General features: G+C 46.0%; 59 protein-coding genes, 1 tRNA gene and 1 pseudogene (2 of these 61 only partly in view). 28 read left to right on the top strand and 33 right to left on the bottom strand.

Annotation, left to right across the window (positions count from 1 at the left end; all coding sequences use genetic code 11):
- From QT992_RS06475 to QT992_RS06460, 4 genes are all read right to left on the bottom strand, one after another.
- Window positions 1–27, bottom strand: the start of a protein-coding gene (locus QT992_RS06475; RefSeq protein WP_333161695.1) for a glucose-1-phosphate thymidylyltransferase. It extends 1047 nt beyond the left edge of the window; 27 of the gene's 1074 nt are visible here — the first part of the coding sequence; the start codon lies at window positions 25–27; its stop codon lies beyond the left edge, outside the window.
- 631 nt (window positions 28–658) lie between these two features.
- Complete coding sequence (locus tag QT992_RS06470) at window positions 659–1369, bottom strand: M15 family metallopeptidase (RefSeq protein ID WP_333313698.1); 711 nt, start codon at window positions 1367–1369, stop codon at window positions 659–661.
- Window positions 1370–1639: 270 nt separating this feature from the next.
- Window positions 1640–3076, bottom strand: coding sequence for a hypothetical protein (locus QT992_RS06465; protein ID WP_333313696.1), 1437 nt, complete (start codon window positions 3074–3076; stop codon window positions 1640–1642).
- A 154-nt stretch (window positions 3077–3230) separates the two neighbouring features.
- Window positions 3231–3893 carry a class I SAM-dependent methyltransferase gene (locus QT992_RS06460; protein ID WP_333281970.1) on the bottom strand — a complete coding sequence of 221 codons (663 nt, stop codon included), beginning with the start codon at window positions 3891–3893 and terminating at the stop codon, window positions 3231–3233.
- A 129-nt stretch (window positions 3894–4022) separates the two neighbouring features.
- Between QT992_RS06460 and QT992_RS06455 the strand changes: the two genes are divergently transcribed.
- The 12 genes from QT992_RS06455 to QT992_RS06400 all read left to right on the top strand — a co-directional run bounded on the left by QT992_RS06455 (window position 4023) and on the right by QT992_RS06400 (window position 13892).
- Window positions 4023–4316 (top strand): hypothetical protein, encoded by a 294-nt coding sequence (locus QT992_RS06455; protein WP_333376733.1) that lies wholly within the window; start codon window positions 4023–4025, stop codon window positions 4314–4316.
- Window positions 4317–4510: 194 nt separating this feature from the next.
- Complete coding sequence (locus tag QT992_RS06450) at window positions 4511–4870, top strand: efflux RND transporter periplasmic adaptor subunit (RefSeq protein ID WP_333335084.1); 360 nt, start codon at window positions 4511–4513, stop codon at window positions 4868–4870.
- Window positions 4871–5338: 468 nt separating this feature from the next.
- A complete protein-coding gene (gene rpmH, locus QT992_RS06445; RefSeq protein WP_006632320.1) occupies window positions 5339–5476 on the top strand; it encodes a 50S ribosomal protein L34 in 138 nt (45 codons plus the stop codon).
- A gap of 42 nt (window positions 5477–5518) precedes the next feature.
- The gene (rnpA, locus tag QT992_RS06440; RefSeq protein ID WP_333039176.1) at window positions 5519–5923 is read left to right on the top strand and encodes a ribonuclease P protein component; all 405 of its coding nucleotides are present in this window, start codon (window positions 5519–5521) and stop codon (window positions 5921–5923) included.
- Window positions 5895–6287, top strand: coding sequence for a PH domain-containing protein (locus tag QT992_RS06435; protein ID WP_333057957.1), 393 nt, complete (start codon window positions 5895–5897; stop codon window positions 6285–6287). Before rnpA ends, QT992_RS06435 begins: the two co-directional genes overlap by 29 nt.
- 204 nt (window positions 6288–6491) lie before the next feature.
- Window positions 6492–7640, top strand: coding sequence for a membrane protein insertase YidC (gene yidC / locus QT992_RS06430; RefSeq protein WP_333313692.1), 1149 nt, complete (start codon window positions 6492–6494; stop codon window positions 7638–7640).
- Window positions 7641–7651: 11 nt separating this feature from the next.
- Entirely contained in the window at window positions 7652–8125 is a 474-nt protein-coding gene (locus tag QT992_RS06425; RefSeq protein ID WP_333144708.1) for a R3H domain-containing nucleic acid-binding protein, read from the top strand.
- 97 nt (window positions 8126–8222) lie between these two features.
- On the top strand, window positions 8223–8735 hold the full coding sequence (locus QT992_RS06420) for a YceD family protein (RefSeq protein WP_333144707.1): 513 nt from the start codon (window positions 8223–8225) through the stop codon (window positions 8733–8735).
- Between the two features lie 122 nt (window positions 8736–8857).
- Window positions 8858–10366 (top strand): AAA family ATPase, encoded by a 1509-nt coding sequence (locus QT992_RS06415; protein ID WP_333376730.1) that lies wholly within the window; start codon window positions 8858–8860, stop codon window positions 10364–10366.
- 190 nt (window positions 10367–10556) lie between these two features.
- Window positions 10557–11018 carry an SH3 domain-containing protein gene (locus tag QT992_RS06410; RefSeq protein ID WP_333313689.1) on the top strand — a complete coding sequence of 154 codons (462 nt, stop codon included), beginning with the start codon at window positions 10557–10559 and terminating at the stop codon, window positions 11016–11018.
- Between the two features lie 448 nt (window positions 11019–11466).
- Window positions 11467–11643, top strand: a complete 177-nt coding sequence (locus QT992_RS06405; protein ID WP_006632312.1) for a hypothetical protein — start codon at window positions 11467–11469, stop codon at window positions 11641–11643.
- A 656-nt stretch (window positions 11644–12299) separates the two neighbouring features.
- On the top strand, window positions 12300–13892 hold the full coding sequence (locus QT992_RS06400) for a peptidoglycan-binding protein (RefSeq protein ID WP_333335064.1): 1593 nt from the start codon (window positions 12300–12302) through the stop codon (window positions 13890–13892).
- A gap of 177 nt (window positions 13893–14069) precedes the next feature.
- On the opposite strand, the gene QT992_RS06395 is transcribed toward QT992_RS06400, so the two are convergent.
- From QT992_RS06395 to lipA, 4 genes and pseudogenes are all read right to left on the bottom strand, one after another.
- Window positions 14070–14597: a transcriptional repressor gene (locus tag QT992_RS06395; protein ID WP_332943884.1), complete on the bottom strand. Its 528-nt coding sequence runs from the start codon at window positions 14595–14597 to the stop codon at window positions 14070–14072.
- 478 nt (window positions 14598–15075) lie between these two features.
- Window positions 15076–16341, bottom strand: coding sequence for an RNA polymerase sigma factor SigC (gene sigC, locus QT992_RS06390; RefSeq protein ID WP_333335061.1), 1266 nt, complete (start codon window positions 16339–16341; stop codon window positions 15076–15078).
- A 519-nt stretch (window positions 16342–16860) separates the two neighbouring features.
- On the bottom strand, window positions 16861–17034 hold the full coding sequence (locus QT992_RS06385; protein WP_333335058.1) for a hypothetical protein: 174 nt from the start codon (window positions 17032–17034) through the stop codon (window positions 16861–16863).
- A 472-nt stretch (window positions 17035–17506) separates the two neighbouring features.
- Window positions 17507–18382: pseudogene (lipA, locus tag QT992_RS06380) on the bottom strand (lipoyl synthase); the annotation flags it as partial.
- Window positions 18383–18473: 91 nt separating this feature from the next.
- Here lipA and QT992_RS06375 point away from each other — a divergent pair.
- A tRNA-Pro gene (locus QT992_RS06375) sits at window positions 18474–18547 on the top strand.
- A 78-nt stretch (window positions 18548–18625) separates the two neighbouring features.
- Here the strand turns inward: QT992_RS06375 and QT992_RS06370 are convergent.
- Window positions 18626–18877, bottom strand: a complete 252-nt coding sequence (locus tag QT992_RS06370; protein WP_333335056.1) for a flagellar alpha dynein — start codon at window positions 18875–18877, stop codon at window positions 18626–18628.
- Window positions 18878–19229: 352 nt separating this feature from the next.
- On the opposite strand from QT992_RS06370, the gene QT992_RS06365 reads away from it, so the two are divergent.
- Window positions 19230–20351: an EAL domain-containing protein gene (locus QT992_RS06365; protein WP_333313684.1), complete on the top strand. Its 1122-nt coding sequence runs from the start codon at window positions 19230–19232 to the stop codon at window positions 20349–20351.
- 174 nt (window positions 20352–20525) lie between these two features.
- On the opposite strand, the gene QT992_RS06360 is transcribed toward QT992_RS06365, so the two are convergent.
- The 5 genes from QT992_RS06360 to QT992_RS06340 all read right to left on the bottom strand — a co-directional run bounded on the left by QT992_RS06360 (window position 20526) and on the right by QT992_RS06340 (window position 24696).
- Window positions 20526–21401, bottom strand: coding sequence for an SDR family oxidoreductase (locus QT992_RS06360; RefSeq protein ID WP_333335052.1), 876 nt, complete (start codon window positions 21399–21401; stop codon window positions 20526–20528).
- A 171-nt stretch (window positions 21402–21572) separates the two neighbouring features.
- Window positions 21573–22358 (bottom strand): exodeoxyribonuclease III, encoded by a 786-nt coding sequence (gene xth, locus QT992_RS06355; RefSeq protein ID WP_333313681.1) that lies wholly within the window; start codon window positions 22356–22358, stop codon window positions 21573–21575.
- A gap of 76 nt (window positions 22359–22434) precedes the next feature.
- Window positions 22435–22824: a hypothetical protein gene (locus QT992_RS06350; RefSeq protein WP_333335049.1), complete on the bottom strand. Its 390-nt coding sequence runs from the start codon at window positions 22822–22824 to the stop codon at window positions 22435–22437.
- Entirely contained in the window at window positions 22803–23213 is a 411-nt protein-coding gene (locus tag QT992_RS06345) for a HEPN domain-containing protein (RefSeq protein WP_333313678.1), read from the bottom strand. Before QT992_RS06345 ends, QT992_RS06350 begins: the two co-directional genes overlap by 22 nt.
- A 64-nt stretch (window positions 23214–23277) precedes the next feature.
- On the bottom strand, window positions 23278–24696 hold the full coding sequence (locus QT992_RS06340; protein ID WP_333335045.1) for an NB-ARC domain-containing protein: 1419 nt from the start codon (window positions 24694–24696) through the stop codon (window positions 23278–23280).
- A 216-nt stretch (window positions 24697–24912) separates the two neighbouring features.
- Here QT992_RS06340 and QT992_RS06335 point away from each other — a divergent pair, with 216 nt between their 5' ends.
- The 4 genes from QT992_RS06335 to QT992_RS06320 all read left to right on the top strand — a co-directional run bounded on the left by QT992_RS06335 (window position 24913) and on the right by QT992_RS06320 (window position 28421).
- Entirely contained in the window at window positions 24913–26112 is a 1200-nt protein-coding gene (locus QT992_RS06335) for a hypothetical protein (RefSeq protein WP_333313676.1), read from the top strand.
- A 24-nt stretch (window positions 26113–26136) separates the two neighbouring features.
- On the top strand, window positions 26137–27771 hold the full coding sequence (locus QT992_RS06330) for a hypothetical protein (protein ID WP_333313674.1): 1635 nt from the start codon (window positions 26137–26139) through the stop codon (window positions 27769–27771).
- Between the two features lie 217 nt (window positions 27772–27988).
- Window positions 27989–28201: a type II toxin-antitoxin system HicB family antitoxin gene (locus QT992_RS06325; protein WP_333148509.1), complete on the top strand. Its 213-nt coding sequence runs from the start codon at window positions 27989–27991 to the stop codon at window positions 28199–28201.
- Window positions 28194–28421, top strand: coding sequence for a type II toxin-antitoxin system HicA family toxin (locus QT992_RS06320; protein WP_333313673.1), 228 nt, complete (start codon window positions 28194–28196; stop codon window positions 28419–28421). Before QT992_RS06325 ends, QT992_RS06320 begins: the two co-directional genes overlap by 8 nt.
- A gap of 147 nt (window positions 28422–28568) precedes the next feature.
- Here the strand turns inward: QT992_RS06320 and QT992_RS06315 are convergent, their stop codons facing one another.
- From QT992_RS06315 to QT992_RS33555, 5 genes are all read right to left on the bottom strand, one after another.
- Complete coding sequence (locus QT992_RS06315) at window positions 28569–29192, bottom strand: type II toxin-antitoxin system antitoxin SocA domain-containing protein (protein WP_333335040.1); 624 nt, start codon at window positions 29190–29192, stop codon at window positions 28569–28571.
- A gap of 141 nt (window positions 29193–29333) precedes the next feature.
- Window positions 29334–29561, bottom strand: a complete 228-nt coding sequence (locus tag QT992_RS06310) for a hypothetical protein (RefSeq protein ID WP_445250970.1) — start codon at window positions 29559–29561, stop codon at window positions 29334–29336.
- Window positions 29551–29889, bottom strand: a complete 339-nt coding sequence (locus QT992_RS06305) for a DUF6972 family protein (RefSeq protein WP_333218586.1) — start codon at window positions 29887–29889, stop codon at window positions 29551–29553. Before QT992_RS06305 ends, QT992_RS06310 begins: the two co-directional genes overlap by 11 nt.
- 150 nt (window positions 29890–30039) lie before the next feature.
- Entirely contained in the window at window positions 30040–30318 is a 279-nt protein-coding gene (locus QT992_RS06300) for an ISAs1 family transposase (protein ID WP_333335038.1), read from the bottom strand.
- Between the two features lie 52 nt (window positions 30319–30370).
- On the bottom strand, window positions 30371–30463 hold the full coding sequence (locus QT992_RS33555; RefSeq protein WP_445305280.1) for a hypothetical protein: 93 nt from the start codon (window positions 30461–30463) through the stop codon (window positions 30371–30373).
- A 241-nt stretch (window positions 30464–30704) separates the two neighbouring features.
- On the opposite strand from QT992_RS33555, the gene QT992_RS06295 reads away from it, so the two are divergent.
- Window positions 30705–31628, top strand: coding sequence for a fused MFS/spermidine synthase (locus tag QT992_RS06295; RefSeq protein ID WP_333335035.1), 924 nt, complete (start codon window positions 30705–30707; stop codon window positions 31626–31628).
- A gap of 443 nt (window positions 31629–32071) precedes the next feature.
- On the opposite strand, the gene QT992_RS06290 is transcribed toward QT992_RS06295, so the two are convergent.
- The 4 genes from QT992_RS06290 to QT992_RS06275 all read right to left on the bottom strand — a co-directional run bounded on the left by QT992_RS06290 (window position 32072) and on the right by QT992_RS06275 (window position 33571).
- The gene (locus QT992_RS06290) at window positions 32072–32224 is read right to left on the bottom strand and encodes a hypothetical protein (RefSeq protein WP_333335032.1); all 153 of its coding nucleotides are present in this window, start codon (window positions 32222–32224) and stop codon (window positions 32072–32074) included.
- Complete coding sequence (locus tag QT992_RS06285; RefSeq protein ID WP_333313665.1) at window positions 32221–32649, bottom strand: heavy metal-responsive transcriptional regulator; 429 nt, start codon at window positions 32647–32649, stop codon at window positions 32221–32223. Before QT992_RS06285 ends, QT992_RS06290 begins: the two co-directional genes overlap by 4 nt.
- 103 nt (window positions 32650–32752) lie before the next feature.
- Window positions 32753–33046, bottom strand: a complete 294-nt coding sequence (locus QT992_RS06280; RefSeq protein ID WP_333335029.1) for a hypothetical protein — start codon at window positions 33044–33046, stop codon at window positions 32753–32755.
- 354 nt (window positions 33047–33400) lie between these two features.
- Window positions 33401–33571 carry a hypothetical protein gene (locus tag QT992_RS06275; protein WP_172186391.1) on the bottom strand — a complete coding sequence of 57 codons (171 nt, stop codon included), beginning with the start codon at window positions 33569–33571 and terminating at the stop codon, window positions 33401–33403.
- Between the two features lie 167 nt (window positions 33572–33738).
- Here QT992_RS06275 and QT992_RS06270 point away from each other — a divergent pair, with 167 nt between their 5' ends.
- The 3 genes from QT992_RS06270 (at window position 33739) to speA (ending at window position 38330) form a co-directional block, all read left to right on the top strand.
- Window positions 33739–34329 (top strand): DUF3611 family protein, encoded by a 591-nt coding sequence (locus QT992_RS06270; protein ID WP_333313663.1) that lies wholly within the window; start codon window positions 33739–33741, stop codon window positions 34327–34329.
- A gap of 157 nt (window positions 34330–34486) precedes the next feature.
- Entirely contained in the window at window positions 34487–35635 is a 1149-nt protein-coding gene (locus QT992_RS06265; RefSeq protein ID WP_333335026.1) for a helix-turn-helix domain-containing protein, read from the top strand.
- 685 nt (window positions 35636–36320) lie between these two features.
- Window positions 36321–38330, top strand: coding sequence for a biosynthetic arginine decarboxylase (gene speA, locus QT992_RS06260; protein WP_333335023.1), 2010 nt, complete (start codon window positions 36321–36323; stop codon window positions 38328–38330).
- A gap of 391 nt (window positions 38331–38721) precedes the next feature.
- Here the strand turns inward: speA and QT992_RS06255 are convergent, their stop codons facing one another.
- The 6 genes from QT992_RS06255 to QT992_RS06230 form a co-directional block, all read right to left on the bottom strand.
- On the bottom strand, window positions 38722–39885 hold the full coding sequence (locus QT992_RS06255; protein WP_333313657.1) for an NDP-sugar synthase: 1164 nt from the start codon (window positions 39883–39885) through the stop codon (window positions 38722–38724).
- A gap of 317 nt (window positions 39886–40202) precedes the next feature.
- The gene (locus QT992_RS06250) at window positions 40203–41018 is read right to left on the bottom strand and encodes a segregation/condensation protein A (protein WP_333313656.1); all 816 of its coding nucleotides are present in this window, start codon (window positions 41016–41018) and stop codon (window positions 40203–40205) included.
- Window positions 41019–41805: 787 nt separating this feature from the next.
- A complete protein-coding gene (gene iscB, locus QT992_RS06245) occupies window positions 41806–43077 on the bottom strand; it encodes an RNA-guided endonuclease IscB (protein ID WP_333335018.1) in 1272 nt (423 codons plus the stop codon).
- Window positions 43078–43286: 209 nt separating this feature from the next.
- Window positions 43287–43526 (bottom strand): LapA family protein, encoded by a 240-nt coding sequence (locus tag QT992_RS06240; RefSeq protein ID WP_333335016.1) that lies wholly within the window; start codon window positions 43524–43526, stop codon window positions 43287–43289.
- A 202-nt stretch (window positions 43527–43728) separates the two neighbouring features.
- On the bottom strand, window positions 43729–44553 hold the full coding sequence (locus QT992_RS06235) for a DUF3153 domain-containing protein (RefSeq protein WP_333335014.1): 825 nt from the start codon (window positions 44551–44553) through the stop codon (window positions 43729–43731).
- A 238-nt stretch (window positions 44554–44791) separates the two neighbouring features.
- Window positions 44792–46096 carry a metallopeptidase TldD-related protein gene (locus QT992_RS06230; RefSeq protein ID WP_333313650.1) on the bottom strand — a complete coding sequence of 435 codons (1305 nt, stop codon included), beginning with the start codon at window positions 46094–46096 and terminating at the stop codon, window positions 44792–44794.
- Between the two features lie 52 nt (window positions 46097–46148).
- Between QT992_RS06230 and QT992_RS06225 the strand changes: the two genes are divergently transcribed.
- The gene (locus tag QT992_RS06225; RefSeq protein ID WP_333335011.1) at window positions 46149–47210 is read left to right on the top strand and encodes a hypothetical protein; all 1062 of its coding nucleotides are present in this window, start codon (window positions 46149–46151) and stop codon (window positions 47208–47210) included.
- Window positions 47211–47483: 273 nt separating this feature from the next.
- On the opposite strand, the gene QT992_RS06220 is transcribed toward QT992_RS06225, so the two are convergent.
- The 3 genes from QT992_RS06220 to QT992_RS06210 form a co-directional block, all read right to left on the bottom strand.
- Window positions 47484–49226 carry a hypothetical protein gene (locus tag QT992_RS06220; RefSeq protein WP_333376728.1) on the bottom strand — a complete coding sequence of 581 codons (1743 nt, stop codon included), beginning with the start codon at window positions 49224–49226 and terminating at the stop codon, window positions 47484–47486.
- 818 nt (window positions 49227–50044) lie between these two features.
- Window positions 50045–50566, bottom strand: a complete 522-nt coding sequence (locus tag QT992_RS06215) for a tetratricopeptide repeat protein (protein ID WP_333335005.1) — start codon at window positions 50564–50566, stop codon at window positions 50045–50047.
- A 47-nt stretch (window positions 50567–50613) separates the two neighbouring features.
- Window positions 50614–50973 (bottom strand): single-stranded DNA-binding protein, encoded by a 360-nt coding sequence (locus QT992_RS06210; RefSeq protein WP_333334999.1) that lies wholly within the window; start codon window positions 50971–50973, stop codon window positions 50614–50616.
- Between the two features lie 330 nt (window positions 50974–51303).
- Here QT992_RS06210 and QT992_RS06205 point away from each other — a divergent pair, with 330 nt between their 5' ends.
- From QT992_RS06205 to mreD, 3 genes are all read left to right on the top strand, one after another.
- Entirely contained in the window at window positions 51304–52311 is a 1008-nt protein-coding gene (locus QT992_RS06205; protein WP_006632285.1) for a rod shape-determining protein, read from the top strand.
- Window positions 52312–52398: 87 nt separating this feature from the next.
- Window positions 52399–53205: a rod shape-determining protein MreC gene (gene mreC, locus QT992_RS06200; protein WP_333313643.1), complete on the top strand. Its 807-nt coding sequence runs from the start codon at window positions 52399–52401 to the stop codon at window positions 53203–53205.
- Window positions 53202–53768, top strand: a complete 567-nt coding sequence (gene mreD, locus QT992_RS06195) for a rod shape-determining protein MreD (protein WP_333313641.1) — start codon at window positions 53202–53204, stop codon at window positions 53766–53768. Before mreC ends, mreD begins: the two co-directional genes overlap by 4 nt.
- Before the next feature lie 254 nt (window positions 53769–54022).
- Here mreD and QT992_RS06190 read toward each other — a convergent pair whose 3' ends face one another.
- On the bottom strand, window positions 54023–54811 hold the full coding sequence (locus QT992_RS06190; RefSeq protein WP_333334995.1) for an HAD family hydrolase: 789 nt from the start codon (window positions 54809–54811) through the stop codon (window positions 54023–54025).
- Between the two features lie 246 nt (window positions 54812–55057).
- Here QT992_RS06190 and argB point away from each other — a divergent pair, with 246 nt between their 5' ends.
- Both argB and QT992_RS06180 read left to right on the top strand, forming a co-directional pair.
- Window positions 55058–55969, top strand: coding sequence for an acetylglutamate kinase (gene argB, locus QT992_RS06185; RefSeq protein WP_333313639.1), 912 nt, complete (start codon window positions 55058–55060; stop codon window positions 55967–55969).
- 163 nt (window positions 55970–56132) lie between these two features.
- On the top strand, window positions 56133–56269 hold the 5' portion of the coding sequence (locus tag QT992_RS06180; protein ID WP_333334991.1) for a DUF4926 domain-containing protein. Its footprint extends 127 nt past the window's final position; the window shows 137 of its 264 coding nt (coding positions 1–137); the start codon lies at window positions 56133–56135; the stop codon falls past the right edge of the window.

Genomic DNA, 56269 nt, shown 5'->3' with positions numbered 1-56269 from the left:
ACCGCCAGAGAGGATGAGTGCTTTCATCAGAATTATGGGTTTGAAACCCCGTCCTTCTAGGACGGCTTTACATTGAATTAAATCCCCTTGCGGGGTTGGGGAGGTATGGTTGCCTCCCCGCCGGGATATGGTTGTCCCGTTCTCCTTTCGGAGTAAAGTTAGCTTGTCGGTCAATGTTTTAAGGGCTTGTTAGGCTGAAAGCACCGTCCCAGTGACCTTAGGACTGTTTAACCCTCAGCGATAGAGCGGAAAACTAGCTTCGCATTCTCCGGTATCGTGACCCAAAAAACGTAGTCAGTTAAGACTTAGGCTGGTCAGAATGGCTTGTTAGATTTCTCCTTCAAGCCTCATGCCTTTAGGCTGAGGTTCCTGACTGGGTGAACTCTGAGTTATCCTTTAGGGTTTGCAGTGCTGGCTTGATTTGCCTGCACTTGTTCGCTCTCGTTGATTTTAAACCACCGCTACCCCGCTGGCAATAGTTGCCGTGTATCCTGATACAAATGATTTATTTTGCTCAAACTTTTATATTCCTGGAGGCACAGAGTGTCAGAAACCAGGTTTATTGCCACAGGAAGCAGTTAAAAGCTGAGGTTTTTTGTCACAAAACCCCTTTCTTAAGGTTGTGAGTGCGCCAGTCCCGATTTAATTGCGTACCCTTTTAATAGCGACCGTATCGGGCCAAAAATTGACTACCATTATTGTTTTGATTTGTCAACCAAGCCCACATCTGATCGCCCAGACAAAAATGCCACCATTCGTTAGGATGTTGCTGAAAACCCGCACCTATCATCGCATCTTTTAATATTTTCCGGCGGCGGTGATATTCCTGTTTTTGCGGCTCCTTGCTATTACAAAAATAATCGGGATAAGAACGTTCTGATATTTCATCAATCGGAGAACCCATATCAATTTGCCGATTATTTTCATCCACTAAAGTTATATCTAAAGCTGCACCTGTACTGTGAGGGGGAGGCGTCGCGCGATCGAGGCTCGGTACTGCCCAAAATTGATATACGTGTTCTATAATCACTTGGCGTTTGTCTTCGGAAACCGGAAATTCGCAGCCTTGAGCTAGGGCAATTTGATTAAAAGTATAATCTACCATAAATTGCTGGACTTCGACCGGCCGATAAGCGTCAAATATCAGAATTTTCCAATTTTGATAATTTTGCTGTAGCTGGGTTTGAGCGGCGATTAAACTATCTACGACTCCTTGCCGCAAATAGTAAGGGGAATCTGCTTTGCTGTTGTCATAGGGTGCACCCAACTTTTGATAAGGGTGGGGCATTTCAAAGGCAAAATGTTCTGGTGGAATAGGGACTAAAGGTTCGCCGCATTCGTCGATCGCTATTTGGTGATATGGTTTCATATCAAGGTGTTCCCTTACTCTATAATTACTGATTTTATGTTTTGAATAAATCCATATCTGAGATGAGGGAAGCCGTCTGGAAGTACCCGGTGAAGGAATCTCAGCAGTTAGTACAAACAGATTATCCGTCAAAGGCGAGCGTTGGATCGCTGCGTTGAATTCTATTTTATTTCCAAATAGGTTGCTCAATCCCTGTGTGTGATCTCTACGGTAAAAAACTAAAAAATCAAAGATAACATCAGAATTCAAACGTTGCCGTGCCCCTGCATTTTAGGAAGATGTATTGGGATTTTGCTGGAGTTTTTGCAAAAGCCTGTAGAACAAAAAATATATCGCTACAGCGCTGATGATTAAGCATAACTTGTACATAGCTGAAGAATCATATATGATATTCTTGACATTTATAAGGAATGTATATTTTGAAGTGTAACCGCCGGGAAGGGAGGCTACCACCGTAGAATCGTTGGGATAGGGATTATAAGTACCCGCCAGAGATATTGCGATCGACATACAAGCAATAACTACAAAAAAGTTTTTCAGCAACCGCGAACTTCTAACTTGGTGTCCTATGTGGCTTAGTGGCAAACACAATATAAACAGAGGAGTGACAAACCACCTCACTCCATAGGAATAGCCACCATAATCAACAGTCCGTAATGTATAAAGTAGCATGAAAGCTACAGAGGCAGAAATGCCGTATAGGTATGGCGTTTTGTACGACCAATTTTTTTGTCTAAAAAATGCCAGAATACCCATAACTGAGAAGAACATTAGAGGAGTGTGCGAGAAAAATCCTCTATTGCCTAAATACAAAGTAAAGGCATACCTAAGCGCACGTAAAAAGCTCTTGTGTGTAGCTACTCCCGACAAATTTTGCTTGCTAAAGATAGACCCGGGATACTCCCACAATGCTGCATTCATTGCTGGCGGAACTATGCTGCCGGAGAGATACATATTTAAACTCAAATAGCTGATAATTAAAGGGATACATGAAAGTAAAAATAATCCGGCCATTTTGATTGATTTGGTTAACAAAAATACCAAATAAAATGGGATAAATAAAAAGCAGGTGATATCAATACTTCCCGCCATTGATACCCAAACCCCGCACAGTATAATACTATTTATATCCCTGGATTCAGCCGATTTCAAGAAATAGTAAAAGCTGACTATAATAAATACTGCACCCAGAATGTGGTTATTTAATGCAACTGAATAGGGTAAAATTAAAGTTGCACTCCCCGCCAAAAACGTTGTTAGGTTAGCCCAACTCTCATCTGTTTTAAATATTTTTAACAAAATTTTGTGGAAATAAACTAAACCTATACAAGAAAAAACTCCGACTGATAATAGTGTTATTAAATAATAAGTCAATGCAAAATGGTTTGAGAAATTAATAGCGATTACGTTTTTTAGTAGAAAGTAAACCGCAGCTCCCATAAGGGCTGGGAGTGGCGGTTTGTCTGAATAGAAGTGGTTGTTGTAAAAATACTTATCAACTGTAAAGAATCGAGAATTATCAAATTGAGAATTATCGATCGTAAAACTCTGATATTCTACCAAAGATTTAACTGTAGCCATCCTTGAAGCGTCGGCACTAGATTGAATGTCAAGTTTCGTAAGAAGAACCAGCAAAATCAAATTTATTACAAAAATTATGACATATTTGTTTTCTTTGATTTGCTCTAATTTTTCTCTAAGTCGCATCACTTTTTTTAGGTTCAATAGGATGGTGGATATACTCTTTCATATTTGCTAAAAAATGTCAAGCCCTATTGCTTTTTTGAGAGCAGGCATTTAACCTGCCCCCATCCACACTTTAGATTTGGTCGCAAGCCAGCGAAACCTCAACCTCAAGAGCCTAACTTTGGCGGTAAGCAACTACCGCATAAAATGGATCGCCGCTTGGTATTCGCAGCATTTGCATAAAACTCGGCAAGTTAGGCTTGCGAACTATTACTTCCGGCTTGCTAAATCCGGGTATATTTGCTCCTTTGACAGAATCAAAGTAGCCCTTGACTAATTCTACCCGATCGCCCTCCGAACCTTCCCGCCAAGCCGCGATCGCCTTTTGATAAAACATCCGGTTGGAAAAGCTCATAATTGCTACGCCACCAGGCTTTAAAATCCGGTGAATCTCGGCAAAAACCGCATCCGGGTGCTGCAAATACTGTACCGAAACGCAGTTGACAACCGCGTCAAACTCTGCATCCGGCAGTGGCAATTTGGGATTGGCGTTCAAATTCTGCACAAAATAATGATTCAGTCTGCGATTCTTTGCCAACTCGTCTTCATTCATGCCGTGCCCTTCCACATGGGCAAATTGCATCTCGTCAGGCAAGTGAGAAACCCAACTGCTCATCATATCAAAAATCCGAGTATTCGGTTTCAGCCGTTCCCGATATAAATCGGTGAGTTGCTGAATAAATCCATCGTCTACGTGAGTCACAAACCGGGGAGCGGAATAGAACAAATTGTCGTCGGTGTCGTCTAACTTGGTGCGTTGGTCGGGTGGAAGCAACATAAATTCCGATCGCGAACTAGATTTACTCTTTCTAGTTTAAGAACAATAAGAATTGTTAACATATCCGGCAGAGGGCGGATTCCCGCTTTTAGCGTAGCATTCGATCGCCAAAAAACCTGCTGCCACCCTTTGGGCTTGTGGCAAGAAGACGGTTTGCCGACTTCCAGCATTGGCGACAAACTGCAACAGGTAAGCGGGAGGCTGACAGGCGCGATCGATCGCATGGAAGAAACAGGCCTAGTCCGCCGGGAGATAGAAACTCGCATTTGGCGCATTTGGCTGACAGACTCAGGCAGGGAACAGCAAGACGTATTGCCCCCGCTGGTAGCTGAAATCCGAGCTCGACCTGTCGAGGGCTTTTCAGAGGCAGATCGACAACTTTTTTTCCAACTGAGCGATCGGGCGCTCGTCAATCTTTCCTAAACCGACAAATCAATCTTTTTAGTGAAGTGCAGCAGCATCTAACTCAACTATAGCAATCCTAAATCATTCATGCAGATATGTAGGGGCGGTGCCCCCGTGCCCGCCCTCCGAAAAATGGGGCAACCACGGGGAGTAGGGGTCGGATTGCCCCTACAAGAATTATGCAAATGATTTAGGATCGCTATACATTAAAAATAACCGTAAAATACTACGCACTCTTAAAAAAAGCAGGGCAACAGTCCTACACGAATATCACCGCACCCGCCGGACAAATCGCCCGCAAATCCCTTGAATTCGGGCAGCGGCGGCAGCCGGGGACTCCGTTAATGGCGATCGTCAGTAACGATTTGTGGGTAGTTGCTAACTTCAAAGAAACGCAATTGGCACACATCAAACCCGGCAAAAAAGTAGAAATCAAATTAGATGCTTTTGGTTGCCCTAGATTGCAAAACCGTCTCGATAGTTTCTCCCCTACTTCTGCGCTCCATTTTCCTTATAGCCTGCCGATAATGCTACGGGCAATTTCACCAAAGTTGTGCAGCGAATTCCGGTAAAAGTTGTGTTTGATGCTGAAAACATTAAAGGCTACGAATCGCGGATGGCACCGGGGATGTCGGCTCCGGTAAATGTTGAACTGAAATAAGGGAAGGCACGACACGGATGTTGACACGGATACACGGATGAGTTGAGAAGTCGAGGATTGGATTTTATTCGGTTCGCGGGCGACTAGCAGGAGAATCCCCAACTTCTTGGAGAAGTTTGATAAGTTTGAAAAGCCGGGGATTTGATTTTTTTCGGTTAATGGCGATCGCCCTTGCAATATCATCTTAAAAAGTTAGGTATCTGGTAGTGAAAACGAAACCGAAATCTCGTTCACCAGCTAGAAAACGGGTTGTTGCTTTGTGATGAGTGGCGATCGATTCAAATCGGAAAAATATTATTGCCAACAAAACACCTCTATGGTATACTAGAAGATTGTGAATATTAATCAAAAGTAAAGTAACAAGCCGGGAGAAATCAAAATGACACAGCAAACCCTGCACGGAACCAGCCGCAAAAGAAAAAGAACATCCGGTTTTCGCGCCAGAATGCGTACCGCAACCGGTCGATTGGTAATCAAAGCTCGCCGCAGCAAAGGTCGCCACCGCCTCGCAGTCTAGCACTGCATCAAGGTTGAGAGGCCTCAACGATCGCCCTACGCCATGTTGCCCGATACAAACCGACTTAAGCACCGAAAAGACTTCAGCGCCGTATACCGCAAGGGAATGCGCCGTAACTCGGCCCATTTCAGCTTAAGAGCTCTGCGTAAACCAAAAAGCGTCGAATTAAGCAAACCGACAGCCGAGAAATCCTTGCAGCCGACTCGCACAGGCATTTCTATCAGCCTGAAAGTCAGCAAGCGCGCTGTAGTCCGCAACCGGATTAAGCGTCAGATTCGGGCAGCTTTGCGACAGCTATTGCCCCGATTAAAATTCGGGTGGGATTTAGTAATTGTCGTGCGTCCGATCGCACAAGAGTGCAATTATGCAGAAATTCTGCAAGAATTAGAGCAGTTGTTGGTAGAAGCCGAGGTACTAGATGGGAATTCGAGAGGAAGTATATTATGAAGGCGGCCCCGCGCCGGGAGACTTGATCCTCAATTTACTCCTGGGGCTGACTGTGGTGGGAATCCCCCTAGCAGTAGGAGCAATTGTCCGGGCTCTGTGGCTGCGGTATCGGATCACGAGCCGCCGAGTGTCCGTAACTAGCGGTTGGATGGGGGGCGAACAGACAGACGTTATCTACTCAGATATAGTCAAAATCGTCACAGTACCTCGCGGTTTCGGGACTTACGGAGACATGGTGCTCACCATGAAAAATGGCAGCCGCTTGGAACTCAGAGCTATGCCGAAATTTCGAGCAATGTATGACTACATTAACGAAAAACTGCCCGCAGCCGCTCAAAAAGCAAACGCGGCCCAAGCTAAATAACCGAACCGCTTTCACCCTGATTAGAGGCCCAATTCAGTGCGAGTATTGGCAAACTCATTACAACAAACCCGCAGACCGGGCGGTCGATCGACGGGCAATGTCCTAAGATAGAGACAAAACCCTAAAAATTGAGGCGGCTCGCCTTCAGCGGGTAAAAATAGTTCTCAACAGCAAACATAGAGCACCTAAATTAACTCAAAGCGAATGGATTTCGGTATCTCGTTTCTCTCCAACAACCTCATGCTCCCGATCCTAGATTTTTTCTACGGGATCGTGCCAAGCTACGGTTTAGCGATCGTAGCACTGACGCTCGTGATTCGCTTTGCTCTTTATCCTCTCAACGCAGGCTCTCTTCGCAATATGCGGCGCATGAAAGTAGCGCAGCCATTGATGAAAGAGCGAGTAGATCAAATTCAAAAACTCTATAAAGACAATCCTGCCAAACAGCAGGAGGAAATGAGCAAAGTATACAAAGAATTTGGTAATCCTCTAGCAGGATGCTTCCCGTTGGTGCTGCAAATGCCAGTGCTGTTTGCACTGTTTGCAACGCTCCGGGGTTCGCCGTTTTCTGACATAAATTACAGCGTCAACGTTCAAGTTTTGCCCAAAGAACAAATCGAAACTGTTCAACCGCAAGCTTTTGCTACACCGCCCCAAAATATTTACGTCACAGGTACTTTTCATGCTCCTGTTGTGGGGGTAATTCCAGGCGGCGACAAACTCGCAGTCGGCGACACAACCAAGATAAATTTTCAAACCCCAGAGGGCAAACCTCTCAAAGTTTTAGCGGCAGAAAATAAAAGCGAAATCGACTTTGAACCCGGCTGGAAAGTCATCAAAGGCGAAGAATTGGTCAAGGTAGATGAACAGGGCAACATCACGGCATTAGCGCCCGGTGAAGCCACAGTTCAAGGCACAATCCCCGGATTGGCTAGTAACAAAGGATTCCTGTTTATTGAAGCTCTAGGCCGCGTTGGTGCGATCGACTCAGACGGTACAATCCACTGGGATATTTTGGTAATGATCCTGGGCTTCGGCATCAGTTTGTATATCAACCAAATCCTTTCAGGACAAGCACAAGGGCCAAACGACAACCCCCAACAGGCTACAGTCAACAAACTGACGCCAGTCATATTTTCAGGGATGTTTTTGTTCTTCCCGCTGCCGGCCGGCGTGTTGATGTATATGCTGATTGCTAACATCTTCCAAACTGTTCAGTCGTTCATTTTGTCGCGAGAACCGCTGCCGGAAAACCTGCAAAAAATAGTGGACGAAGCAGAGGCAAAAACCCAAAAAGAACAAGGATTAGATGCACTTCCATTTGAGCCCAAGCGTTCTAAGAAAAAGGCTTGACTTTAACAACAATGAAAGACTCTCAAATGCAGCGCGGACAGGCATGGTTAGAAGAATTGCTACAACTGTCCGCAATTCCTTCAAAAGTGGTATGCGAACAACAAAAAGATTGCTATTGGATGACAATAGATGAAAGCAATCTGACTCCCGAACAAGTTGCAATCTTAGTCGGGCAAAACGGTAATGTAATAGATGCCATTCAGTACCTCTGCAACACGGTTCAGAATATAGGTCAGGAAGTAGAGGAGTCAATTCCTTATACAGTTGAACTAAATGGCTATCGCATCCGCCGCCAAGAGGAATTGCGATCGATGGCAGAGTACGCAGCAGATCAAGCGCGATCGACGGGAGTTGAAGTTGAAATAAAATCGCTGTCTTCGGCAGAACGCCGTCAAGTCCACAGCTTTTTGAGCGAATGTGAGGATATAGAAACTTACAGTCAAGGACAAGAACCCGATCGGCGTTTGGTAGTGCGCCTGCGCTGACGCTAAAGAAGGAAGAAGGAAGAAGGAAGAAGGAAGAAGTTAAAAATTAACTATTCCTTTTGACCTTTGAATTCAAGAAGTAGGAAGGCAAAAGATTATGGAGACAATTTATATCCCTCATCTACTCACAAAAACAGAGCGGAAAGAGGTCATTGATTTTGAAGAATTTATCCCCGATTTAGAAACTCTTACTCCGGTGCGAGGGCGACTGCAAGTGAGTCACCAAGGGAATTATCTTGAGGTGAAGGCAAAAGCAGAAACAATAGTTACTCTCACCTGCCACAGATGCTTGAAACAATACAATCATCGTTTGGCACTCAACTCATCGGAACTAATCTGGCTCGAAGAAACAGCAAATCAAACAGATTCAAGTTCAGCAGAAATAGAAGTTGCTTTAGAAGATTTGGTGGAAAATTTGTCCCCAGGCGGCTATTTCTCTCCGGGCGATTGGGTGTACGAGCAAATGTGTTTGGAACTGCCGCACAAACAGATATGCGATACTGAATGTCCGGGAATTTCTTTAACTGATGATGCAAATACAGAAAGCACCGAAACAGTCTCAGACAGTCGCTGGGCGTCTCTGGAGGCACTTAAACGGCAATTGCCTTAGTCAGTTGGCAGTGGGCAGTTGGCAGTGGGCAGTTGGCATTAGCTAATAAGAAAGAACAAAGAACAAAGAACAAATAACAAATAACCACTGACAACTAACAACTAACCACTGACAACTGACTAATGACTATTTTTAGCGACGAGTTTGAACTACTGCTGCGATCGCGCTACCCCCTAATTTACATTCCCACACGGGAAGAAGAGCGCGTAGAAGTGGCGATCGCCCAAAGCGCCAAAAAACAAGGTTCTCGCGCCGTCTACATCTGGGATTTTGTTGATGGCTACCAAGGCAATCCCAACGATACAGGTTTTGGCAAGCGCAACCCGCTGCAAGCTTTGGAATTTCTCGAAAAATTGCCAGCCTCTGCGCCGGCAATTTTTATTCTGCGCGACTTTCAGCGGTTTTTGGAAGATGTCTCGATTTCCCGCAAGCTGCGGAATTTGGCGAGACTCCTCAAATCTGTGCCAAAAAATATTGTCATCGTATCTCCTCTAATTTCGATCCCGGAAGACCTCAGCGAAGTGATGACTGTTTTGGAGTTTCCCCTGCCTGCGGCAGCGGAAATAAAAATTGAGGTGGAAAGACTGTTAGGGGCTACCGGACAAGCCATTGAAGGGCGTTTGCTGGATGAAATGGTGCGCTCCTGCCAAGGGTTGTCGCTCGAACGAATCCGCCGAGTTTTGGCAAAGGCGATCGCCACCAGAGGCGAACTCCATTCCGACGACGCGGAACTGATTTTAGAAGAAAAGCGCCAAACAATTCGCCAAACTCAAATTCTGGATTTTTACCCAGCCCGCGAAAATATTTCCGATATCGGCGGTTTGGACAATCTCAAAGAATGGCTGCTGCGGCGCGGCGGTGCTTTTTCCGATCGAGCTCGCCAATACGGTTTGCCACATCCCAGAGGTTTGTTGTTAGTCGGAATTCAAGGAACCGGAAAATCCTTAACAGCAAAGGCGATCGCCCACCACTGGCATTTGCCTTTGCTGCGGTTGGATGTCGGGCGCTTGTTTGCCGGATTAGTCGGAGAATCTGAATCCCGCACCAGGCAAATGATTCAGCTAGCCGAAGCTTTGGCCCCCTGCGTGCTGTGGATTGACGAGATTGACAAAGCTTTTTCGGGATTAGACGGTAAAGGGGATTCCGGGACAACCAGCCGGGTGTTCGGGACATTTATTACTTGGTTGGCAGAAAAAACTTCGCCGGTGTTTGTAGTCGCAACAGCCAACAACATCCAGTCTTTGCCGCCAGAAATGCTCAGAAAAGGCAGGTTTGACGAAATATTTTTTGTGGGTTTGCCCAGCCAGGAGGAACGGCGGGCGATTTTTGAGGTACATTTGTTGCGGTTGCGATCGCACAGCATCAAAAATTACGATTTAGAGCGCTTGGCTTACGAAACTCCCGATTTTTCAGGGGCCGAAATCGAGCAAACTTTGATTGAAGCAATGCACATTGGGTTTAGCCAAAATCGAGACTTTACGACAGATGATATTTTAGAATCAGCTAGTCAGATGGTGCCCTTAGCCAGAACGGCTCAAGAACAAATCCAGTTTCTCCAAGATTGGGCCGCTGCTGGGAAAGCTCGCCTTGCTTCTAGATACGGCAGTTTGAGCCGCCGGATTCAAGGTTAAGCTTTTGAAGTCAGTAGTCAGTTGTCAGTAGCCAGTTGTCAGTTGGCAGTTACCAGATTTTACTCAACATTCAGCAGTCAACACTCAACAGTCAACTTTCTGCCTCCTGCCTTCTGCCTTCTGCCTCCTGCCTTCCATCCGTTAAATCCGTTACACAATCCGTTGCCGAACTTCCTTCATTTGCGGTTTTATGAACACTGTATATAGCGTTTTCAAATTTTTAGTGGGTTTTCTGCTCGCGATCGTCCTGATGGCAGGTGCTAGCGTGGCTGCTGCACTTTACTTTGCCGCTAAGCTAACTACTGTGCCCGAAAAACCTGTTTTTCCCAACGACAAAACAGCAGTTCAGGTTGCGGGCGCTGCGCCGAAGTCAACAGCCCAGGCTAGCCCTGTTTCTACATCTAGCGATGCCCCGTCTCCGAAACCGCTGGAACCGGGAGCTTACCGCGCAATGGTGACTCAGCCGATCGGCTTAATTCTCCGGGATACAGGTAGCCGAGACTCGAACCGCATTGGCGGTGTTGCTTACAAGGAAAGAGTCGTAGTTTTGGAAGAGTCGCCCGACAAAGAGTGGCAGCGAATTCGGATTGAGGATGGCAATCGCGAAGGTTGGGTCAAAGGCGGCAATACTGAAAGAATTGAGGGCGAATAGGATTTAGACAAAAAATATACTCCTCTGATTGTGGGGGCAGCGAAGCAATCGTAGTGTGCAGGTTGTTTACCAACCCCGGATTTTTTCCTGTCTCTGGTTTCATATCTCGATATACACATTTCTCACAAAAAGTCAAGTTAAATTTATTTACGATATTTGAGATTGCAGTTTGAGGGGCACAGATTGCGGGTGCGATCGCCCCCTGCAAAATCCTGAATTTGACATAAAAGCCCAGCAGACAAAAGGTTTCAATAGCTAAAAGTCAACAGAAAAACTTGAACAAACATAAGTAAAACTTATGTTTTTCAGGAGAGTATGTTAAGAAAATTAGCAAAATTTTAAGGTTAGTTGCAAAACCCAGGCTGTTGTCACTGGCGCAGAGGCAAGAATGGTAGCTTGGATAACAAGATGTAAGTTTTCAGCTTAACAGCTACCAACAATAAAAAATATGTACGACAAACGTCCCGATCGAGATTTGGCGACTGCTGCTGTTACTGCGGCTTTGGGAGCTGGGGTCGTTACCTCTTTTGCGGTTAGCAGAGGGCAAAACCCGCTGGTAGCCATCGCAATTACTGTTTTTGCAGCGGGAGTAGCTGTAATTTGCGATCGGTTCGGCTTAATTTAAGCGAGCGTCGATTTTTTAATACACAGTCAACTTACGAGATGTTACACCATTCTCAATAAGCTTTTTATGAACAGGCAAGAAGCCTATTCCACAAGAAAATTCACTCTTTGTGGAACAGGCATCTTGCCTGTTCTTAAGAATGATGCAAGATGTGAGCTTATCAAAAAATCCCCGCCCTATTTGCAACTAGCAAAAGTGGGGATTTTTAGTGGCTAGTTTTTTGGTTAATCAGCGGTACTTTCCCAGACGCACTCGCCACATGAAGAAGCCGCGTTTCTTAACAAAAAACCTGCGATTTCAGGCTCTTTACCCGACAACAAATTAAGGTGATTACAACCTGCGCCCAAGTCTTGTGGTAATTTCTGCGGCAGCCCGATAAAATATTAGCCACCACTACCCCAGAACTTATTCTCTTTCGGCCTTAAAGGCTAAGACTGTGCCTGCAAACTTTTTTGTTGAGTCTCGCGTCTCTAGAAGCAGCGATGCTATCTTGGTTGTTACCTGTAATTATTTTTGACTGTAAATTTTTTAGAAAAACGGGTGCTTCGCGCTTTCCAGGTAGAACTTAGCGTTGATAGAATCCAAGCCAAGCGTGCTAAAAATGATTTTTGGCAGTTTGCTCCCACAACCCACCCACAATTTCACACTAAAAAATTATGGAATCCCTTGCTTACCTCGAACTTGCTCTTGTTTGCGAAGCACCCGCAGAGTCGAAAATTTTTGATGAGCCCAATTGGCAAAATCTATCGAGTCAGACTTACGTCCGTTTGCTGTCTGTGGCTTTGATGCTGTCGGTTTTGAGTGCAGCCGGTTCGGCTTTTGCTCAAATAGATCCGGGATATCCAAATTTGCGCTCTGTTCAAGACAGGTTGCGGGAACTCGGTTATTTTCCCAGATCATCGACAGGTCAACTCGGCCCGGTAACAAAACAAGCGCTGACTAACTTTCAGCGAGACTATCAACTGTCGCTGACTGGTAGGCCCGATCGAGCTACTGTGATAGCACTCAACAGTTTTGCCGGGGATGACGATCGACCTTTTAATACCTCTTTGACAACATACTATACAAATTATCGGGATCTGCGTTTTGGAGACGCGGGTGCAGATGTTTCCGCACTCCAGCGCAGGTTGCAGCAGCTAGGCTACTTCAACGCGCGTCCCACAGGGAGTTTTCGCGAAGTTACTCAAAATGCGGTTAGATACTTCCAGCGAATTAATCGACTGCGGGTAACTGGAATTGCCGATAGGCAAACTTTAGCTTTGCTGTTTGGTTCCACCCGGCCGATTCCCCCCGTTACGTTTCCGGGCGATATTTCAGGGAATGGCGGTTGCAAGGGGCTGCGGTTCGGGGACAGAGGGACGACGGTAGACTTGATCCAGCGGCAATTAAAAGCTTTGGGCTATTTTGAAGGCAGCGTTGACGGCAAGTTTCGCGAACGCACTCTCTACGCTGTGACTCGTTTTCAGCAAGATTACAATCTCGTTTCTGACGGCTGCGCTGATACTGCTACTTTGACGGCTATCGATGCCCAGATGAGGCAAGCTGAAATTACCTCATGGACTGAGGAAGATGACCAACAGAGTAATGCCGGAGATTTTCTGGAGTTGGGGGACAGAGGCCGACAAGTAGAATTTGTGCAGCGGCGGCTGCAAGAATTGGGTTATTACAGGAGCCAGATTCACGGTTGGTTCGATCGACCAACTCAAGCAGCTTTGATCCGCTTTCAGAGAGATAGCGGGCTGTTCGGGACTGGAAGGGTCGATCGCAGCACTCGATCGGCTTTGCGGCAAGGCAACAGGCAGGCAGTAGCGCCTGTGCCGCAGCAAATCGTCGCTGGTCTGCGACGGGGCGATACTGGGCCTGCTGTCCGACAACTTCAGTCGGCGCTCAGAAGTCTGGGCAAAAACCCCGGCCCGGTGAACGGAGTATTTGGAGCCGAGACCGAGTTTGCGGTGCTGTCGTTTCAGCAGGAACGCAATTTGTCACCGGCGACGGGTATTGCCACTCCGGCGACTTTGGCTGCGCTCCAAAATGGATTAGCTGGGCGGCTAGCTGTTCCTGCTGTTCCAATTAGCAGCAGTTTCAACTCTCGATCGAGCATTCAGCAATTACAAAGGCGGCTGCAAGACCTCGGCTTTTACAGAGGCTCGATCAGCGGAGTTTTGGATACTCCCACGAGAGATGCCCTCGATCGAGCTCAGCGCAGTTACGGGGTCAGCAGCGACGATTTGTTGAGCCAAACTTTTTAGCCCCAGGCTTGCGGACGCTACATCAAAGAAATCGGGTTTCTTGTTTCCGACTCATTCCTGAAATGATGTATTTTTCTTAAGAAACCCGGTTTCTGCATAACTCGGATCGCACTTGGGCTACCAATTTTTGTTAAAACTTGTAACAAGCCGTACTTGAAATGCGAAAATAGTGTAAGGTCACTCGATTGAATCCGGGGCGGTGCTGCCGTTCTGGGCGATCGACCTCGGACAAGACCAATTGCTAGAAACCAAAGACGGCCATCCCATCCGCAAAGCTTCGTGGCACACCGTATGAATGGTTAGCTGGCAGTCTAGCAGGTGCAACCCAGACTTTTCAGCTTGCTTCATGCCAATTTTCAAAATCGAATCGTTGTTAAATTCGATCGTTCTGTTGCACTGAACGCAGACTAGATGGTGGTGATGATGCGGGTAAGGCTGGTTTATCTCATAGTGTTTGTGACCTTCTGCTAGTTCCAGTTCGCGGAGGAGGCTCATCCTTGCCATTAACTTTAAAGTTCGGTAAATGGTGGACAAGCTAATGTTTTCTCCGCGATTTTTTAACAAAGTGTACAAATCCTCCGCACTCAGGTGATTGCCTTTGGGGAGGTTCTGAAAAACGTGCAAGATGGTTTCCCGTTGGGGAGTCATCCGCCAGCCTTTGTCATTGAGTTCGGATTTGAATGAGGACGCGGTATAAAGTGCCATAGTGACCCTCTCAAGAAAGTCTGCCTATTGACAATAATACACAACGATCGAGATATTTTGCAAATATCGCAGCTTATTGAAAAAAGATTGAGGAAAAAATTTGGTTTTTGATATTTTTTGACTTTTCACCAGCTTTATGACTGATATCAAATCCGGTAGCATCGGAATTATTCCTCTCTGTATTCTCTCCCTCTGCGTTCTCTGCGCCCTCTGCGGTTAAATCATTCCGATACAACCGGAAACGATATGAAAGCATCCAGGATACAAGCCCCCGGATTCATCCGTGGGGTCAATACTTCAATCTAAAATCTAAAATCTAAAATCTAAAATCTAAAATCTAAAATCGATTGACTTGCTGCAGAGGACAGAGAAGTTGTTGAGAAGTAAATATTTTTACTTCTGCCGAATGCCTCATGCCTTCTGCACAAGTGCCAAATGCCTTGCTCCCTGATTAATCGCGCTGACTGACCGTCCCAATTTAAGTCAAAGACTCCAGATAGTCGCGGACGCGGTTGCGACGCTTAGGTTGGCGGAGTTTTTGCAAAGCTTTGGCTTCAATTTGACGGACTCGTTCGCGGGACAAGTCGAGGGCGCGACCGATTTCGGCCAGCGAATAGGGGTGTCCGTCACCCAAACCAAAGCGCATCAAAATTACATCTCGCTCGCGGCTGGTCAAATCTGCCAGCAGTTGCTGCAAGTCGCGGTGCAAAGCTTCTCGCATCAGCATTTCTTCTGGGGAGATGCTGTCGGTTTCGAGCAAGTCGCCCAACTCTGTATCTTTTTCGTTGCCCACTTTAGTTTCCAAAGAAACAGAACGGGGAACTCGCAGCAAAACTTCTCGGACTTGGGGCGCTGTCATGTCCAACTCGACAGCGATATCTTCGATCGTAGCTGTCCGACCTTTTTCTTGAGAAATTTTGCGCTGGGCTTTTTTGATTTTGTTAAGTTTTTCGGTGATGTGGACGGGGAGGCGAATGGTGCGGCTTTGAGTAGCGATAGCCCGCGTAATTCCCTGCCGAATCCACCAGTAGGCATAGGTGCTAAACCGATAGCCCCGCGTCGGGTCAAACTTTTCTACAGCTCGCTCCAGTCCGAGAGTACCTTCTTGTATTAAGTCGAGCAATTCTAAACCGCGATTTTGATATTTTTTCGCCACCGAAACCACCAGGCGCAGGTTCGCCTTAATCATGTGGTCTTTAGCTTCGATGCCTTCAGCTTGAATTCTTTCGATCGCCTCCACCGTCATCTCGGCTAACTCGGCCCACTGGCGCTTGCCTTCGGACATAATTCGCTTGAGTTCTGGCACGTCACTGACACCGGCGGTTAATGCCCAGCGTTCCAGGGAAGGTTTGTGTCCCAACTGTGCGGATAACCGATCGCGGACTTCTATTAAATGCACGAAGCGTCCAATTAGCCCTTCTTCCTGGGAGGCGACGGTGTTGCGTAATTCCAGCAATTTGATATAGCGCTGAACTTTTTGAGCTTCCGAGACTTCTTCGTCTCTACCCAAGAGACGAACCCGACCTATTTCTTGGAGGTACAGACGGACTAAATCTGTAGTGCGACGGCTGGCATTTTTTTGCAATTTGGCTGCTGGGTCTGCATCTTCTGTCTCTGCTGGGTCTTGGTCGAGCAGTTCGTCTCCAGCTTCTTCAGCATCTTCATCCAACACATCACCTTGCAAGGGATTGACTTGCAGTTGTTCGTCGAATTCAGCTTCAGCGTAAAAAGAGGTGGCTGGCATAGTGATTTTCTCAGTGGCTCCGGTGAAAAGATGCTACGCTTAGCGGTTATTTATAATTAAGATGCCCATTTGGTTAAGACGAAGCATCACCGCTTTGTGTTTGTTTAGTAACTTTTCTGACTTTTCTGCTGTTGTTCGATCGAACTTTTGCTGCCCCACTTGTTTTACCAAGATTCTGGAAAACGCTAAGAACTTTCTGATGTAACAGGTTGAAGGCCCGAAAAGTGTGCTTTACTTCTTTGTTTATGTAGCTAGTATAGATAGTTACTGGCTAGAAACAAGTGACGTTAGTCAGAAGTTAAGTTAATCTTCATCACCGATAACCTGGTTCCCGATCACTTCGGAAAATTCGCCATTTTTTTAATAAAACTTTATATAACTCGGCGCTGTTGATTAAATACGCTGCCGTGAGCGCGGAAGTTTAATCCATTATAGAATATGGGTCTCAGAGTTGCTAGAGTCCCCAGTACCGAGTTATTGGCTGACGCAAAAACCGGGTTTCTTCCTCAATTTTCTGGATTAAAACCTAGAAGTTTGAGGAAGAAACCCGGTTTCTGGATCTTTTTTAGGTAAGTCGCGACTTTGAGGCGACGATCGACCGATAATTGTTTTGCTGTTGGCTGCTGCTTCCGGGTTAACATCACGCCCAGAACGCCCGCATCCGAAACGGGGTCTTTTGCCCTGGGTCTGCATATAAAGCGCAAGTTTTTCCTCGCTGTTACCCGGTTGATAGGGTTTTAGCGAGAATGGTGCGATCGGGCGCGAGTCATTGGTAACAAGTTAAGCGAAGAAAGCATTGTCAATCAGCCATTATGCTCAACATTTACTCGGATTTTGGGCATAAAACTGAGATTTGGGCGATCGAGGAATCATGCCTCCCATGATATTTATACCTACTCCCTCTCAAATCGTAAATTTTCCACTCCTAAAAAAGCCGTTTTTTTGAGTAATATTACTGATTGACAAATGCAATTAAGTATTAAATTGTCACCAATGGGCGTGAGTCATTCGATTTTAGATTTTAGATTTTAGATTTGGGATTGACTTGCGCGAGATAAATTCGGGGGCTTAAGGATTTTAGATTTTAGATTTTGGATTGATTCCACGGATAAATCACGTGGCGGGTACCACCTTTGAAATTCTTGGTCAACTCAAATTAAAGTTGTTAGCGTGGGTAAAGTTTCATCAGTTCCCTCACCTGTTCGGCGTGATAGGAACTGCGAGTTAAGGGAGAAGCGACAACTTGCAAGAATCCCAAAGATTCGCCAAATTTTCTCCAAGCATCAAACTGTTCTGGAGGCACAAAGTTTTCGACGTTCAAGTGCTTTTGAGTCGGTTGCAGGTACTGTCCAACTGTTAAAATATCGCAGCCGACAGCCCGTAAGTCCTGCATCGCCTCCCGAATTTCGGCGTCTGTTTCTCCGAGTCCCACCATGATGCCGGATTTGGTGTAAACCCCAGGTGCGAGTTCGCGGCTTCGCTGCAATAGTTCCAAGGTGCGATCGTACTTTCCTTGCGGCCGCACCTTGCGGTAAAGTCGCTTTACGGTTTCGGTATTGTGGTTGAGTACCTCTGGCCCGGCTGCGAGAATGATTTCTAAAGCTTGCCAGTTGCCGCACAAGTCGGGAATCAAAACTTCTATAGTTGTATCGGGCATCGCCGATCGCACCGCTTGAATGCACTCGACAAACTGAGACGCGCCCCCATCCGGCAAATCGTCCCGGTTGACAGAGGTAATCACGACGTGGTTGAGTTTGAGCCGCTGCACTGCTTGGGCCAATCTTTGGGGTTCTGTGGGATCTAAAGGTTGGGGCTTTTTCTCAAAATCGATGTCGCAGTAAGGACAGGCGCGGGTACAAGCCGGGCCCATAATCAAAAATGTCGCAGTACCTGCGTTGAAGCATTCGCCGATGTTCGGACACGACGCCTCCTCGCAAACCGTATTCAGGGATAAATCCCGCAAAATTTCTTTGACGTTGCCGACGCGCTCCCACTGGGGGGCTTTAACTCGCAACCACTGGGGCTTAACTGTCACGTCTGTCTCCGCCTGAGTAGTGTTTTACAAATAATTATATACGAGGTTGCTAAATTTTTACTTGAATGTGATAAGCTTAAAATCTAGTGACTAATTTCGGGATGTAGCGCAGCTTGGTAGCGCACCTCGTTCGGGACGAGGGGGTCGCAGGTTCAAATCCTGTCATCCCGATTGCTTTTAACTCTTCACGGGTAACGGGTTCGAGATTTATTACCCTCTAGGATATTCCACTTTCCGCTCATCCTTCGCTCAGTCCGACTCTTCTAAGTAGCTGAGTATCTCCAACAGTGCCTCCATATCAGCCAAGTCTGCCCTCGACTTTTTGCGCGGCGCTTTTAACTGGTTGAGCAAGTCGGCTGGCTCTGGAAATTCTCCGACGGTCGGAGCCGAGTTTTTATTTGCTTCCCGTGAGCGCCGCACTTCCTTGATCTCTTGCTCCAGCATCTGAACCTTCAGCCCCAAGTCGATCGGGCGATTCCCTAGGGGATAGCTGCGCTTCACGGGCGTGTTAATTCCCCTTTGCTAAAAAATAAACTGTAGCGACTGTTTTGGCAGAGGAAATTAGAGAATAAGGCGTAAAGAATCACAGCGGCAGTAGAGAGTAGCGAACAAGTCTTCGCCTTCTCCCTGTGTGATGATTTGGGACTGTGTTTAATCACAGATACTTGCTCAATGCTGAGAACTTTGACCAAGGTTTGAAACCGGAGGTCAGTATAAATACTGCAATAATTCTTAAATACAAGTTCATTAAGATTTACATCTTGAGATAGATGAATTAATAGCTGAATGAGCTTATAATAAAAGCTAGTTCTTAGCGGGTCTAAAATTAACCCGAAAACCGGAGGATATTCCAATGCAAATAAGTGGCAAAGCCTTCGGCTCCTGCTCTCGCTGCGAAACAGTACCCGAAAAAATAGAGGGTAGGGGAGGTCTATACCTATGGTTTCCAGTATCGCACACGCTGACCAAGGTTATTTCTGCCCTAACCAAGGCTGAACTTGAATTCCGGCTGTTAGAAGAGAGCAAGTGTTTGTACATTATGCTTGACGGAATAGCAAAAGAAAAGTTTAACGCCCTAGCATCATCGGTGCTGACAAGTCAAGAGTTGAAAGAGACTAAAGTTTTGTGGATGCGCGAAGTTGAACAGCCAAAACTTAGCGATTTTTATCGCAGCACTTCCTTAGACTCTTTTATTAATTTGAGTAACTCAGATTGGCTGTTAGATTTATTGTCCGAAGAACGCATTACTACACATTTTCAACCTATTGTTTATACCTCAGATACTTCTAAAATTTTTGCCCACGAAGCGCTGCTTCGAGGAATTGACGAGCAAGGAAACTTAATCTATCCGGGTCGGATTTTTGCCCAAGCAGAATCAGCAGGTCTAATTTTTCAACTAGATGTTTTAGCCCGGACTCGCGCTATCCACGAAGCCCATGTTTACAATATCAAAGAACTACTTTTTATTAATTTTTCTCCGACTTCAGTTTACGATCCCGCTACGTGCCTGCGAAGGACAGTACAGGCTATTGATGAATCGGGAATTCCTCACAGCAATATTGTTTTTGAAGTAGCGGAATCTCAGCACCCTCCTGATATCGATCACTTGATTAATATTCTGAGGTTTTACCGAGAGGCGGGATTTTTAATTGCCCTGGACGATTTTGGCAGCGGTTCTTCTAATTTAAATTTGATGCACCAACTGCGTCCAGATTTTATTAAGTTGGATATGCAATTGATTCGCAACGTCCATCAAGATTATTATAAGGCACTCATTACGGAAAAAATGTTAGAAATTGCCGCTCAATTAGATATTAAAACTGTTGCTGAAGGTGTGGAAACTTTGGAGGAGTTTGAGTGGGTGCGGGAACGGGGAGCAACTTTTGTTCAAGGTTATTTGATTGCTAAGCCGACTTCTCCGCCGATCGCAGTTACCAGCTATATTGGTGCTAAAGCACTACCTATTTCTGCTTAGATGGTTTCCAGTTGCGATTTGGCGCTACATTTGCTCGTTTTGCTCGTCCCCAGGCTCTGCCTGGGAACGCATATCGGGAGGTTCTGCCTCCATTCAAATGAGACAAAAATTTGGAGGCAGAGCCTCCGAATCTTCATTACCAGGCAGAGCCTGGTAACGAGAATTAATAGCACTTTAAACGCTCAAATTGCGCCGCAGAAACATTTCTAAGGATTCCATTCTCATGCCGTAGATTGATTCCAAGTTTTGCACTTCTTCGGGAGTGCAGAAATACTCGTTACCCAGCAATACCCGCAAAGTTCCTAAGTCTTTTTGAGCTTGAGGATTCAATAAACCCAACGCATTTCTTAAACCGTCAAACACCATCAGCGGCGGGTTGATTACCATCGGTTCGCGCTTGAATAAGCGTGCAAAAATGCGGGGAATGTCATCTCTTGTCAGCACATCCGGGCCACCGACTCGCAAAATTTGGTTGCGCGCGCCCTCGACTGTTGGCGAGTCTGCGGCAATCTTTGCCAAATCGTCGGTACTGACAACAGAGGTGCGGTTTTTGCCGTCGCCAATCAGCAGGTAAAGTCCGGTTTCTCGAAATCTTTCTGCTAGGGGTAACAAGCTGGAAGCAAAACCTGCAGGCCGCAAGATTGTATAATTCAAGCCGCTGTTTTGCAGGTATTTTTCAACTTCTCGCTTGGCTTTGAATACTGCGGAATCTTCGTATCCTCGATCGACTCCCAGTACCGAAAGAAAGACAAAGTGCTGCACTCCGGCTTCTTTGGCGCAGTCGATCAATTCTATGTTAGCGCGGTAGTGTACTGCTTGAACGTCGCCGCCGGTGCCGTGAGTGCTGATGATGTATTGCACTCCTTGGCAGGCTTTTTTAATATCTTTGTCTTGTTTTAAGTCGCCGATAAAAATCTCGGCGCCTCGGTTTTCTAGTTCAGAGTAGCGAGATGCGAGGCGAACGAATGCGCGGACAGGCTGTTCTTGCTGTCTGATTTCTCGTACAATTCGGCGGCCTAGTGCGCCTGTTGCTCCGGTTACTAAGAACATGATTTTTTGTGGTTGGTTGTTACTTACATCTTGCACATTTCTCAAGAACAGGCAAGATGCCTGTTCCACAAATAGTGAGTTTTATTGTGGTGTGGGCATCCTGCCCGCCCATCCCAGGCTTATTGAGAATGGGGCAAGATGTCAATTGTTATTAACCTTATAACTTATAAATCAAATTTCGACAATTACGGGGGCGTGGTCGCTGGGTTTGATTAATTTTCTGGGAGCAATGTCTATTGTACAGTTTTTTGCTTGTTCGTACAGGGGAGGGCTGAGATAATGGTGGTCGATTCTCCAGCCGTTGTTGCGTGGAAATGCGGCGGCGCGGTAGTCCCACCAGCTATAATGACCGCCTTCTGTGGTGAATTTGCGAAAGGGGTCGTTTAATCCTAATTCTATTATTTCTGTTAGTGCGAGGCGCTCGGCGACAGACAAGCCGACGGAGTTAGCATTGGCTTTGGGATTGTGGATATCTCGATCGTCCGGGACGATGTTGAAGTCGCCACAAATGCACAATTTGGGGGATTTATCTAGTGCTATTTTGAGGTATTCTTGCAGCAGTTTGAGCCACTTTAGCTTGTACTCATATTTCTCGCTGCCGACTTCGGAACCGTTGGGAACGTATACGCAAATAATGCAAATATCGTCTATAACCCCGGCTATTAGGCGTTTTTGTTCGTCAAAGATACCTGCGGTTTCGTCGCCGAGAATGGGGGCAAATCCGGTGCTGATTTGCGTTAGGGGCGATCGGCTGAGAATGGCGACGCCGTTGTAGGATTTTTGACCGGAAATGTAGCAGTTGTAGCCGAGGTTGATGAAGGGTTCTAGGGGGAAGTCTTTGTCTGTAACTTTGGTTTCTTGGAGGCAGAGAACGTCTGGGGAGTTTGTTTGCAACCAGCTAGTAACGTGTTCTATGCGGGTGCGGATTGAGTTGACGTTCCAGGTGGCGATTTTCATTAATACAGTAATCCTAAAGGTTAGGTGAGAGGGAGAGCGATCGCACCTATTTTAAGCTATTTTTGGCCGTGTCAACTCACTTGATTTGATAAATGTAAGCATCTTCGACCCACGTCTGATTAATCCGATCATTCGTCATTCTTCTGCCTGATAAGTCTAAATTCCAATCTTGTTGTATCTGACGTAAGCCCTCAATTAAGTCATGTTTTGGGCTTACTGCTACGAGGGCTGTCCAATCGATTTTCAATTCAGGTTTAACTTCGCGAAAGACTGACAGAATTTCTCCATAAGTTTTCAGCGAACCTTCGCGATCGTACAGAGGTGTAGCGAGCGTCAGTCGCCATGTTTCTGGTTCTGGTGCGTAGTTCCAGAGAGCAGAATCAACAGATAGATTTGCTGCATTTAGAGCGTCTATTAGTCTTTGACCTTCTGCTATTTCGTGACTTAATAATGTTGCTGTAGCCATTGTAAAACTCCGTGAGTGGGGTCAGTAATTGCTAAGTATATATCCAGGGCTTTTTGTTGGCTATGTGTTTGGTAACGGCTTTCTTCTGACCAGTCTCTGACCTCTAACCATCGCAATGAAAAATTAGGATCGTCGAGGAGAGACTTTAACTCTTTATCAAGTTTAGCAACTTTAACCAACTTTTCTAAATCGTGGGTGTAACTGTCCATAACATTTTTCTTGTCAGGAAAATCAAATTCCTGAGTCTGCTTGGCAATGCAAGCCTTTAAAGCGCATTCAATGACATAACCGCTGAGGTAGTAAGCACCGGAGTATTTATGATTGTTGAGCAGCACTTCTACTTCTTCAAGTCTAGTGAGTGCTAGGTTCTGTAAATCCTGCCTATTCACAAGTTTAGCATACCTCCATAATTTTTTACTATCTTAGCTCTAGTTTAGCAGAGCGATAAGTTTATCAGTTTTTGTTTCGGCTTTTGTTGATTATATATTCTCTGATTACTTGCCCGATCGTAAAGTGCGATCGCCCATTTTGTTTTACTGTTTCAACTAATGACCGTCGTCCTAAAGATTGCATGACTTTCAAGAGTTCTGGCGGTGATAGTTGCAGGTTTTCTGGTATTTTTGAGATGTCGGCAGGTTCGGGGGTATTGGCTAGCCATGCGATCGCCTGTTGTTCGGATGCGGTTAGGCGATCGAAATGCTTGTGCAGGAGTGATTCTAAGTCACCTAAGAATAGGGTATCATAGGAGAGGAATTCGGAAACGCTACCACCGAATAAGTCTTGAATCAAAGTGGCAACTATATTTAACCATAAGGGATTGCCTCGGTAAAGGTCGATTAGTTCTGACCATTTCTCCGGTTCTGCTAATCCTTTTTCTCTGAAGATTTCTTGTGCTTCGGGGCCTAAACCGTTGAGTGGCAGCGATTTGCAGGGGCGGTTTTCGCCTTCTAAGGCGGCTATTTCTCTGGTTTTTTCCCAACTCAGGAGGATTAAGCAACTGTTGTGGGATGATTCTGTTATTTGTTTGAAGAATGCGCCGTAATTTTCATATCCTGGTTGGTAATTTCCTGCGAGTTGTCCGCTGCAGAAGATGGTTTGGATATCATCGAGGATGATCAGACAGCGGTGCGATCGTAAATATTCTAGTAGGGGCAATCCCCCCGTGGTTGCCCTTTCTTCGGGATAGGGGGCGGGCACGGGGGCACCGCCCCTACAGAATTTAATTAAGTCGGTTTGGAGTGATGCCAGGGGTGGAGAGTTGCGGAGACTTCGCCAGATGATGTAATCGAATTCGTGTTGAATTTGTGGGATTAGTTGGAGAGTAAGGGCGGTTTTGCCAATACCGGATAAGCCTAAGATGGTGATGAGACGGGTGCGGCCTAAAATCCAGTTTTCGAGGGTGGTGAGTTGCGATGTGCGGTTATAGAATAGTTTGGGTTCTGGTGCATCAGCTAAATCTAAATGTACTTTCGGTTCAGAAATGCTTGTTTTTTCGTTAAACTTATCCTTGTCTTGCGGTTCAGATTGTAAATTTTTTGAGGATTGCGAACTATCAGCAGAGATGTTACCAATATGGATGCAGCCATTCCCGACGAGTGAGACAATATTAGAAGCTTGTAAATTTTCCAACTTAGCTCTAAAATTTGCTTTAGATACTTGTTCCTCGCCTAATCCAACTGATAAAAGTTTCCATAATTTAAAGCCAACCTCTTTAACGTATTTCTCTGACCGGTTGTGATGCTGTGCAATTTCTTTATATTTCTGATTGTCCCAAGCGCCACGTAATATAGCTTTTTGCAGACTATCTAAATGTTTTCCCGTAGTAGTCAAAGCTAGATGGTCAACAAATTCTAAGGCTTCTTCAACGTCCATCGGTCAGGCAGATGCAAGGGGTTCACCTGATTGTAACCCAACTAAATATGACTTTTTCAGTAGCAACCAACTAAATGTGACTTTTTGTGACCTAGTTGGGATGGAAAAAACTACTAAATATGACTTTATATGGCTTGACAAGCTTTGGCATTTAGGAAAGAATTTATACTTAAGACAACAAAAGGTTATGCTAAGCGCTAGTTGTATCTACCTGTTATGACACAACCGAATATTTTGGAACTCGCGAAACAGGGAGATGCAAAGGCGATCGCGCTTCTGCTGAACCGCCAGCTACAAGCCAAGGGCATCACCGCCGCAGCTTCCCTTAAGGATGGTTGTTTACAGGTGATGCTGGAAGCGGCAGAAGCGCCTAGTCAGCAAGTCTTGGCCCCGTGGGTGAGTAAGTCGATCGCTGGCTTGGGGGCTGCATCAATTGAGAAAGTGAAGGTTTACGGGCGACAGACGGGCGCAAAGGTGCCGGCATGGAGTCAAGAGTTTGAAGTGGCGGGGCCAAATTTGCCTGTTGCAAATGTAACACAGGGGCGGGCAAGTTCTAGTGATAATACGGAGTTAAATCAGCTTAGTTTGAAGGAACGGGCTAAGCTTGGGGATGTGGAGGCGATCGCCAGTCTGTTAAATCTTCCGTTGCAAAACAAGGGAATTACGGCGACTGCGAGTTTGCAAGACGGTTGTTTGCAAGTGATGCTGGAGGGCGATGGGGTTCCTGATGAGGAGGCTTCTATCAGGATTTTCCGCAGGGAGTTGACGAATTTGAAGGCGGGGGCGATCGCTTCTGTGAAGGTTTACGGGCAGCAGGCGGGTGAGGATTTTCCGGCTTGGAATCGAGAGTTTGAGCTAAAGGCAGAGGTTAGTTCAGATTCAAAAAAATTATCAACAGATAAATTTGCAAATTTGACTGATCTATTGACTCCGATTATTGATTTGCTTAGAGAACGAAAATTTAAAGAAGTGTTAGACATCGGCAAAAATTATATTAATAAAAATCCCGATCGTCAAAAACGTTTGATTGTAGTAGGAGTTATTGTCTTAGCAACTCTAACCTTTAAAGGAATACCTTTTTTCAGTTTCAATCACAATATTAAAGGCTCACTAACACTCAAGGATGACTTCTTCGGTGGAGTGGGTCAGTTTTGTAATGGAAAAGGAGGTTACGGGGATATTAAAAGTGGTAGGCAGGTGCTAGTAAAAGATCATAAAGGAGAAACTATTGCGACTGGAGACTTAGGCATAGGTAAAATAATATCTGATAACCACTGCCAATTTGCTATCGAAGTGAATGGTATAAGAAAAGCAGAGTTTTACACAATTCAGATCGGTAGGCGAGGCGATTTGACATATTCATATCAAGAGATGGAGGATAAAAACTGGGAGCTAAACGTGTCTTTGGGTGATTAATTAATAGTTAAAGGAGAGTAAATCATGTCAGATTTAGAGTACCTTGTAAACGAACTGCCCCAACTTGCTGATAGTATGAAACTTACTATTGGCAACTCTAGCGATATTAGACGGGAAATAGAGCGGATTAGCAACATTCAAAATAAACTAAATATTATTGAAAATAAGCTTCAAGAAGTATTGGACAGTGAAAGATTTAATAAAGGAGTTCTTGGCGCAATCCCTTTCTTCGGAACAATAGCCAGCTTTTTTATTCCTGGTGGATTTTTAGTAGATGCACTTCTCACGGCAGGGAGTGGCTTACTTGCTGAAAAATTGGGCGAGCCAGATAAGGAAACGTCTCTTGCTGACTTAATAGAAAATGTTGAAAACTTAATTGAGTGGGGGGATGGTCTAAAGAATATAGCAGAGAATATTTTAAATGATTCACAATTATTGCTCCAGCTAGAATTGGAAAGGAAATCTCTAAGTCTCCCTGAAGAAGTAAGGCAAATTGATGAAGATTTAAGAATTCACATAGACTTTGATGAAGAGCAAAGTTTAAGGCAACAGGTTCAGCAAATAAAGGTAGCTCAAGAACAGCTAAAACAGGTTCAGCCAAAACTGGATAGTATCGTACAAAATCTTGAACGTAATGTCGAGCCAATTGAGCGCATAAAAGCTTTTATATCTTACTTTGGGGAATCAGTGTTTGCGATAGAATGGTTTGATGAAGAGCATGGGCTTATTATATCTTATGAGGAGCAAACTACAACATTAGGAATTATCTTGAATGAATGTGTATCTTTAAAAGAAAAAGCTAATGCTTTAATTGACCGGGCTAATAGGTTAAGAGGAGAGGCTGAACAATCTCTTAAACACCTAGAAAAAGAACGCCGTCGCAAGGAACAAAAAAAACCTAGTCGTAAGCAAAGTGAAAGATCCACACAGACCGGAGAATCTCTAAATTCTATTGACAGTACCATGTCTTCAGAGCAAAGACGCGGGGGTAGAAGTGGCTGGATACTGATACTATCCACACTGACTCTAGGAGTTTTGGGTTTTGTCGGCTGGAAAACTACCTTTCAAATTTCACCGAGTCAGCAGACAATACCAAATTCGGGAATTCCTCTAAATGTTGGAGAGCAAAAAACAAATTCTGAAGCTTCACCCACCTTAACACCGACTCCTCAGCCAGACCCAACAGCAACAAATTTAGCAGCAGCTCAAAAACTAGCAATGGAAGCTGCCGTTATGACTCAAAATCCACCTCATCCACTAGAAAATTGGCAGCAAGTACAAGGGAAGTGGCAGGAATCAATCAAATTGTTAGAGGCAATTCCAGACAATTCGGCTGTTGCAACTCAAGCTCAAGAAAAGCTAAGTGTTTATCGAACTAACTATCAGGCGATTACTAATAGAATTGTCACTGAACAGAAAGCGGCCACTAATTTAGAAGCCGCCCAAAAACTAGCAGGGGAAGCTGCCCTCATGGTGAATAATCCACCTCATCCTAAAGAAGTCTGGCAGAATGCTCAATCAAAATTGCAGCAGGCGATCAACTTGTTAAGTTCTATTCCTCAAGGTACATTTGTGGAAGCTCAAGCTAAAGAAAAGCTTGGTGATTATCAGAAAAACTACACGCTAATAAGCAACAGAATAAAAACAGAAACTCCTTAATTTTATCCATATTACCAATTAAGTTTTAAATTACCAGAGATTAAGCCCAAACCCTAGCTGCTGATATCCTAGTTACTAGAAATCGCGATCGCCCTTACATCCCAAATTGTCAAAAAGCGCGATCGCGCCTCTTCCCCTGTACTTGCAAAAAAATTACATCCAAGATAAACTAGGAAATAGAAACTAAGCAACCTCTGATGCTGAAAGCAAAAATATAATGAAAACTAAAAGCTTCACAGTCATCATTTACAAAGAAGAAGATATGTACATTGCCGAATGTCCAGAAGTCGGCACAATTGACCAAGGCGAAACCATAGAACAAGCGATCGCTAATCTCAAAGAAGCTACAAGGCTCTATCTCGAAGAGTGTCCTTTACCCGACGAAATCACTCCCAGGTTTGTAACTAGCATAGAGGTTAGCTATGCCTAGGTTGCCCAGAATATCAAGCGTAGAAGTAATTCGCGTACTAGAGCGTTTAGACTTTTATCAAGCCAGACAAACGGGTAGTCACGTTGTCCTTAAAAAGCCTCTTCCAGACGGAGAAATTGTTTGCGTTGTGCCACTCCACCGCGAGTTAAAAATTGGTACTCTCAGCGGTGTTCTAAAGCAAGCAAAGGTCACACCTGATGAGTTTATAGCTAATTTATAAGTGAGAATAAACTGGTTTCCCAGTAGATGAGTTTTTGTAGCTTGTAGGGGTCGAGCGCGATCGTAATGAAATAGCGATCGCCCTTCCTTTCCCAACTTGTCCCAAAGCGCGTGAAGCGCAGCTATCCCGTAGGGAATCGCCCTTATATTATTTAGAGAAAAAACGACCAGAATAATATTTTTTCATCGATTCTTGAGAAATAATGGCATGACAAGATTCGTCTCTCGGCAAATTCCCTCTCGCTTCCAGCCAAGGCATTTCACTGCAAATCATTCGTTCCAAAGTTTCATCATCATACTCAAAATATGCCTCAGCAACTTCTTCGATAAATTGCCCAATTTTTTGGGGAAGTTTCGGTTGTTCGATTTTCTCTGTAATTGGTTCCCAGCTAAATTGGCGTTGATACTTCTCCAATAAATCAGGAATCACCGGCCCGTGAATCCAGGCTTGAAAATCTGCATCAAAGAGTGGCTTGCCGTAAACTCCTAAATACCAAGCTTGAGCGTAATACAAGAGTTTTTGTAGCTTGTAGACGTTGATTGCTACATTATTTTGCGAAGCTAACCAAATGAAAGCATTTGCAATATCTCGATCGCTAATTTTTTCCGAATTAGTTGCAACCGCAACAACTTTCAGTTGACCTTCGCCTATCTGTTCCAATAGTTCAGAAACTGACAAGTTAAATTCTCCGGCAATTTGCTCAACTTTTTGCCAGACTGGAGAACTCACAGTTATTTGATATTCAGTTGTTATTGAGGTAGCTTGGGTCATGGCAGTTTTTAAAGCTGACTTAAATAATTGTAGCAAACAGTGCGGAATAATGACCTAATAGCGATCGCCCTTACGTCCCAAATTGTCATAAAGCGCGTGAAGCGCAGCTATCCCGTAGGGAATCGCCCCTACATGAATTATTCAAACTAACTCCGACACGCTCAGCCGCCCTTCTACGGGTTCATACTCATCCTCTAAAAGCCAATACTGCGCCTCATCATAACTCTGACTAGAAAACACAACTTTATAACCCTCAGCCGGATCGTATATCCGACAATTTCCCTCAGCGTCACTTAGTAACAAAAGCAGATAAGGCGGTGAAAGATTTGGATCTATCCATACCTCTGTAAATTCCCAGTTATTCTTCACTAAATCGGCTTCGAGGCGTAACGTGGTATCGGTTTTCTGCATCAACTTTTATTTCTCCGTAGTAAAGTAAAAGACGGCTACCATCCGGGTCAACTCTATAACCAATTGATTCAGCAAAAAACATACCATAACGATCGTAGCCCCGAATCGTACCTGTAAATTCTCCATCTTCTATTATGGCTTGAGCTACCTGATTCATAGTAGCCTCATCGTTAAAAATATGAGCAGCACGTCCTTTATTAAGCAGTCTTCTCATTTGTGGCGTGTCTGGCAAGTGTTTAGCAATGTGCCTGCTGTCAAGAGTGATTTGGCGATTAATTCCACTCATTAATTAATTACTGAGCATACAACTATGATTAAATCATGCGATCGCCCTTACATCCCAACTTGTCACAAAGTGCGTGAAGCGCAGCTATCCCGTAGGGAATCGCCCCTACATGAATTATTCAAACTAACTCCGACACACTCAGCCGCCCTTCTACGGGTTCATACTCATCTCGCTCATTACATTTTTTATCTCTTTTTTTTGACCTAACACTAATTGATGAGATGAAGACCATGCAGTGACTATATGTAGCGCTTTTTGCTGGTCATTTCGGTCATAAGATTGTTTCATTGTTTTGCCATCAATGGCAATCACGTTTAGTTCTAATTCCCCGACTATCGCATTTACCCAACTCAAAAAACATTCTTGAAACTGCTGCGGTTCAATTCGGGCAAATAAGGACACTAAACCTGTCATCAGATGGTATACCATTCGGTAATTATATAAAGCTTTTTAACCATTCATATTTGGCGTTACCATAGGCTTATATTCCTACCCATCCGTCTGCACCGCTGATGATAGCTAGAATCGCGATCGCGATAATATCTTTGAGCAAATGTTCTTTACTTCTTTCTATTCTTGGCTATTTCAAGTTGGCAAAATGTTCTAAAAAACTGGCATTTAAAAGATTCAGTGAAGGCAATGAATCTGTTTATTCTTGTTGGAAACTTACAGCTTTACTAAAACCTCTTGCCATTGATCACACTCATGAGCTACCATAAACTACATAAAAAATTAGTCGGATATAACTGTAGCATATTTTGGGTTAAAGTTAAGATGCGTTTACCCTGAATCTAAAATCTTAAATCTAAAAGCGTATGACTGATTATAAAGGCGATCGACAAACTAGCAATTTAGCAGCTATTCACCAACAAATCAATTGGCTTCAGCAACAGCCAGATGGCATCCTATTTCAACAAAACTCCGGCGCCAACTGCATCGCCGTAAAAAAAATAAACTCAGTGCTACTACTGCTTTTAGCAGACAGAGAAACCTTAATCACAAATGTAGCTCAATCAATCCTAGACCTCAACAATCCACTAAATTTAATCTTTCCCTATTCCCGATCCGTGTTGCTAGCATTAGTCTGGAAAACTCACCCAAAAAAAATATATGTAATTGGATTTGGTGGCGGCACCCTCCCCAGAATTTTCCACCACTATTTCCCTAACGCGATAGTCGAATGTACAGATATTGACCAAAAAATAGTCCAAGTAGCTCAAAAATTTTTTGGCATTCAATTCGACGACAGACTCAAAGTAGCCATTCAAGACGGGCGCGAATATCTAGCCCAACAAGATTCCCCAGTAAAAAACGATATAATTATCGTGGATGCTGGTTTTGGCAGCGGCTATATGCCCTATAAATTGGTGACACAAGAATTTTACCAACTGTGCAAAACTCGCTTGTCAAGCGCAGGTGTTCTAGTTGTCCACCTGTTCCACAAACAAGAGTTTAATGCGGCAGCGGTGAAAACAATTCAAACTGTGTTCGCACAAGTTTATATATGCAATTTAGAAACCGGCAACAGCGTTGTCATTGCGACTAACGCTCCCGATTTAGCTAAAAATGAAATTTTCTTGAAAGCCGAACTTATTCAAGATTTCCACAATTTAGGATTTTCCTTAATAGAAATGTCGCTCCAGCTAAAAAAAGTAGCCCAATTGCCGGAATGGGTGAAAATTTGGGAAACGCTGCCAATTTTTACAGATGCTGAAATACCCGCCGGATATTTGGACTGAGAAATATAGCAATCCTAAATGATTCAGATAAATTTGTAGGGGTAGTGCGACCCCTACTCCCCGTGCCTACCCCCTATCTATCGGGCAACCACGGGGGGATTGCCCCTACAATAATTATGCAAATGATTTAGGAGTGCTATATACACAATTAGGGCTGTTAACGGCATCCGACAAAAAACTCTAATTGTAGGGTGCTTATGGGGACACCATCGGGCTGTAGAGTGTTTATGGGCGCACCACCGCTATGCCTTTAGCAAATCCCAATCACTCAACAGTTGATACTACGAAACATCGCTCTAAAAAATACTTGACAGTGAAAATCTGGCGGTGTATTATAGAAGTAGTGCAAACAATTAAAAATATGAGACTAAAAAGTTGGGAGTCTCCTCGCAGCGAGGGTAGAAACTCCAAAGGTAAAGGCGGCTCAGCCAGGGCTCGGCAACTCAAAAAGCAACAGCAAACTCTGCGAAAACAGTTAAAAGCTCAGCACGATCGACCAAACCACCCACAAAACCACCAACAAAACCACCCACAAAACCATCAAGGGAAGGAAACCAATAATTCCTTCCCTTTTTTTGTATCTTTCCGCTGCTCAATCCCGCTGAATGTTCGGACAAATCGTGCTAGTAATGCTCGCCTGCGAGGGTTGCTCCTGCCAGCAGTTGAGAATGCCTTGCAACTCCCCCTTCAAAGTTTCTAAGGCTGCAATTTGCACGGAAATTTCCTCTACCTTAGCCGTTAGATGCTGCTTCGCTTCAGAGCAAGGCAACTCTCCCCGATCGCGAACCTCTAAAATATCCTTAATTTCCTGAAGGCTCAAACCCAGAGTCTGAGATCGTTTAATAAACGCCAACCTGTTGAATACAGTTTCGCCAAACAAGCGATAACCCGCGGGCGATCGCTCCACCGCAGGAGACAGCAAGCCCATCTCCTCATAGTAACGAACAGTTTTCACCGACAAACCGCTACAGGCAGCTACAGAGCCAATTTTGTACAGTTTCTCGGCAACAGAAATATTCATAAACCAAGCATCCAAGATCGAAAGACTTTCTTGCCCTATCTTTTGGTGCCTCAGATCCAGGGAGTCGATCGGCACATCGCCCAGTCACCATTGCCCGGTAATCTTAATAAGGAGGATTTTTTTTAGACACATTAAGCACCGGTAACTGAGGTCTAGAAGAGTGAGGAGGAAGATAGTATTCGGGAGCAGGTGCGGGTTGTTCGGCTCCAGATCGGTAAAATTGCCACCAGCGGAGAGCCATCGCCACCCCAGCCGTACCCAGCCCAAAAGCCAATAAAGAGCCACTCGCACCCATGCTGCCGATGGCGGCATCGACAACGCCCACTGTCACAACAAAGCTGGTAATTGGCTCTTTACGGTAAGCTGACCTCAAAAGTCGCGTCCACGAAGCATTCATTTGGTTTTACTCTGTTCTATATTTATTTACAAGCTCTAAAACTTAGAGTTGGCGGAACGATCGGGATTTCTAGCTCAAAGACTAGCTTCACCTAAATTCATCTTCTCGCCTGTGGGGAATTGTACGGGAGCGAGGCAAAATTGCCAAGCTTGTCAAATCAAAATTCCACCCCATATATACCTCCAAAAGCCAGCTATTGCATTCGGGAACAGAACTCTCTCGACAGAGAAGTCGCTGGGCTTGTTTCTAATTAATATTTTAATCAATTCCCGAATTTGTCGCGGTCAGCAGAAGTCACACCCGCTGCCGGAAGAGTCAAGACAAAGTGTGAGGCTGACCGCGCCATTGCTAAAATTAGTTGAGACCTAACCAGGACAGCAAGCCCTGGCCTGTGACATACTCGATAATTAAAGTTAGAGAAAAACCGATCATCGCAGCTCGACCGTTAAGGCGTTCCGCGTAGCTGTTGAAGCCAAACTTTGGCTGTTCCAGTTTGGGAGTGACGGTGGGTTGTAGTTGTGTCATTGCTTTGGGTACCTGGCGATCGACGCTATTCAAATGTGAAATCCAATGTTAGTTACAAATCTTAAACATTGCTACTTCTATTATAAAGAGGGTTAACCGCCGTCAACCGTCCCCGAAGAGAAAAAACTGCTGCCAACTAATGCCAATTAATTATACCCGCTCAAAATATGACTAATCAGTTAGATAACGATAAGCTTCCTGTCGCCGTACAGCGAGTAGCCTTTGCCCTTCGTACAACAGGCTGGGTTTGCTTCTGGGTACAGTTAGTGCTAGGGGTGGTAGCGGCGATCATTTTGCTCTTTGCCATCCCCTTCGCCCTCCCCAGGGCTACCGCCGGTGCGGGTTCAACCAGTGCCGGCACCGGCGGCGGCGTATTTTTTGCCATTTGCGGCCTCGCCGTACTCGCTTACAGCGTATATCGCTCTTTCCGCTTCACTCGCTTGTCGAGACAACTGCGATCGCCCGGTAACGCTGTCCGCCCCAAAAAAGCAGACACCATCAAAGAGGTGCGGCTGGCACTGATGAGTAACTTGTCAGGAATGATCCTGACGCTGATCGGCGCAGAAGCCATCAGCGGCACGCTTTTAGCCAAATCTCTAGCTCAGCCGCAAGCTTTGTTTGGTGCCGCAGTTGATGTGGGCCGATTTATTCAGCCCCTAGATATATTTGTCGTACTCGCCAATACTCACGCCACTGTTGCCCACTTTGTCGGGATTTTCGGGGCTCTTTGGTTGCTCGATCGCATCCACAAACAATAGTTATTGGTGAGGGGCAACCGATGCCCGATGCCCGATGCCCGATGCCCTGTTTGGCCGATGCCCCACACTCCCACTCTCCCCCAACCGGCATCCGGAATCACTGCCAACCAGTCGAAGAACGTACTCAGATACCTTCTACTAAGACAACATGAATATCATGGCACTGAAACCCGAGGCTTATTTTGGGGTGACAGATCACCCAACTATTGAAATTTCTCAAGAAAGTTTTCGTTCTGTCCTAGGTCAAATAGAAGCTGAACTCCTATGTAGTGACACCTATAGCCAAGCTCTAGCTAGCTTGCAAACAATGTTGGGCGAAGCAGCCTCCGCTGCCGAAATTTTAATTAGAGCAGTTAGCAGAGAAGCCGTCAAGCTCGCATTCGATCGCTTTCCCAAACAAAACAAAATTGAACCGCAAGTAGCCCAAGAGAGTTTTACTGCTGTAAGTCCCGCCTTTGAGACGGTGACAGAAATTCAAGAATTGGAGCCACCAGTAGCTGCTCCTGTCTTCTATTGGCGCAGCGCTACTGTGGAAGCGCCGCCCCAAACCGAGTCCGACACTGAAACTTCCGATCGAGACACCAACACTTCTGAAGACAGCAAAGAAGCGCCCCAAGACGAACTTAAAGTCGAGTCGGCTCCACCTGCAACTGTCACCGTCCCCGGAAAATCCTTCCCAGGGTTTGGTTTTCCCAAAAAGCCGAAAAAACTCACCAAGGAAGAAGAAGCAGCTTTAGCCGTTCAAGAGCGAGAAGAGTGCCTGCGGGAGTTGGGTAAAGAATTGCGTAAGGGACGGCAAATTCGCTCCCTATCCCTGCTGCAACTCCACAGTCAAACTCTCGTGCCGGTGCACCACATCGAATCGATCGAAAATGGGGAAATCGACAAACTGCCCCAAGATATTTACGTTAGAGGTTTTATCCGCAGACTGGGCGACGCCTTGGGACTAGACGGCAGCGCTATGGCGAATGCTTTGCCCAAACCCGCTCCGAGTCCAATTCCCAGTATGTATGTGTCTGTTTCCGATTCCGACTCAGGCGAAGGCTTTCAAATGCGTCCGGTGCATTTGTACATCGGCTACACCGCTTTGATGGCTGGGGCTGTAGGGGGTTTGGGTTGGCTGTCGCAGCAACCCGTGATCCCCGGAGCACAGGCAGTACCTCAACCGCAGGTGGCACCGCCAGCCTCAGTTGCACCGGCTCAGAAGACCCCAGAAAAAGCACCTCAACCGGGCTTGAAGAAGTCTAATAACGGGGGATTGAGGATGGGGGCTGACATGGCGCCGCCGGAGGTGATTTTTGGTTAGTGTGTGTCGGGCGAGCGATCGTCCGACAACTCTCTTGGCGCAGGTGAACTCTGAAACCGAGTTTCAGAGTTCACCTGCATAGGGACACTTGCTTGAAGAAATAAGTCCCGCAAAGCAAATACGGTTGAGATTGTAGTTCAATCCCCGCTTTTCATCTATTATCTGTAGAGTCAATTCTAAAATCTAAAATCTAAAATCTAAAATCTAAAATCGCCAGCCCCTGTACCCAAAGTGATTTTTCAACTGCATCAGGAAACTCGATATCTGCGATAAACTATCTATTTGACCACTCCTAAAAGAGGTTTCCCATAAGGTCAGTAACGAGCGGGCTAAAGCCACTGAGCTTGTAAGAGAGATCAAGCAAGCTGTGCTGACCAGCCTAAGTCTTAGCTGACTACGTTATTCAGGTCATAACACTCCTTGAATGCGACGCTAGTTTTCCGCTCTGTTGTTTACAGTTAAACAGTCTTAAAGTCACTCTCGACAGTGCTGTAAGCGTGACAAGCCTTTATAACCTTGGCGAAGCGAACATTACCCCGAAAGGGAGACGGGGCAACCATACCCCGTATTGGAGAGGCAATCATACCTCTCCAACCCCGCAAGGGGATTCAAGGCGATTGAAATCGCCGCGCCGTTTTCCTCTCTTGGCTCAAGCCAGTGAGTTTCCCACTTACCGAGTATTTTTATGAGTTCCCCAGCCACCGCTGCTTTCTCCGATCTCGATCCGCTATCGACTCACTCGCCAACAGTCACGAGTTCGGCGGCACCAGACACTGCTTTGGTAACGGCGGCTCAACTGCCACAAGCATCTTGGACTATAGAAGATAGTGAGAAACTCTACCGAATTCAAGGTTGGGGCGAACCGTATTTTTCGATCAATGCAGCCGGTCACGTTACAGTATCTCCCAAGGGCGATCGCGGCGGTTCCCTCGACTTGTGCGAACTGGTAGACTCTCTCAAACAGCGAAATTTGGCTTTGCCCCTGCTGATTCGATTTTCTGATATTTTGGAAGACCGGATCGAGCGCTTAAATTCGTGTTTTGCCAGAGCGATCGCTCGCTACAATTACAAAAATGTCTATCGCGGTGTCTTTCCAGTTAAATGCAACCAGCACCGACAATTAATAGAAGATTTGGTGCGTTTCGGTCAACCCCATCACTTCGGGCTCGAAGCCGGCTCGAAACCGGAATTAATGATAGCTTTGGCTACCTTAAAAAACCCAGGCGCTTTATTAATTTGTAATGGTTACAAAGACCGCGAATACATCGAAACTGCTATTTTGGCGCAGCGGCTAGGGCAAACTTCCGTAATTGTGCTGGAGCAAATAGAGGAAGTAGAACTAGCAATCGCCGCCAGCAAAGCATTAGGAATTAAACCGATTTTGGGAGTGCGAGCAAAACTCACTACCAAAGGCGTTGGCCGCTGGGGAGTTTCCACGGGCGATCGGGCAAAATTTGGCTTGACAATTCCTGAAATTATCCGTGCAGTCAACGAACTAGAAAAAGCGGGAATGCTCGATTGTTTGCAGTTACTGCACTTCCACATCGGCTCTCAAATTTCCTCAATTAGCGTCATCAAAGACGCCATTCGAGAAGCCAGCCACATTTATGTAGAATTAGCTAAATTGGGAGCTAATATGAACTACTTGGACGTAGGCGGTGGACTCGGCGTTGACTACGACGGGTCTAAAACCAACTTCCACGCTTCCAAAAACTACAATATGCAAAACTACGCTAACGACGTAGTAGCGGGAGTGAAAGATGCCTGCGACGAGCGCAAAATCCCGGTTCCCATTATCATTAGCGAAAGCGGGCGGGCGATCGCTTCTCACCAATCAGTATTAGTTTTTGACGTACTCGGTACTAGCGATGTCCCCAGAGAAGTACCCGAACCAGTAGATGAAAACGCGCACCAAATTCCGCGCAATCTCTACGAAATTTACCAATCTATCAGCCCCGAAAATTACCAAGAAGTTTATCACGATGCTATCCAATTCAAGGAAGAAGCAGTCAGTTTATTTAACTTAGGCTATTTGGGAATTGCGGAACGGGCGAAAACCGAACAGTTGTACTGGGCTTGCTGCGATAAGATACAGGCGATCGCGCGGCAAAATGAATACGTATCTGACGATTTGGAAGACTTAGAAAAGGTGATGGCGTCCATTTATTACATCAACTTATCTGTTTTCCAGTCAGTACCCGACAGTTGGGCAATTAACCAATTGTTCCCTATTATGCCAATTAACCGACTCGACGAAGAACCAACTCAACGCGGTATTTTAGCCGATCTTACCTGCGACAGCGACGGCAAAATCGACCAATTCATCGATTTGCGAGATGTGAAGTCGGTTTTGGAACTGCATACTCTCAAACATGGAGAACCGTACTATTTGGCGCTATTTTTGGGCGGTGCTTATCAAGAAATTATGGGCAACCTTCACAACTTATTCGGCGATGCCAATGCAGTTCACATTCAGCTAACACCTTCTGGCTACCATATCGAACACGTTGTGAAAGGAGACACTATGAAAGAAGTCCTCAGCTACGTACAGTACGATTCAGAAAATTTGGTTGAAAGCATCCGCCGTCAGACAGAAGCCGCTTTGCAGCAAAATAAAATTACTCTTTCCGAGGCCCAACTTTTGCTGCAAAATTACGAGCGGAGTCTCAGCCAATATACTTATCTTCAGTCGTGAAATGTAGGGTGCAACTGACATCTTGCAGCAATATCAATAAGAGGATTTTTCGTGGGGTCGGGCGGGTTTATAGAACCTATTTGCAAGCTTTAAGGCTGTTGGCGAACCCGCCCCTACGGCTAATTGAGAATGGTGCAAGATGTAGGGTGCAACTGAGATGTTGCACCACTGTCAATAAGCCTTTTATGAACAGGCTTTCCGGCCTGTTCCACAAGAATATCTACTCTTTGTGGAACAGGCCGGAAAGCCTGTTTTTGAGAATGGTGGAAGAGGTGAGGTGCAACCTAAGCACATTACCATAATTGAAAGCTGAGCTCATAAACGTAAAAGTAGGGTGCGGCTAGCGCACCTTACCTTGAGCAATTACCAATTAGCAATTAGCAATTAGCAATTATCCACCATTACCGAGAATTTCAGATATCGCGCGCCGCTCTTCTCCGTGTTGAGTCGGTAAAACTTGGCGAGCGTCAGTAATCAGCCAATCGAGAGCCGCCGCTTGCAAATCGATCGCAGCCCCGGTTTTATCAACGCAGTAGCGCCCGAACACCAGTTTGTCAACCAACCGCACCTCCGGGCCCAAACGGGAATACTCAAAAATCACGCTGTTTTCCACAGTGGCGCCACTGCAAAGCCAACAATTTGGGCCAATCATTGTCGGGCCGATAATTTTTGCTCCATCCTCAATGATCGTCATCCCGCCAATGTAAACAGGCCCAGTAATATCAACCTTATCCCAGTTGACAGCTACATTCAAACCAGCGTAAATGCCGGGGCGTACTTCAATTCCCGGAATCGAAACATTTTTAACTTGTCCCAGCAGTACGCTCTGAATTGCCCGCCAATAATCAGGAACTTTGCCGATATCCACCCACTCAAAGTCCATGCTAATTCCGTAAAAAGGGGCGCCTGCTGCTACTAGCGCGGGGAATAACTGCGAACCGATATCGTATTCCTGGCCCGAAGGGATGTAATCGAATATTTCCGGTTCAAAAATATAAATACCAGTGTTAATATCGGTACTCAGAGCTTCCTCGACAGAAGGTTTTTCTTGGAAATCTTTAATTTTGCCAGACTCGTCTGTTACCACCACTCCGTAACTGGGAACTTCCTCGCGGGGAACCGATTTCATAACAATAGTAGCGATCGCCCCTTTTTCCCGGTGCCACTTCACAGCAGCAGTCAAGTCCAAGTCAATCAAAGCGTCGCCGCACAGCACTACAAAAGTATCGTCAAAAAACGGCGAGAAGTCCTGAATTCGTTTCATACCGCCAGCCGAACCGACAGCCTCTCCAATCATTTCTCCGTCCTCAATTCGCCCTTCAAAAGAATAGGCAATTTGTACCCCAAACTTTTGACCGTCGCGGAAGTAGTTTTCAATCACGTCTGCCAGGTGAGAAACATTGACCATAATCTGGTCAAATCCGTGCTGGCGGAGCAATTCAACCAAAAACTCCATCACTGGCTTTTGCAGGATGGGAATCATCGGTTTGGGTATTGTCTGAGTAATAGGACGGACGCGAGTGCCTTTACCGGCCGCCAGAATCATCGCTTTCATTATTAACTTCCTCAACCCTCTGTTAATTGATATAAACTCAACAATTAGATGCTAGCGGTTGCGATCGTCGAATCGATCGAGCACAGCAAAATCCTGACCAGTTTATAGGCGACATCGTACCAGGCTATCAATCATTTATCCCCAATTTACCTAGATTTAAGAAACCAGGAATAGGGAATCACCAAGAACTTCGCACTGCCGCTCTCCGCATTCGGGGCTCAGCAACAGAATGCCATAGAGCGAGATTCTGCCTGGAATCTTAACCGACGCAGTGGCATAGTTATTAGTTTCCTCCGAGAAGCTAATCCCCTGCAAGCTCAAAGCGCGCGGATTTTGAGGTCTTGGTAAAACTCCTCTTGAAGCAACTCTACTTTAGACTGAGCCGATAGCAGCAACAACGCCCAAAAAATACCCACGCGGTCATGATTTGGCAAGTGAACTTCCCCAGTCGATACTGGGTGTTCTGGGTTGACAGGAGAGTGCGAGTCGTTATGATGCCAGAGCTCTAGCAATGTGTCCAAGTCCAGCCAACCCTCGTCAATTTCCGCGCCCCGCTGAGCCAGAAACCGTTCGAGTTCACTAGCAGTTTCTACGAGATTTTCTTGGTGAGCTAGCTCAAAGATAGCTTGGGCCGCTTGCGATCGCATTTTTGAGGTAGGGCGACGCCGGGGGGTAACTGTCTGCTGCTCCATTGCTGCTTTCATTAGCTGCAACTGCTCAATCAGTTCTGGGAGAGTCACCGGGCGTTTTTGCGGTAGTTGAGCTACACCGCGACGGCGCAATTGCCGCTCTAAATGCTGCGGCAAGTGTCGCCCGCCTGAGTGCTCTGCGTCTTCTACTGCCGGCTCGTCGGCGTCGGGATTCGCGGGGGGTTCGGAGAGGACGATACTTTCTGCTTTGAGCAAAACCAGCATTGAAGCGTACAAAAACGCTTGGCCGGAGTGGGACAAATCGGAGAAATCCTTACTCTGATCTGCATCGCAGGCGTTCGTAAGCTTGCTAAGACATCGATCGAACACTTCAATTACCTTAACGTCCCAAGGATCGATTTCTCCCCGTTCGGCTAGGTCAATTAAAATTGCGATACCCTCGGAAATCGTTTCTAAGCCATCTTGGTCTCGGGAAACGGCCATTCGATTTTAGATTTTAGATTTTAGATTTTAGATTTTAGATTTTAGATTTTGCCTCGGAGAAAACCAGAGAGCATATCAAATTAATTGGCGGTCATTTCAGTAGTCGTGCCCTCAATGGCTGCTATTTCTAAACTTATCGGTTCTGCACTTTCTAACAAAGGTTGTTTGCCTTCTACTTCGGCTTTATCGGAAAGTTGGGTTTAAAACCCCGTTCTTCTAGAACGGCTTTAATTTCTTAAATCTATTCTAAAAAATCAGGGAATTGCTGGTTTTTTGTAGTATACTGCAAAAGTCCAGGTTAAACTCGCAATGCCCTCGTGAAACAGTTAAGACACACTTTTAGGCACAAACTGGGGACACAGAGCGGCGAAAACTCGCTATACAGCTAGGGGATTAATACATCCTCGTTACCAGAAAACAAAGAACTTTTTCATTTGTTAGGTAGGGTAGGGCATCTCCGAACTCGCTTGTTCAGTATCCTAGTACGCTTTTGGAGACAGACCCAAAGAGGGTGTTGTGAGTTAAGCTCGTCAATTGGTAGTATTTCCTACGGTTGAAAAGTTTAAGAATTGCCGCGAGGACATGGCGCTTAAAGGTTAGTCGATGAATTAAGAATCCCCACGCCTTTAGGCTGGGGAGTGTCAAAGCGTTCAAGATTTTGTTCTAATTCCTGAATCCGCTGCTCTTTTTCGCGAACTTGGCGAATCTCTTGGCGCGAGGCGAGGGTTAAGAACTGCTCGATAATCTCTACCCATACCTGGACATTACTACCGTTTTTGTTCAGATATCAGACATAACTGTAACCATCTTTGCGATGGATGGCTTTACAGTAATCGAGCCTTACTGAAAACCGTTTTTTGTTGATAATGAACTCACCTCTTCCATCCGACATAGGGCAGACTCTAGTTGTAAATGTTCCTTGATACTTACCTTTCGGCACATCGGCTCGAACAATATCGCCAGTACAAAAGCCAAAAATTGGACGCAGCGGGCGATGCTTGACTGGATAGCCATATTTATCCGTTTGGCAGCGCTGCCTTCCACCAAAACCAGTTGCAGTGACATTGAGAATGCGCTCTGTTAAGACTTGCAGCGTTTGGGTGATACCCACACAAGCTGCATCCAGCCAGTGAGTTTTTTGCAATCCCAACAAGCGCCTGTTGTATTTGGTTTGTCCTCCTGTACCTGTTGTGACTGGCAAACCTGTTTTTTTGAGTTGATTAAACAATGCCCATCGGGTAGCATTAACGGCTGCTGCATCCAAACAAGGTCGCTTGGCTTGACCTAAGATCCGCTTTAGTAAATCGGGCTTTTTTGAGAGAAACTGCTCAATTAATTTGGTTCCTTTCTTGATGTTGCATTTCTCACAAGCTAAGCACAGATTAGAGATACGGTTGCTACCTCCTTTCGCTCTAGGGTGAATATGCTCGATCTGTAAAGGAACATTTTCAATCCCGCAATAAGCACAGTTTCTTTGCCACTTTTCTAATAAATACTCGCGGCTCTCGTACCCAAACAAAGTGCCTTGTTGGTATTCGCACCCGCTAATCTCTGGATTTTCTAGCGCTTGCGTGTCAAACTTAACTAACTCCTGTCTGATTTCACCAATAGGAGCAAATTTACACAGACGCTTGACCCAAGTTTCTGTGGTTAAAACCCGATGCCTTAAACTTGGTGCTAGCCACCCTTGAGGGCGCGAACGGTTCAGAAAACGCGGCTGGCGGTAGCGTGTATTGCGGTTTCTCCGACCTCTCCGTAAAGACCTACGAGAGTCAAGAGCTAGTTTAATTTGTTGCCCGCGATGCTTCAATTCCATCCCCCAAATAACCTCATCCCGGTCGGTTACAAGAGCAAATCCCGTAACTTTTGAACCCGGATCGATTTTGAGAGTAAGAGGATGAACAACTGGAATATCGATAGCTCGTTTCAGAATTAGAGTAAAGGGATATCTGCGAAAAACAGCAGCTTTACCCTGCTCTAATAATTTCCTTGCCTGTACTGGATGAATTGGATTCATCGGTGTTTTTTGAGCGTCAATGAGAAAAACGTAGTTTGACATCTTCTGTCATCCAATTAAGTAATGTTTGCCTCGGTAATGTTGAGAGGGCTTGTTCGGAACTAGGCACGGGCTTATAAACCTTTCACCACGACTTTTTAACCTAGTTCGACAGGGCAGAAAACTGGCGTTTATTTTCTGGTGTCATGACCCTCCCAACGTAGGCTTCGGAAAGCCTTAACCTGCACGTTCGTTACTCCGGGTAGAAGTTTCTACTTCTGTCCAGATTTGGGTAGGTTTTTACGAACGGTTCGCTGCATTCTCGACCACAGACTGAACAGCCACGCTAGTGTTGCCCCTAATCCGGTCGCTACAATTAGTTCTACGCACAGCGGAGCTTTAACTTGGACGCCTTCGATAACTTGAATCGCGACTGGCTGTGTATTTTCGATGCTGAATAATACTAGAGCCAAGCAAATCAGAAAGATGAAGAAGAAATTTAGCGATCGCATTTTCTCTGTTCCTAATTCTCAATTCACGTTAAGCAAATCCTTTACGATTTGTCAACTGTTTTTTGGCAGATATTTGCAGTGTTTTTTTGATAAAATCAAATCTGGTCAATTAACCATAATATCCGGGGAGGGGCGGGTTTATTGGAGTTCTGAGAGTTGATTGAAAATATTGGTTAACCCGCCCCTCTAGGACATATCCTCTTTAGGTTTGACCGATGTTTTGCGGTTTCTTGGCGATTCCCAGTGCTGGCAATATTTGATATTTCAAAGCAATGCCCGCCACCACAAATAAGGCAATAATCAGCGCCCCAATTCCTACGGGACTGGGAATCCAGAATATCGCCTCCAAATAGTTAACTTCTCCGGGTTTGAGCTTCCAAACTAACTGTTTTCCTTGCTGAGAGCTTTCGGGAACCAGCGCACCGGCGACAGTTTCAATACTTTCGGCGCCCCAAGGCGTGTTCAAGCTAAAGTCTAGCTCCAAAAGTCCCCCCGGACTCAGCAGCAGACTGCCGTTAGAAGAAAGCAGTGAAAGAGAGCGCAAATCCAATTCCAAACTCAACCGATTTCGCAGCACCAATAATAAATTATTCTGCTTGACATTCAGGTGAGATTCAAACTTCGGCAAATCTGTTTCTAGCGGACTTGAAACCCGATATTGTGTGGTTGGTGCGATCGGATTGTAAAATTGGTTGAACTTGTCTTGCAACTCGGCTCCATTATTGAAAGGAATCCTCACTAGAACTTCTGTGGGGGAAAGCCGTTTAGTTTTTCCGTCCAGCAACCTCACCCGGCTTTCTATGCTTTTCAACCATTCTGCAACAGTTTCGCTGCTGAAGCTCGTCAACCTTTCCCCTAGTTTAATGTGCTGCACGATTTCGCCACGAGTTTGACTCTCAAAGTTGACCCCGACATCGTACTGAACGCATCCAGTCACTAGAGTTAAAAGGCAAAAAACCAAAGGTAAAAGAAAGAAAAAGTGCTTTTTCTTCTTCCGAGTTCCATCCTTGACATTTGGCTCTTTCATTATAAATTTTTCCCTGTTTTTACCTATTTGCATGAATTAGCAAAGCGTTGAATTGCCGACACTGTTTCTATGTTTGTTTCGCAAGTTAACTGGTTTAACTGGTTAACTGGTTCCTAGGCTCTGCCTGGGAACCCATGTCCAGAGGCAAAGCCTCGCAAGCTTTCATCCAAATTCGAGGCAGAGCCTCATGATATGTATTACCAGGCAGAGCCTGGTAACGAGTAAAACCGCACTGAACTTATTGCCTCGAAGCTACACCCAAATGTTGAAACAGCATACTCGGCAAATAGGCTGCACCGCCTACCCATTCGGCTTCGCTACTCAAATCTGCCAAATTTTTAAAGGCTTCAAAAATGCTGCCTGCCACCATTGTATTCTTGACGCGACCCACAATTTTGCCTTTTTCTACTTTATAGCCTAAGTCCAAATTGACAGAAAATTCGCCAGCTAACTGATTGGACTGACCGGCACCTAAAACCTGCTCTACTATTAGACCTTCGTCCATGCTAGCAATCAAGTCTTGAGTGGCGGTATTTCCGGGGGAAATGCAAAAGTTAGTTAAATCAGGGCCGGGGCGAGACAATCCGCCACGAAAACCGTTGCCGGTTGATTGTACACCGGCGCGAGCAGCCCACCTGCGATCCCAATAAAATCCGGTGACAGTACCTTTGTCTATCAAGACTTTGCGGGTGGTGGGTGTACCTTCGTCGTCAAAGGGACAAGCAGAAGGGCCTAAAGTGGGGTCTTCAAAAAAGGTAAAGCGTTCGTCAAATAAGGTTTCGCCGATTTTGTCGGCGAGGGGAGAGGCTTTTTGAACTACTGCTTGACCTGAAAGGATGGTATCAAAGAGGCCGCCGAGGGTGCTAGCGGCGGCTCTGGGGGTAAATAATACTGGGTAGGAACCGCTGGTGATGGTGGCTGAATGTTCGGCGAGGCGGTATTTTTCGAGGAGTGATTGGAGGATGCTGTTGGTGTCTAGGGGACGATCGCGCGCAACGTCGTAACTGTATGCTTGCATAAAATCTTCTCCCTTTACCAAATTTCCGGCAATAGTGCCGCTGACTATTTGGCTGCTTCTTTCGGCATACAAATCTTGCGTCGTGGCAATTTTCACTCTGCCGCTGCGGACGTGAAAGCCGACATCTACCATAATATCGGGATTGTAGGCGTGAACTTGCTCGATGAGGTTTTTGCCGTTTTCGACTAATTCTTGAGTTGTGGGCGGAGTGTAGGTGGTTTCCGGGCCTTTTAGGTGGAAGTTGGAGGCGAGTTCAAATTCTGCGGGGTCGCCGATTTCGGCTGTTTGAATCGCTGCATCTACTAAATCGTCTATCCGCGTTAAATCTGTGGAACTAGCAAAACCGATTTTGCCTTGGTAAATCAGCCGGAGTGCTACGCCTTGCAGTGCTTTGGTTTGCAGGGATTTGAGGCGATTGTTTTCAAATTCGATCGGCGTGTCTTGGCTGGAGAGGTAGTATACTTCAGCGGCATCGGCGCGCTGAGAGGCCAATTTCAAAATCTGGTCTACGGTTGAATCGCTCACAATAATAATAGCCTGTTATGCTGGTATTTTTTAATTTTAGCGATTGTCTCGCATGAAAATTGTCTCTATCACCCTTACCGGCAATAACGCCGACTTAATAGGAGCTGCTTTAGTCAGTGTCGTCCATTGGGTAGATGCTTGTATTGTAATTGATACCGGCGTCTCTGACGAAAGTCTAGCCATTGCCTCAGCCATTGCTAGAGAAAAATATGTAGAGCGCAAATTCGAGTGGGTATCAGACTTTGCTCTCGCTCGGAATTTTGGCTTTGATGTTGCCAAAGAAATAGAAGCTGATTGGGCAATTATCCTAGATACAGACGAACGCATTCACCTCGAACTAAATAATATTCGAGATGTAATAAATAGTCTAGTCGGTGACATTTTCCTAGTTTACGAAACTAACAGAACTTACTGCAAAGAAAAGTTATTTAGAATCCCGACACCAGGAAAATATATCGGCGCGACTCACGAATACTTCGACGTAGGCATAGGAATTCGCACTTTTATGGAAGCGCTTGCATTTTCCGAAGTTCCAAAAACTGCTGCGGCTAGTTTAGCTAAATTTAACCGAGATTTAGAAATACTCAGCCGACTTGTGAAACAGGAACCAACTAATACTCGCTGGTTATTTTACTTGGGAGAAACTCTCAAAAGTTTAGGCAATAACCAACAGGCAATAATTGCTTATCGAGATTGTGCAAATTTGAACGGTTGGGACGAAGAAGCAGCTTGGGCTTGCTACCGAGAAGCGGAGTGTTTGCTGGCTTTAGAAGAGTGGCGAGAAGCCATTAATGCCTGTGCCAAAGGGTTGACCAAACACGCTGGAATTGCAGAATTAGCTTGGCTGGCAGCCTATGCGTCTTACTATGCAGGCTTGAACTCTCAAGCGATTAATTGGGCTCATTTGTCAATAGCAATGGGCAAACATCAAGGCTATGGCAAAGGCATTCAAAGGATAGGATTTCAATACCCGGAAGCACAGTATGAAAAACCTTACGATGTCCTGAAATATGCCTTGCTCCGCAGCGGAGATGAAGCGGGAGCTAAATTGGCAGAACAACTTTATCAAAATGCTTACCAACTGCGGATGCGGAATTGTGGAATTGATAAGTAGGTTAAGCGAAGCATGAAAGCCGAAGCAAGCCCATAAATCTAAAGGCAGTAAACTCCGAATCCATAAATCTCACAACCTACTTTCGCACAAGTTACCTAATTTTTTAGCGTTGAGTTTTGTGAGTTAGATATACAGAGTCATCAGTCAAAAGTTATTAATAGCATAACTGATAACTGATGACTTGATGATTGAGGGGGCCTCCCAGGAGAGGGCATCTAGGGACGCTCCCCTGGCTCCCGTGGCTCCGGCTGGCTCAGATTATGCCTCCGATACCTATTCCGGTGGCAGTCCCCCCGCATCCGCCGATGCCACACCTGTGGAGCCTGTGGAGCCGTCAGCTCCGGTTGGTCCGGTTGGTAGGGTTGGTACGATTGGTAGGATTGGTCCGGTTGGTCCGGTTGGTAGGGTTGGTACGATTGGTACGATTGGTACGATTGGTCCGGTTGGTCCGGTTGGTAGGGTTGGTACGATTGGTAGGGTTGGTACGATTGGTACGATTGGTACGATTGGTCCGGTTGGTCCGGTTGGTATGGTTGGTACGATTGGTACGATTGGTACGATTGGTCCGGTTGGTCCGGTTGGTAGGGTTGGTACGATTGGTTCGATTGGTTCGATTGGTCCGGTTGGTCCGGTTGGTCCTGTGGCTCCGGTGGCTCCGGTTGGTCCTGTGGCTCCGGTTGGTCCGGTTGGTCCGGTTGGTCCTGTGGCTCCGGTGGCTCCTGTGGCTCCGGTGGCTCCTGTGGCTCCTGTGGCTCCGGCAGCTCCTGTGGCTCCGGTGGCTCCGGTGGCTCCTGTGGCTCCGGTGGCTCCGGTGGCTCCTGTGGCTCCGGTGGCTCCTGTGGCTCCTGTGGCTCCGGCAGCTCCTGTGGCTCCTGTGGCTCCTGTGGCTCCGGTGGCTCCTGTGGCTCCGGCAGGTCCTGTGGCTCCTGTGGCCCCTGTGGCCCCTGTGGCTCCGGCAGGTCCTGTGGCCCCTGTGGCTCCGGCAGGTCCTGTGGCTCCTGTGGCTCCTGTGGCTCCTGTGGCTCCTGTGGCTCCGGTAGTTCCGGCAGGTCCTGTGGCCCCTGTGGCTCCTGTGGCTCCTGTGGCTCCTGTGGCTCCGGTAGTTCCTGTGGCCCCTGTGGCTCCTGTGGCTCCTGTGGCTCCGGTAGTTCCTGTGGCCCCTGTGGCTCCTGTGGCTCCTGTGGCTCCTGTGGCTCCTGTGGCTCCTGTGGCCCCTGTGGCTCCTGTGGCTCCTGTGGCTCCGGTAGTTCCGGCAGTTCCGGCAGTTCCTGTGGCTCCTGTAAATCCTTGCACCCCTTGAACTCCAGTAGCACCAGTTGCACCCGTGACGCCCGCTACTCCTGCTACACCTTGAGGTCCGGTTGGGCCCGGCACTCCCGCTGGACCTTGAAGGCCCGTTGCACCGGTTGGACCTGCTGGTCCGGCAATTTGCGAAGGAATGGTGATGAATCCCTCACCAGCAACTTGTAATGTAATAAAGTCCGTTTCTGTAAGGTTGACCGTACCGGGCAGCACCGCTAAAAAATTCCCTGTTACCAGTTCCTGAATTGCTGTGTTGCCATTCACAGAGACAACCGCCACATCATTAAAAGTCAACCTATCTACCAAAGCTATATGATCTTTACCTTGAGTAAAGTCCGTAATCGAATCAGCTTCGTCAGCCGTGAGTCCTCCTAGTACATTGAATCCGCTGCCCCTCCCAACCATAAATATGTCATTGCCAGCGCCACCTGTCAGTGTGTCAACTCCTTGCTCTCCAATCAGAAAATCGTTACCTTTGCCGCCGGAGATAGAGTCATTACCCGTGCCGCCGTAAATAACATCGTCATTTTGGCCACCGAAGATGGAGTCGGAACCTTGGTTGCCGTATATGATGTCGTTGCCTTGAGCTCCAAACAACAGGTCATTGCCAGCCAGCCCCCATATTTTGTCTGGTGCTTGCAATCCGCTGATAATGTCGGCATTGGGGGTTCCATTTAGAAAGTCAATTGCTGCTGTACCTAAAATATTTGCCATTATCAAAAAATACCTATTTTGAATTGTCTAATTTACTAACACTCTTAAAGGCGTTTCGGGAAGATATTAGATGCACCTGACAACTTGATCGAGAAATCCAAGTTTTTTCTCGATGCTTTCTAGAAGTATTGTTTTGCTAACACACTCTGTTCAGAAGTTACGTTTAAAAATATCGAAACTTACAGGAAAATAACAATATTAATCTACAACCCTGAGCTTTGAGGTGAGACTGAACAAATACTCAACTCGTTTACTTGGTAATTGCTAATGCTACTTTTGAAACTCTAGCAAATATCTCCTAGTTTGTCAAGGAGCCTTGGTAAAATTTTAAAAAGGAGTAGATTTTGTCAATACCCCTTTGGGTAGAGATATAATTAAATAATAATGATAATCAAACAAGGAGTAAGAGTGCGAGAGTCCGCCGTCTGCGGACTCTCCACCACCAGCGATTATCATTATCAATAAGTTGTTCACTCGCTCTAGTTGCAGGCGAGCGATAATAGTTGCACCGCAAGCGCACGGCAGCAGGGTAAACGCATCTTGTCAATAACGAGGGGTTTTAGCACTGCGGACTCGGCTTTATTGTTGTTTATTGAGAACGATTTATCCACGTGTAGCGCTTTTGTCTCTGCTCAAACGCTATATATGGGAATTTAAAAATTAGATGCGTTTACCCTGTTACAAAGGTTGCGTTTAACCTATAGCAGATGGCAGATAAATAGAGGATCTTGGAGTCAGTAACATCTAACAAACTGGTTGAAAAGCTGCTGTTACCGTACCTGATGAATCTGCTATCCCTTCTATAAATTTAATTATGACTAACTTAGCCATACTAAACAACAAAAAGTTACAATTGTTGCAATTAACGCCACCCAGATAAACCTATTATCTTTCGTATTAACCTGACTCAAATCTACAGGCTCTGGTACGACTGGCTTGGGTTTAGCGTACTTGATATCAGCGTTGGGATTGGATTGAAAACTGATTGATTGATTTTCATCTAAAGCTGCCAAATCAGGGATTTTCACCATCCATTCAGGAGGGATACTGAGTTTGGGAGCTTCGAGAATGAACAGCAAGCGCTTTGCTTGCTGGCGGGTTTCTTGGCGGGGATGGCGGGTGAGCTTGCGGCAAAGCTCGATCGCCTTTTCTGTATTGCCAGAGGCTTCGTAGGCTGTCACTAGCCACATCTGCACCTCACCGCCCAACCGGGAATTTCGATCGACTAAACCGGTAGCTGTTTCTAAACTCTGCACAGATTCAGCATACCGGCCACTCTCAAAAGCTACTTGCCCAGCTTGGTACTCAGTTTGAACAATTTCTAACTTTTCTGAAGTCACGAGCACCCACCCCATTCACAAATATTACTTCCCAAATTCCCCAAACACTAGAATTCGCTGTTGTGTTGCGACATACCCGACTCGTTGTCCCGTTTGGAACCCAGCAACTCTATTTGGTCTACCCTAATTATAGGGAGCGATCGATTAGCTCCGGTATTGCGGTCTTGCCAGCGATCGAACTTCAAAGAGCCTGTTATTCCTATTTGAGCGCCTTTGCGAACGTAGTCAGCAGCAATCTGGGCTACTTTATCCCAGAGTTCCAAGGTAAACCAGTCTGGTTCGTCACTATTGCGCGATCGCTTTCTCACCGCCAGCGTCAACCTGCACTTAACTTTACCCGACTCAAAATACTTCACGTCCGGGTCGCCGCCGACGCGGCCTACTAAAGTCACAACATTAAGACTCATAAACTTTTTTTGGAATGTGGTCGATCGGTGATGTAGTTAAACAGTCCACACGGGCATTAGCCTCCAAACTGAACTTGGAACAGCGCTTGTGAGGCTTCATCCTGATTGTACACCCAGTTAGCAGAACATATTGATAGTGGATGATTGGCGAGTCTGCGCTCAACCTGAGCTCGACAATGTACATTTCTGACTAGACTCAGGATGAAAAACGTAATAGAATCCACCTCGGTTACACTTTTGTAACAACATTATTGCACACAATAGTATTTTAGTTTTTGGGGGGGGTACGAATCAGTGGGTCTTCTCAATCGATTTTCGTTATCTAGAGATATGGGTATCGACCTCGGTACTGCTAACACGCTCGTTTATGTATCCGGCAAAGGTATTGTTCTGCAGGAACCTTCTGTAGTGGCGATCGACCAAGATTTAAAAATACCGCTGGCTGTTGGAGAAGAAGCCAAAAAAATGCTCGGCCGCACGCCAGGGAACGTCATAGCACTGCGCCCGCTTCGCGACGGGGTAATCGCAGACTTCGATACGGCAGAACTGATGCTGAAGACTTTTATCCGCAGGGTTCACGAAGGCCGAAGCTTAGTTTCGCCGCGGATAATTATTGGCATCCCCAGCGGTGTCACCGGAGTCGAGAGGCGTGCTGTCATTGAGGCGGCGACTCAGGCCGGTGCTAGAGAAGTACGGTTAATTGATGAACCCATCGCTGCGGCGATCGGGGCTGGACTGCCTGTTGCTGAGGCGACTGGCAATATGATTATAGATATAGGTGGAGGTACGACGGAAGTTGCGGTTTTGAGTTTGCAAGGTACGGTTATCAGTGAGTCTGTGCGGGTAGCCGGCGACGAACTCAATGAGGCGATCGTCCAATACATGAAAAAAGTTCACAATTTGGTCATCGGCGAACGCACTGCTGAAGAAATTAAGATTCAGGTTGGTTCTGCATATCCAACTCCAGAGGATGACGATGTAATGATGGAAGTGCGGGGCTTGCACTTACTGTCGGGTTTGCCGCGAACTGTTACTATCAAAGGCCCAGAAATTCGCGAAAGTATGTCGGAACCGCTTTCAGTAATTGTGGAAGCTGTCAAGCGTACTTTGGAACGCACCCCCCCGGAATTAGCAGCAGATATTATTGACAGGGGAATTATGCTGGCTGGTGGTGGCGCGCTGATGAAAGGTTTAGATACTCTGATCAGTCACGAAACAGGAATTGTCACTCACGTGGCAGCCGATCCGCTCTGCTGCGTGGTTTTGGGAACTGGTAGGGTATTGGAAAACAAACAGTTGGAACGGGTATTCAGCGGGCAGTCGTCGCGTAATATGTAGTTAACAAATTTGGGATTGTGGATTTAGAAATACGGCTGCAATCTCAAATCTAAAATCCTGACTTAACAATTTTAGATTAGTGAAATTATGCTAAAAAATACATTCCGAAAGTGGTGGGATCTGCGGCTGCCAATAGCTCTTTTAGGTTTAGCTGTAACGGCCGCTTGGGGAGTTCGGCAAACACAAGGTGGGGCAGTATTTGAAGTTTACAATTGGGTGACTCGTCCGTTTCACGCCAACGGCTCTGGGCAAGAGGAGCTCATCTCGGCGCGCACTCAAGAATTGCAAGCGCAACTATTAGAATTAGAAACTCAAAATCAGAAGCTAAAAGAGCTTTTAGGTTACGTTTCGGCTAAGAAACCAGCAGGGATTGTAGCTCCTATTGTCGGCCGCAGTGCCGGCCACTGGTGGCAGCAAGTAACCTTGGGGCGCGGCAGTAACGATGGCATCAAAACAGATTTTACTGTGATGGGCCCCGGCGGTTTGGTAGGCAGAGTTGTCAGCGTTACTCCTAATACTAGCTTGGTGCTGTTAGTCAGCGACGCTACGAGTCAATTGGGTGTGGGAATTACCCGCAGTCGCCAGATGGGTTTTATGCGCGGGAAAGGCGGAAATCAGGCTGTGATTGAGTTTTTTGATAATGTTCCCAATGTCAAGCCTGGGGATATGGTTTCAACTTCTTCTTACAGTCAGTTGTTCCCTCCTGGTTTGCCGGTGGGAAAAGTGGTTTCGGTGGATATGAATAAAACTCCGGCTCCAGAAGCTGTGGTTGAGTTCTCTGCACCGATGAATGCTCTGGAGTGGGCGGTGGTTTACCCGCACTCTAAGCAAGCCGAATCGAAGGATTCGCCGAGTCAATCTTCAGCAGCATCTGAGGGAGCACAGCAACAATGAAAGCTTTATCTCGGATGTCTTCGCGATCGCGCCAATTTCTCAACTTCGCAGTTACATTTCTATCTGTGATGCTGTGCATACTGATATTGCCCACTCGGATGCCGGGAATGGAATTGCTGGGAATTGGACCGAACTGGCTGTTAATTTGGTTGGTAGCTTGGAGTATTAAGCGGAAACGTACAGTTTGGGGAGCTGCTAGCATGGGCTTGGTTTTGGGGTTTCTTCAAGATGCGATGACGGCTCCTCATCCCAGCCACGCTGTGAGTCTAGTTTTTGTAGGAGTCTTAACAGTTGTTTTGCAGAAAACCTGGTCGATTCCGGTAGATATTGTTGAGAGAGATCCGATTCCCATCGCGTTAATTGTGTTTGGGATGGCGGTGGTAGCGGAAACGGTGATGGGGCTGCAATTTTTTGCTATGGGCGATCGGGCTTTACTGGAAATTTGGAGCTATCACCAGCGAGTGGCTTTGTGTTCTGCTATTCTTAGCAGTCTTTGGGCTCCGGTGATTTATTTTCCGCTCAATCGCTTGTGGGAAATGACCAGGAATTTAGAAAAATCTTAGTCATTAGTCATTAGTCATTAAACCCGCCCCAGCCAATGTCTGTAGGGGCGGGTTTTACTAACAATATCTAACTAGCCCCAACAATATATATAAACCCGCCCCCACACAACCGATAACCTACATCAACCTTGACTTTTATCAAATACGAAAAATGTACATTGTGATTTTTGGTTGGGTGGGGGCGGGTGCAAGCAGATTGTTAATTTCAGGCGTGGATGGTTGGTAAAACCCGCCCCTACAGTAGCTATTTCTCATTATAATATCGCCTGTTGCGCCGAACCTAATAAGTGATGAACGGCAATAATCAAATCGCTGAGAATGAAATTAGGCTGGTGCTTTTGCAGTTGATAGCGGCTGCGAATTCCGCAGGTAACGGCAATTGTAGGTATTCCCAATGCTTTTCCTGCGAGGATGTCTGCTTCTGTATCTCCGATCATCCAAGCCGAACCCAGCGATGACTCAAATTCTTCTGCCACTTCAGCCAACAATTCAGTTTTTAAGGCTGTATAGTTGTGATAGGCGGCATCCGCCATCTGAGTTCCGCGAATGCTGGTAAACAGTCTGGCTAAACCGTAATTTTGTAACAGTTGAACGGCTTGATTTCTCGGCCGCAGGGTGACTAAAATCAGCCGCACGCCGCGGGAGTGCAGAAGTCCGATCGCCCATTGCACTCCCGGCTGGATGCGATCTAAGTGCAACAAGTCTGGCTGATTGACAATCCGACTCACGCATCCTAGAAAAACGTTAATTTCTTCTCCCGACAAGCCGGAACTTTTGGCTATTTCAGCATCGGGTACTCGGTTTTGTTTCATTTGCCAAAATTGCTGTTTGCTGAGTATTTGAAGGTTGAGGTTGATTCCCCGATCGAGATAAGCTGCTTGAGTATCGGCCAATCCCTGTTGATAGGTGGCATAGTAGCGATCGGACACATCGACTATGGGCCCGTCTAAATCGCAAAATACCGTCATCCGGGGGGACGACTCAGCCTCTGATGGTAGCTTGTACTGAAGGTTTTCGGAGTCTTTGGCGACAGCAGTTAACATAAAACGTTAAGTAAATCAAGGGAGTTATACATTTCTTGACTGTAGCAAAAAATGTATAAGTTATAATACATAAATTTTAATACTTTTATTAAAAAAACCTATGATTTTTTTGAGGATGGGGTTCAATAAAGGCGATCGAGCCTGTGCGTCCATAACTTCAAGGGAAAAAGTGATTTTTGTGGCTGTTGATATATGCTTTAGCCATTAAAGTTTAGAATTAAGTTTTTAGTCTTTTGTAATTTACCCATGCTCAAACAAAGCGATTTTGTTAGGAATTCGGACACTAATCGAGTAGAGGTGCTGTCCGAAGCACTGCCTTACATTCAACACTTTGCCGGTCGCACCATAGTGGTCAAATATGGCGGTGCGGCGATGAAAGATAGCAATCTCAAAGACAAGGTGGTTCGGGATATTGTGCTGCTAGCTTGCGTGGGGATGCGTCCGGTTGTGGTTCACGGCGGCGGCCCGGAAATTAATATTTGGCTCGAAAAATTGGGAATTGAGCCGCAATTTAAGGATGGTTTGCGGGTGACTGATGCGGCGACAATGGAAGTTGTAGAAATGGTTTTGGTGGGTAAAGTAAATAAGGAAATTGTTTCGTTAATCAACCAAGCTGGCGGCAAAGCAGTGGGATTGTGCGGCAAGGATGCCAATCTGATTCAAGCTCGTCCAGATGGCCGGGAAGGAATTGGATTTGTTGGTGAAGTCAGCGGCGTGAAAATCCAGATTTTGGAGTCTTTGGTGAACAGCGGTTATATTCCGGTGGTGTCGAGCGTGGCGGCAGATGAAAACGGTCAATCTTACAACATTAATGCTGACACAGTGGCTGGGGAAATTGCGGCTGGTTTGGGAGCTGAAAAGTTGATTTTGATGACTGATACGGCGGGAATTTTGGAGGATTATCACAAGCCGGATAGTCTGATTGCTAAGTTGGATATTCAGGAAGCGAGACAGTTGGTTGAGTCGGGAGTGGTGTCTGGGGGGATGATTCCGAAGGTTAATTGTTGTGTGCGGAGTTTGGCTCAGGGTGTGAAGGGTGCTCACATTATTGACGGTCGAATTCCTCATGCTTTGCTGCAAGAAATATTTACGGATGCGGGGATTGGGTCGATGATTGTTGCTTCTGAGTTTAGCAGCGCGAACTTAAGACCGAAGTAAGGGGTAAATCCTAGCGTGGGGAGGGCGGGTGCGTGAAATGGGTAAACTCGCTGCGATTGCGTATATCCTAACTAAACCTGCCCCTACCAACCTTTAGAAGGTACTTTTGGGAAATTACTTCAACTAATTCTAACCGTTGTTGAATTTCAGCTTTTCTTAAACTATGATGAAACACTTTAGAGTTTTGGATTCTGTTGCGATTCTTAAGCCGATTTCAAATACGCGATTAGCGCTAGTGGAACCAGAATACGCATCTATTTCTAGTTTGCCAGTTGGACTTGTGGGAACTATTATTGAAGT

Source organism: Microcoleus sp. T3_D1, from assembly GCF_036700405.1.
Taxonomy (GTDB): Bacteria; Cyanobacteriota; Cyanobacteriia; order Cyanobacteriales; family Microcoleaceae; genus Microcoleus.
Note: the sequence above shows the minus strand (reverse complement) of the source record. Positions and strands in the feature narration are given on the sequence as shown.

Bases quoted from the DNA above. Each gene is read 5' to 3' on its own strand.
- QT992_RS06470 (WP_333313698.1), bottom strand. From the start codon at position 1,369: ATGAAACCATATCACCAAATAGCGATCGACGAATGCGGCGAACCTTTA.
- QT992_RS06465 (WP_333313696.1), bottom strand. From the start codon at position 3,076: ATGCGACTTAGAGAAAAATTAGAGCAAATCAAAGAAAACAAATATGTC.
- QT992_RS06460 (WP_333281970.1), bottom strand. From the start codon at position 3,893: ATGTTGCTTCCACCCGACCAACGCACCAAGTTAGACGACACCGACGAC.
- rpmH (WP_006632320.1), top strand. From the start codon at position 5,339: ATGACACAGCAAACCCTGCACGGAACCAGCCGCAAAAGAAAAAGAACA.
- rnpA (WP_333039176.1), top strand. From the start codon at position 5,519: ATGTTGCCCGATACAAACCGACTTAAGCACCGAAAAGACTTCAGCGCC.
- QT992_RS06435 (WP_333057957.1), top strand. From the start codon at position 5,895: ATGGGAATTCGAGAGGAAGTATATTATGAAGGCGGCCCCGCGCCGGGA.
- yidC (WP_333313692.1), top strand. From the start codon at position 6,492: ATGGATTTCGGTATCTCGTTTCTCTCCAACAACCTCATGCTCCCGATC.
- QT992_RS06425 (WP_333144708.1), top strand. From the start codon at position 7,652: ATGAAAGACTCTCAAATGCAGCGCGGACAGGCATGGTTAGAAGAATTG.
- QT992_RS06420 (WP_333144707.1), top strand. From the start codon at position 8,223: ATGGAGACAATTTATATCCCTCATCTACTCACAAAAACAGAGCGGAAA.
- QT992_RS06415 (WP_333376730.1), top strand. From the start codon at position 8,858: ATGACTATTTTTAGCGACGAGTTTGAACTACTGCTGCGATCGCGCTAC.
- QT992_RS06410 (WP_333313689.1), top strand. From the start codon at position 10,557: ATGAACACTGTATATAGCGTTTTCAAATTTTTAGTGGGTTTTCTGCTC.
- QT992_RS06405 (WP_006632312.1), top strand. From the start codon at position 11,467: ATGTACGACAAACGTCCCGATCGAGATTTGGCGACTGCTGCTGTTACT.
- QT992_RS06400 (WP_333335064.1), top strand. From the start codon at position 12,300: ATGGAATCCCTTGCTTACCTCGAACTTGCTCTTGTTTGCGAAGCACCC.
- QT992_RS06395 (WP_332943884.1), bottom strand. From the start codon at position 14,597: ATGGCACTTTATACCGCGTCCTCATTCAAATCCGAACTCAATGACAAA.
- sigC (WP_333335061.1), bottom strand. From the start codon at position 16,341: ATGCCAGCCACCTCTTTTTACGCTGAAGCTGAATTCGACGAACAACTG.
- QT992_RS06385 (WP_333335058.1), bottom strand. From the start codon at position 17,034: ATGCAGACCCAGGGCAAAAGACCCCGTTTCGGATGCGGGCGTTCTGGG.
- QT992_RS06365 (WP_333313684.1), top strand. From the start codon at position 19,230: ATGCAAATAAGTGGCAAAGCCTTCGGCTCCTGCTCTCGCTGCGAAACA.
- QT992_RS06360 (WP_333335052.1), bottom strand. From the start codon at position 21,401: ATGTTCTTAGTAACCGGAGCAACAGGCGCACTAGGCCGCCGAATTGTA.
- xth (WP_333313681.1), bottom strand. From the start codon at position 22,358: ATGAAAATCGCCACCTGGAACGTCAACTCAATCCGCACCCGCATAGAA.
- QT992_RS06350 (WP_333335049.1), bottom strand. From the start codon at position 22,824: ATGGCTACAGCAACATTATTAAGTCACGAAATAGCAGAAGGTCAAAGA.
- QT992_RS06340 (WP_333335045.1), bottom strand. From the start codon at position 24,696: ATGGACGTTGAAGAAGCCTTAGAATTTGTTGACCATCTAGCTTTGACT.
- QT992_RS06335 (WP_333313676.1), top strand. From the start codon at position 24,913: ATGACACAACCGAATATTTTGGAACTCGCGAAACAGGGAGATGCAAAG.
- QT992_RS06330 (WP_333313674.1), top strand. From the start codon at position 26,137: ATGTCAGATTTAGAGTACCTTGTAAACGAACTGCCCCAACTTGCTGAT.
- QT992_RS06325 (WP_333148509.1), top strand. From the start codon at position 27,989: ATGAAAACTAAAAGCTTCACAGTCATCATTTACAAAGAAGAAGATATG.
- QT992_RS06320 (WP_333313673.1), top strand. From the start codon at position 28,194: ATGCCTAGGTTGCCCAGAATATCAAGCGTAGAAGTAATTCGCGTACTA.
- QT992_RS06315 (WP_333335040.1), bottom strand. From the start codon at position 29,192: ATGACCCAAGCTACCTCAATAACAACTGAATATCAAATAACTGTGAGT.
- QT992_RS06305 (WP_333218586.1), bottom strand. From the start codon at position 29,889: ATGAGTGGAATTAATCGCCAAATCACTCTTGACAGCAGGCACATTGCT.
- QT992_RS06300 (WP_333335038.1), bottom strand. From the start codon at position 30,318: ATGGTATACCATCTGATGACAGGTTTAGTGTCCTTATTTGCCCGAATT.
- QT992_RS06295 (WP_333335035.1), top strand. From the start codon at position 30,705: ATGACTGATTATAAAGGCGATCGACAAACTAGCAATTTAGCAGCTATT.
- QT992_RS06285 (WP_333313665.1), bottom strand. From the start codon at position 32,649: ATGAATATTTCTGTTGCCGAGAAACTGTACAAAATTGGCTCTGTAGCT.
- QT992_RS06280 (WP_333335029.1), bottom strand. From the start codon at position 33,046: ATGAATGCTTCGTGGACGCGACTTTTGAGGTCAGCTTACCGTAAAGAG.
- QT992_RS06275 (WP_172186391.1), bottom strand. From the start codon at position 33,571: ATGACACAACTACAACCCACCGTCACTCCCAAACTGGAACAGCCAAAG.
- QT992_RS06270 (WP_333313663.1), top strand. From the start codon at position 33,739: ATGACTAATCAGTTAGATAACGATAAGCTTCCTGTCGCCGTACAGCGA.
- QT992_RS06265 (WP_333335026.1), top strand. From the start codon at position 34,487: ATGGCACTGAAACCCGAGGCTTATTTTGGGGTGACAGATCACCCAACT.
- speA (WP_333335023.1), top strand. From the start codon at position 36,321: ATGAGTTCCCCAGCCACCGCTGCTTTCTCCGATCTCGATCCGCTATCG.
- QT992_RS06255 (WP_333313657.1), bottom strand. From the start codon at position 39,885: ATGAAAGCGATGATTCTGGCGGCCGGTAAAGGCACTCGCGTCCGTCCT.
- QT992_RS06250 (WP_333313656.1), bottom strand. From the start codon at position 41,018: ATGGCCGTTTCCCGAGACCAAGATGGCTTAGAAACGATTTCCGAGGGT.
- iscB (WP_333335018.1), bottom strand. From the start codon at position 43,077: ATGTCAAACTACGTTTTTCTCATTGACGCTCAAAAAACACCGATGAAT.
- QT992_RS06240 (WP_333335016.1), bottom strand. From the start codon at position 43,526: ATGCGATCGCTAAATTTCTTCTTCATCTTTCTGATTTGCTTGGCTCTA.
- QT992_RS06235 (WP_333335014.1), bottom strand. From the start codon at position 44,553: ATGAAAGAGCCAAATGTCAAGGATGGAACTCGGAAGAAGAAAAAGCAC.
- QT992_RS06225 (WP_333335011.1), top strand. From the start codon at position 46,149: ATGAAAATTGTCTCTATCACCCTTACCGGCAATAACGCCGACTTAATA.
- QT992_RS06220 (WP_333376728.1), bottom strand. From the start codon at position 49,226: ATGGCAAATATTTTAGGTACAGCAGCAATTGACTTTCTAAATGGAACC.
- QT992_RS06210 (WP_333334999.1), bottom strand. From the start codon at position 50,973: ATGAGTCTTAATGTTGTGACTTTAGTAGGCCGCGTCGGCGGCGACCCG.
- QT992_RS06205 (WP_006632285.1), top strand. From the start codon at position 51,304: ATGGGTATCGACCTCGGTACTGCTAACACGCTCGTTTATGTATCCGGC.
- mreC (WP_333313643.1), top strand. From the start codon at position 52,399: ATGCTAAAAAATACATTCCGAAAGTGGTGGGATCTGCGGCTGCCAATA.
- mreD (WP_333313641.1), top strand. From the start codon at position 53,202: ATGAAAGCTTTATCTCGGATGTCTTCGCGATCGCGCCAATTTCTCAAC.
- QT992_RS06190 (WP_333334995.1), bottom strand. From the start codon at position 54,811: ATGTTAACTGCTGTCGCCAAAGACTCCGAAAACCTTCAGTACAAGCTA.
- argB (WP_333313639.1), top strand. From the start codon at position 55,058: ATGCTCAAACAAAGCGATTTTGTTAGGAATTCGGACACTAATCGAGTA.